Annotated in this window: 51 protein-coding genes and 1 pseudogene (1 of these 52 running past the window's edge); 20 read left to right on the plus strand and 32 right to left on the minus strand. The window is 65.1% G+C overall.

Going from position 1 to position 57,671, the window contains the following annotated elements; all coding sequences use genetic code 11:
* A pseudogene (locus G8O24_RS44515) lies at positions 1-120 on the plus strand (GntR family transcriptional regulator); the annotation flags it as partial.
* Here the strand turns inward: G8O24_RS44515 and G8O24_RS30535 are convergent.
* Positions 90-242: a GntR family transcriptional regulator gene (locus G8O24_RS30535; RefSeq protein ID WP_244646077.1), complete on the minus strand. Its 153-nt coding sequence runs from the start codon at positions 240-242 to the stop codon at positions 90-92. The pseudogene G8O24_RS44515 and the gene G8O24_RS30535 sit on opposite strands and share 31 nt — an antisense overlap.
* A 77-nt stretch (positions 243-319) precedes the next feature.
* Between G8O24_RS30535 and G8O24_RS30540 the strand changes: the two genes are divergently transcribed.
* From G8O24_RS30540 to G8O24_RS30565, 6 genes are read left to right on the plus strand one after another with little or no spacing between them, the layout of a single operon-like run.
* A complete protein-coding gene (locus G8O24_RS30540) occupies positions 320-1,636 on the plus strand; it encodes a M20 family metallopeptidase (RefSeq protein ID WP_188105874.1) in 1,317 nt (438 codons plus the stop codon).
* A 19-nt stretch (positions 1,637-1,655) separates the two neighbouring features.
* Positions 1,656-3,203: an ABC transporter substrate-binding protein gene (locus tag G8O24_RS30545; RefSeq protein WP_188105876.1), complete on the plus strand. Its 1,548-nt coding sequence runs from the start codon at positions 1,656-1,658 to the stop codon at positions 3,201-3,203.
* 14 nt (positions 3,204-3,217) lie between these two features.
* Positions 3,218-4,165 (plus strand): ABC transporter permease, encoded by a 948-nt coding sequence (locus G8O24_RS30550; protein ID WP_188105878.1) that lies wholly within the window; start codon positions 3,218-3,220, stop codon positions 4,163-4,165.
* Positions 4,158-4,988, plus strand: coding sequence for an ABC transporter permease (locus G8O24_RS30555; RefSeq protein ID WP_188105880.1), 831 nt, complete (start codon positions 4,158-4,160; stop codon positions 4,986-4,988). Before G8O24_RS30550 ends, G8O24_RS30555 begins: the two co-directional genes overlap by 8 nt.
* Positions 4,985-6,559: a nickel ABC transporter ATP-binding protein NikE gene (gene nikE / locus G8O24_RS30560; protein WP_188105882.1), complete on the plus strand. Its 1,575-nt coding sequence runs from the start codon at positions 4,985-4,987 to the stop codon at positions 6,557-6,559. The genes G8O24_RS30555 and nikE (G8O24_RS30560) overlap by 4 nt, the downstream gene beginning before the upstream one ends.
* 15 nt (positions 6,560-6,574) lie before the next feature.
* Complete coding sequence (locus G8O24_RS30565) at positions 6,575-7,789, plus strand: M20 family metallopeptidase (protein ID WP_188105884.1); 1,215 nt, start codon at positions 6,575-6,577, stop codon at positions 7,787-7,789.
* A gap of 88 nt (positions 7,790-7,877) precedes the next feature.
* Here the strand turns inward: G8O24_RS30565 and G8O24_RS30570 are convergent, their stop codons facing one another.
* The 6 genes from G8O24_RS30570 to G8O24_RS30595 form a co-directional block, all read right to left on the minus strand.
* Positions 7,878-8,408: a flavin reductase gene (locus tag G8O24_RS30570; protein ID WP_188105886.1), complete on the minus strand. Its 531-nt coding sequence runs from the start codon at positions 8,406-8,408 to the stop codon at positions 7,878-7,880.
* 2 nt (positions 8,409-8,410) lie between these two features.
* The gene (locus G8O24_RS30575) at positions 8,411-9,664 is read right to left on the minus strand and encodes a Zn-dependent hydrolase (RefSeq protein WP_188105888.1); all 1,254 of its coding nucleotides are present in this window, start codon (positions 9,662-9,664) and stop codon (positions 8,411-8,413) included.
* Positions 9,665-9,667: 3 nt separating this feature from the next.
* Positions 9,668-10,549: an alpha/beta fold hydrolase gene (locus G8O24_RS30580; RefSeq protein WP_202988785.1), complete on the minus strand. Its 882-nt coding sequence runs from the start codon at positions 10,547-10,549 to the stop codon at positions 9,668-9,670.
* 12 nt (positions 10,550-10,561) lie between these two features.
* Positions 10,562-11,707 carry a pyridoxal phosphate-dependent aminotransferase gene (locus G8O24_RS30585; protein WP_188105892.1) on the minus strand — a complete coding sequence of 382 codons (1,146 nt, stop codon included), beginning with the start codon at positions 11,705-11,707 and terminating at the stop codon, positions 10,562-10,564.
* A gap of 7 nt (positions 11,708-11,714) precedes the next feature.
* Positions 11,715-12,494, minus strand: coding sequence for an SDR family oxidoreductase (locus G8O24_RS30590; protein ID WP_188105894.1), 780 nt, complete (start codon positions 12,492-12,494; stop codon positions 11,715-11,717).
* A gap of 68 nt (positions 12,495-12,562) precedes the next feature.
* The gene (locus tag G8O24_RS30595; RefSeq protein WP_244646067.1) at positions 12,563-13,276 is read right to left on the minus strand and encodes a GntR family transcriptional regulator; all 714 of its coding nucleotides are present in this window, start codon (positions 13,274-13,276) and stop codon (positions 12,563-12,565) included.
* A 227-nt stretch (positions 13,277-13,503) separates the two neighbouring features.
* Between G8O24_RS30595 and G8O24_RS30600 the strand changes: the two genes are divergently transcribed.
* From G8O24_RS30600 to G8O24_RS30630, 7 genes are read left to right on the plus strand one after another with little or no spacing between them, the layout of a single operon-like run.
* Complete coding sequence (locus G8O24_RS30600; RefSeq protein ID WP_188105898.1) at positions 13,504-14,367, plus strand: ABC transporter ATP-binding protein; 864 nt, start codon at positions 13,504-13,506, stop codon at positions 14,365-14,367.
* Positions 14,364-15,119, plus strand: coding sequence for a class II aldolase/adducin family protein (locus tag G8O24_RS30605; RefSeq protein WP_188105900.1), 756 nt, complete (start codon positions 14,364-14,366; stop codon positions 15,117-15,119). The genes G8O24_RS30600 and G8O24_RS30605 overlap by 4 nt, the downstream gene beginning before the upstream one ends.
* A 23-nt stretch (positions 15,120-15,142) precedes the next feature.
* Positions 15,143-16,159, plus strand: a complete 1,017-nt coding sequence (locus G8O24_RS30610; RefSeq protein WP_188105901.1) for an ABC transporter substrate-binding protein — start codon at positions 15,143-15,145, stop codon at positions 16,157-16,159.
* Positions 16,156-16,971, plus strand: a complete 816-nt coding sequence (locus G8O24_RS30615) for an ABC transporter permease (RefSeq protein WP_188105902.1) — start codon at positions 16,156-16,158, stop codon at positions 16,969-16,971. The genes G8O24_RS30610 and G8O24_RS30615 overlap by 4 nt, the downstream gene beginning before the upstream one ends.
* A complete protein-coding gene (locus tag G8O24_RS30620; RefSeq protein WP_188105904.1) occupies positions 16,968-17,726 on the plus strand; it encodes an ABC transporter permease in 759 nt (252 codons plus the stop codon). Before G8O24_RS30615 ends, G8O24_RS30620 begins: the two co-directional genes overlap by 4 nt.
* Positions 17,727-17,742: 16 nt before the next feature.
* Positions 17,743-19,047: an LLM class flavin-dependent oxidoreductase gene (locus G8O24_RS30625; RefSeq protein WP_188105906.1), complete on the plus strand. Its 1,305-nt coding sequence runs from the start codon at positions 17,743-17,745 to the stop codon at positions 19,045-19,047.
* 47 nt (positions 19,048-19,094) lie between these two features.
* Entirely contained in the window at positions 19,095-19,955 is an 861-nt protein-coding gene (locus G8O24_RS30630; protein WP_188105908.1) for an alpha/beta hydrolase, read from the plus strand.
* 101 nt (positions 19,956-20,056) lie between these two features.
* Here G8O24_RS30630 and G8O24_RS30635 read toward each other — a convergent pair whose 3' ends face one another.
* The 10 genes from G8O24_RS30635 to G8O24_RS30680 form a co-directional block, all read right to left on the minus strand.
* The gene (locus G8O24_RS30635; protein WP_311972284.1) at positions 20,057-20,395 is read right to left on the minus strand and encodes a Rieske (2Fe-2S) protein; all 339 of its coding nucleotides are present in this window, start codon (positions 20,393-20,395) and stop codon (positions 20,057-20,059) included.
* Complete coding sequence (locus G8O24_RS30640) at positions 20,388-21,092, minus strand: ABC transporter ATP-binding protein (RefSeq protein WP_188105911.1); 705 nt, start codon at positions 21,090-21,092, stop codon at positions 20,388-20,390. Before G8O24_RS30640 ends, G8O24_RS30635 begins: the two co-directional genes overlap by 8 nt.
* Positions 21,085-21,867, minus strand: coding sequence for an ABC transporter ATP-binding protein (locus G8O24_RS30645; protein ID WP_188105913.1), 783 nt, complete (start codon positions 21,865-21,867; stop codon positions 21,085-21,087). The genes G8O24_RS30640 and G8O24_RS30645 overlap by 8 nt, the downstream gene beginning before the upstream one ends.
* Entirely contained in the window at positions 21,867-22,913 is a 1,047-nt protein-coding gene (locus tag G8O24_RS30650) for a branched-chain amino acid ABC transporter permease (protein WP_188105915.1), read from the minus strand. The genes G8O24_RS30645 and G8O24_RS30650 overlap by 1 nt, the downstream gene beginning before the upstream one ends.
* Complete coding sequence (locus tag G8O24_RS30655) at positions 22,910-23,782, minus strand: branched-chain amino acid ABC transporter permease (RefSeq protein WP_188105917.1); 873 nt, start codon at positions 23,780-23,782, stop codon at positions 22,910-22,912. The genes G8O24_RS30650 and G8O24_RS30655 overlap by 4 nt, the downstream gene beginning before the upstream one ends.
* A gap of 212 nt (positions 23,783-23,994) precedes the next feature.
* Positions 23,995-25,149, minus strand: a complete 1,155-nt coding sequence (locus G8O24_RS30660; RefSeq protein ID WP_188105919.1) for an ABC transporter substrate-binding protein — start codon at positions 25,147-25,149, stop codon at positions 23,995-23,997.
* A gap of 74 nt (positions 25,150-25,223) precedes the next feature.
* Positions 25,224-26,423 (minus strand): xanthine dehydrogenase family Fe-S subunit, encoded by a 1,200-nt coding sequence (locus G8O24_RS30665; protein ID WP_188105922.1) that lies wholly within the window; start codon positions 26,421-26,423, stop codon positions 25,224-25,226.
* Positions 26,420-27,256 (minus strand): FAD binding domain-containing protein, encoded by an 837-nt coding sequence (locus G8O24_RS30670; RefSeq protein ID WP_188105924.1) that lies wholly within the window; start codon positions 27,254-27,256, stop codon positions 26,420-26,422. Before G8O24_RS30670 ends, G8O24_RS30665 begins: the two co-directional genes overlap by 4 nt.
* Complete coding sequence (locus G8O24_RS30675) at positions 27,253-29,646, minus strand: xanthine dehydrogenase family protein molybdopterin-binding subunit (protein ID WP_188105925.1); 2,394 nt, start codon at positions 29,644-29,646, stop codon at positions 27,253-27,255. The genes G8O24_RS30670 and G8O24_RS30675 overlap by 4 nt, the downstream gene beginning before the upstream one ends.
* Before the next feature lie 9 nt (positions 29,647-29,655).
* Positions 29,656-30,933, minus strand: coding sequence for an amidohydrolase/deacetylase family metallohydrolase (locus tag G8O24_RS30680; RefSeq protein WP_188105927.1), 1,278 nt, complete (start codon positions 30,931-30,933; stop codon positions 29,656-29,658).
* A gap of 158 nt (positions 30,934-31,091) precedes the next feature.
* Here G8O24_RS30680 and G8O24_RS30685 point away from each other — a divergent pair, with 158 nt between their 5' ends.
* From G8O24_RS30685 to G8O24_RS30695, 3 genes are all read left to right on the plus strand, one after another.
* Positions 31,092-31,586, plus strand: a complete 495-nt coding sequence (locus tag G8O24_RS30685; protein WP_244646069.1) for a MarR family winged helix-turn-helix transcriptional regulator — start codon at positions 31,092-31,094, stop codon at positions 31,584-31,586.
* Positions 31,587-31,852: 266 nt separating this feature from the next.
* Positions 31,853-33,271: a cytosine permease gene (locus G8O24_RS30690; protein ID WP_188105930.1), complete on the plus strand. Its 1,419-nt coding sequence runs from the start codon at positions 31,853-31,855 to the stop codon at positions 33,269-33,271.
* Between the two features lie 22 nt (positions 33,272-33,293).
* A complete protein-coding gene (locus G8O24_RS30695; protein WP_188105932.1) occupies positions 33,294-34,241 on the plus strand; it encodes an acetamidase/formamidase family protein in 948 nt (315 codons plus the stop codon).
* A 32-nt stretch (positions 34,242-34,273) separates the two neighbouring features.
* Here G8O24_RS30695 and nikE (G8O24_RS30700) read toward each other — a convergent pair whose 3' ends face one another.
* The 7 genes from nikE (G8O24_RS30700) to G8O24_RS30730 all read right to left on the minus strand — a co-directional run bounded on the left by nikE (G8O24_RS30700) (position 34,274) and on the right by G8O24_RS30730 (position 42,746).
* Positions 34,274-35,944, minus strand: coding sequence for a nickel ABC transporter ATP-binding protein NikE (nikE, locus tag G8O24_RS30700; RefSeq protein ID WP_188105934.1), 1,671 nt, complete (start codon positions 35,942-35,944; stop codon positions 34,274-34,276).
* Positions 35,941-36,789, minus strand: coding sequence for an ABC transporter permease (locus tag G8O24_RS30705; protein ID WP_188105936.1), 849 nt, complete (start codon positions 36,787-36,789; stop codon positions 35,941-35,943). Before G8O24_RS30705 ends, nikE (G8O24_RS30700) begins: the two co-directional genes overlap by 4 nt.
* Positions 36,786-37,820 carry an ABC transporter permease gene (locus G8O24_RS30710; RefSeq protein WP_188105938.1) on the minus strand — a complete coding sequence of 345 codons (1,035 nt, stop codon included), beginning with the start codon at positions 37,818-37,820 and terminating at the stop codon, positions 36,786-36,788. Before G8O24_RS30710 ends, G8O24_RS30705 begins: the two co-directional genes overlap by 4 nt.
* A gap of 28 nt (positions 37,821-37,848) precedes the next feature.
* Positions 37,849-39,468 carry an ABC transporter substrate-binding protein gene (locus tag G8O24_RS30715; RefSeq protein ID WP_188105940.1) on the minus strand — a complete coding sequence of 540 codons (1,620 nt, stop codon included), beginning with the start codon at positions 39,466-39,468 and terminating at the stop codon, positions 37,849-37,851.
* 119 nt (positions 39,469-39,587) lie between these two features.
* A complete protein-coding gene (locus tag G8O24_RS30720; protein WP_188105942.1) occupies positions 39,588-41,024 on the minus strand; it encodes an NAD(P)-binding domain-containing protein in 1,437 nt (478 codons plus the stop codon).
* The gene (locus G8O24_RS30725; RefSeq protein ID WP_188105944.1) at positions 41,021-41,770 is read right to left on the minus strand and encodes an SDR family oxidoreductase; all 750 of its coding nucleotides are present in this window, start codon (positions 41,768-41,770) and stop codon (positions 41,021-41,023) included. The genes G8O24_RS30720 and G8O24_RS30725 overlap by 4 nt, the downstream gene beginning before the upstream one ends.
* A gap of 1 nt (position 41,771) precedes the next feature.
* Positions 41,772-42,746 carry an NAD-dependent epimerase/dehydratase family protein gene (locus G8O24_RS30730; RefSeq protein WP_188105946.1) on the minus strand — a complete coding sequence of 325 codons (975 nt, stop codon included), beginning with the start codon at positions 42,744-42,746 and terminating at the stop codon, positions 41,772-41,774.
* Positions 42,747-42,834: 88 nt separating this feature from the next.
* Here G8O24_RS30730 and G8O24_RS30735 point away from each other — a divergent pair, with 88 nt between their 5' ends.
* Entirely contained in the window at positions 42,835-43,497 is a 663-nt protein-coding gene (locus G8O24_RS30735) for an aspartate/glutamate racemase family protein (RefSeq protein ID WP_188105947.1), read from the plus strand.
* A gap of 7 nt (positions 43,498-43,504) precedes the next feature.
* On the opposite strand, the gene G8O24_RS30740 is transcribed toward G8O24_RS30735, so the two are convergent.
* From G8O24_RS30740 to G8O24_RS30775, 8 genes are all read right to left on the minus strand, one after another.
* Positions 43,505-44,164 carry a flavin reductase family protein gene (locus tag G8O24_RS30740; RefSeq protein ID WP_188105949.1) on the minus strand — a complete coding sequence of 220 codons (660 nt, stop codon included), beginning with the start codon at positions 44,162-44,164 and terminating at the stop codon, positions 43,505-43,507.
* Between the two features lie 5 nt (positions 44,165-44,169).
* Positions 44,170-45,102, minus strand: a complete 933-nt coding sequence (locus G8O24_RS30745) for an N-carbamoyl-D-amino-acid hydrolase (protein WP_188105951.1) — start codon at positions 45,100-45,102, stop codon at positions 44,170-44,172.
* Between the two features lie 116 nt (positions 45,103-45,218).
* Entirely contained in the window at positions 45,219-46,901 is a 1,683-nt protein-coding gene (locus tag G8O24_RS30750; RefSeq protein WP_188105954.1) for a long-chain-fatty-acid--CoA ligase, read from the minus strand.
* Complete coding sequence (locus tag G8O24_RS30755; RefSeq protein ID WP_188105956.1) at positions 46,898-48,193, minus strand: aminotransferase class III-fold pyridoxal phosphate-dependent enzyme; 1,296 nt, start codon at positions 48,191-48,193, stop codon at positions 46,898-46,900. The genes G8O24_RS30750 and G8O24_RS30755 overlap by 4 nt, the downstream gene beginning before the upstream one ends.
* A 9-nt stretch (positions 48,194-48,202) precedes the next feature.
* Complete coding sequence (locus tag G8O24_RS30760; RefSeq protein WP_188105958.1) at positions 48,203-49,783, minus strand: hydantoinase B/oxoprolinase family protein; 1,581 nt, start codon at positions 49,781-49,783, stop codon at positions 48,203-48,205.
* Positions 49,780-51,789, minus strand: a complete 2,010-nt coding sequence (locus G8O24_RS30765; protein WP_188105960.1) for a hydantoinase/oxoprolinase family protein — start codon at positions 51,787-51,789, stop codon at positions 49,780-49,782. The genes G8O24_RS30760 and G8O24_RS30765 overlap by 4 nt, the downstream gene beginning before the upstream one ends.
* A 426-nt stretch (positions 51,790-52,215) precedes the next feature.
* Complete coding sequence (gene pdxR / locus G8O24_RS30770) at positions 52,216-53,820, minus strand: MocR-like pyridoxine biosynthesis transcription factor PdxR (RefSeq protein ID WP_244646072.1); 1,605 nt, start codon at positions 53,818-53,820, stop codon at positions 52,216-52,218.
* A gap of 983 nt (positions 53,821-54,803) precedes the next feature.
* A complete protein-coding gene (locus G8O24_RS30775; RefSeq protein WP_188105962.1) occupies positions 54,804-55,736 on the minus strand; it encodes a LysR family transcriptional regulator in 933 nt (310 codons plus the stop codon).
* A 90-nt stretch (positions 55,737-55,826) separates the two neighbouring features.
* Here G8O24_RS30775 and G8O24_RS30780 point away from each other — a divergent pair, with 90 nt between their 5' ends.
* Positions 55,827-57,224, plus strand: coding sequence for an MFS transporter (locus tag G8O24_RS30780; RefSeq protein ID WP_188105964.1), 1,398 nt, complete (start codon positions 55,827-55,829; stop codon positions 57,222-57,224).
* A 30-nt stretch (positions 57,225-57,254) separates the two neighbouring features.
* Positions 57,255-57,671, plus strand: the 5' portion of a protein-coding gene (locus G8O24_RS30785) for an amidohydrolase family protein (protein ID WP_188105965.1). Its footprint extends 717 nt past the window's final position; only the first 417 of its 1,134 coding nucleotides appear in the window; the start codon lies at positions 57,255-57,257; the stop codon falls past the right edge of the window.

Raw genomic sequence — 57,671 nt, forward strand, 5'->3', positions numbered from 1 at the left:
ATGCTGGTGCGCCGGCGCAAGACCGGGACGGTCGTGACCGGCCGCACACCGCAACACGGTCTGCGCTTTTTCTTCCAGTATTTCCGACTTCATGGCGAAGACGGCAGCCTCCAACGCTCCGTGCCCGGAGCCAGTTCGCCCACCAGGATCGCCTCGGCGATCTGCCGCTTGACGTGCTCGTACAGCGGGACCGGCAGGCTCGATAGGCCGCTCGCCGCTGCTCTTGCCTGTTTACCGGTCACGCCTGCCTCATTCTTTGGAATTGACAGCAATCGTCTTCGTCTATTTCTTTATAGAATATAGAAATGAGCCGCCGCAAATGATTTCTCCATCGCCAAGCCCCGGACGGGCCGGCCCGACGCTGGCCGACGGTTTCGCCGAGATCGAGCGCACGGCCGACCGTGCGATCGACGATCTTGTGCGGATGGTAGCGATCGACACGGCCTTCCCGCCCGGCGCGGGATACGAAGCGTTTGCCGGATTGATGGAGAGCGTCGTTGCACCGCTCAGCCTGGACTGCCAGCGCGTCGATGTCCCCGAACATTTGTGGCGCGTGGCTGGCGGCCCGGCGCAGGGGCGCAGAACCAATCTCATCGCGCGCCGCCGCTCGGACAAGCCGGTGCTCGGGCTATATTTTCATGTCGACACCGTTCCGGCTGCGCCCGGCTGGGCCTCCAATCCGTGGCAATTGACCCGCGATGGCGATCGCCTGATCGGCCTCGGTGCCGCCGACATGAAGGGCACCATCGCGGCCGTGCTGCTCGCGCTGCGCGCCGCCGACACGATCGGCCTTCCACTCGGCTACGACCCGATGCTGCTGCTTTGCACTGACGAAGAAGGCGGGCTCTATCCCGGCGTGCGTTATCTGGCGGAGCAAGGTTTGCTTGAAGGTCACATTCTCAACTTCAACGGCGCCGCGGCGCCGCGCATCTGGGCCGGCTGCTTTGGCCTCTTCACGCTTCTGGTGCGCGTCCGCGGCAGGACACATCATGCGAGCGAGGCCGCGAGCGCAGGAGCCGACGCCAACGCCATCGAGGCCGCACTGCCGATCCTCAATGCGCTCGCAGCATTGAAACCGACGATCGCCACGCGGACGTCAACCCTGCCTGCGCCGCCGCATGCGGCGCATCCGCTCGCCGGCCAGCTTGATATTTCCGCAGCCCATGGTGGCCAATGCGGCGGCCAGATTCCATCGCTCTTTGAAATTCTCGTCTGTCGACGCTATGCGCCGGAGGAGGACTTTCAGGCCGCGCGTGCCGAAATCGAGAACGCCGTCTTTGCCGCCGCCCCCAGAGCCGCGGTCGACGTGGTGCTCACAGGCCACCTCATGCCGACATCCGATCCGACAGGCCCGCACTGGCCGCGCTGGCAAGAGGCGCTGTCGGCCGGGTTTGGATACGCATCGGACGATTTCGCCAAATGGGGTGCGACGAGCTGTTCTGATTTTGGCTGGGTGCAACAGACCGGGATGCAGGAGATCCTGCTGAGCGGCCTCGGCCGGCCGGAAAGCCGCATCCACGCGCCCGGCGAATTCACGACCGTCACCGACATCGTCACGCTGGCGAAGTCAGTCCTCGCTTACCTTTCCGCCGAATTCCATCCCGATCTTTCGCCCGAAGCAATCGCCATTCGCTAAACTCCTGGAGCGTATTCCCATGTTGTCCATCACCCGCCGCGCGTTTCTCGCCGGGACTGCCATCGGTCTCGTCACCTTGCCCAAGATCGCCGTCGCCGATGCTCCCAGGCGCGGCGGCGTGCTGCGGATGTCGCTGGACCAAGCTGCGTCGGTGATCCATCCGATGCTGGCGCGGGTCAATCCGGAATATCTCGTCACCGAGTTGCTTTACTCCAACCTGACCCGGCTGAAGCCGGACATGACCGTCGAGCCGGACCTCGCGCTCTCCTGGGAGCCGAACGAGACACGCACGGAGTGGACCTTCAAACTGCGCCCTGGCGTGACGTTCCATGACGGCTCGCCGCTGACGTCGGAAGATGTCGTCGCCAGCATCAATGCCATCCTCGATCCGAAGACCGCATCCCCTGGTCGGACCAATGTCGGTCCGATCAAGGAGGTCGCAGCGATTGATCCCCTGACTGTCAAATTCACGCTATCAGGCGCCTACGCCGACCTGCCGGTGGCCCTGACCTATCTCAACGCGCGGATCGTTCCGGCCAAGGTGATCGCCTCCGATCTCGCCAGCCTTTCGACCACCGCAAACGGCACCGGCCCGTTCAAGCTCGTCTCGTATGAGCCCGACCGGAAGATCGTGGTCGAACGCAACGCCGCCTATTACGACCCGACCCGGCCTTACCTCGACCGCGTGGAATTGCTGGTCTACCCCGATCGCACCGCGGAAGCGTCGGCGATGATATCCGGCGAGATCGACCTGCTGCTGACGACGACGCCCGGCGAATACGAGCGGCTCGTGAAGGCGAGCGGCGTCAAGGCGCTGCGCACGGCCTCCGGCCAATTCCTCAACATCAACCTCGGATGCGACCAGAAGCCGTTCAACGACGTCAGGGTCCGCCAGGCGCTGGCGCTGGCGGTCGATCGCGAGGCCACCGTCGGATTTGTCGCCGGCGGCTACGGCACCCCGGGCAACGACACGCCGCTCAATTCCGCCTATCACTTCTACAAGAATATCCCGATGAAGAAGCCCGATATCGCCAAGGCCAAGCAGCTTCTGGCCGAGGCCGGCTATCCCAACGGCATCGACCTGACGCTAATCGCATCCGACCGCCCCGCGACCCGCACCCAGCTCGGCGTCGCGGTTCGCGAGATGGCCGCGGCGGCCGGCTTCCGCATCAACGTGCAGACGATGCCGCACGCGACCTATCTCGACCAGGTCTGGAAGAAGGGCAATTTCTACGTCGGCTTCTACAACATGCAGCCGACGGCCGACGGAATCTTCAACCTGCTCTACACGTCCAATGCGGCCTGGAACGAGACGCACTGGAACAACAGCGCATTCGATGCCGTCATCAATGCAGCCCGCGTCGAGACCGACGAGACCAAGCGCGCCGCGCTCTATGCCCAGGCGCAGGAGATGATGAACGCGGAGGTCCCCAGCGTGATCTCGGCGTTCTTCGACCTTCTTGCCGCACAGCGCTCCTATGTCGAGGGCTACACGCTGCATCCTCGCGGTTCGGTGTTCCGCCTCGATCTGGTTTCGCTCGGCGCCGGCGCGCCGAAGCGCGGCTGACACGGAGACTTCGGGTGTCGCTTGCCTGGTTCGCGCGCCGTCTGCTGTTGATGATCTACACCGTCGTCGTGGTCTCGATGCTGGTGTTCGCCATCACACAGATCCTGCCGGCCGACGCGGCCCAGTCGCTGCTGGGCGAGAATGCGACGCCGGAAATGCTGGCTGCGCTCAGGGCAAAGCTCGGGCTGGGCGATCCTGCCTGGCAGCAATATCTGCACTGGGCCGGCCGCATCTTCAGCGGCGATTTCGGCATCTCGATGCGGACGAGCCGGCCGGTCGGCCCCGACATGCTGACGGCGCTGTCGCGTTCGCTGCTGCTCGCGGTCGCGTCCATCGTCGTGACGCTGATCGTGGCCGTGCCGCTCGGTGTGATCGCGGCGCTCCGCCAAGGAAGGCTCGCCGACACAGGTGTCAGCCTGATCGCCTATCTCGGGGTCTCGCTGCCCGAGTTCGTCACCGCCACGCTGCTCGCGCTGCTGCTGGCCGACACGCTGCATTGGCTGCCGGCCACCGGCTACGTCTCGCCGCTGGAAAATTTTGGCGATGGCATCTCTCATCTGGCGCTGCCGGTGCTGACGATCTCGGTGATCCTGATCGCGCACGTCATGCGCATGATGCGCTCCGAGACGCTGGACGTGCTGAGATCGGACTATATCCGCGCAGCGCGCCTGAAGGGCTTGCCGGAACGTAGCGTGCTGTTCCGTCACGCGCTGCGCAACGCGCTGTTGCCTGTCGTGACGATCATCGCGCTCGATGTCGGCTACCTGCTCGGCGGCATCATCGTGATCGAGGAGATATTCGCCATTCCCGGCATCGGACGGGCCTTGATGGTGGCCATCACCGCGCGCGATCTGCCGTCGATCCAGGCAGGCGCGTTGATCATGGCGGCAACCTACGCCGTCACCAACACGCTTGCCGACCTGGCCTATGCCGTTCTCGACCCGCGGATCCGCTATGACTGAGCTTTTCATCCGCCTGATCCGCAGACCGCAGGGGCTCGTCGGCGTCGCGCTGCTGGCGCTCATTGCCGTTACATGCCTGTTCGGGCCGGCGCTCGCTCCATACGCGCCGGAGAAGATCGATTTTCTCGGCCGCTTTCGCTCGCCCGGCTGGCACAACTGGCTTGGCGCGGATGAATTCGGCCGCGACATCCTCAGCCGCCTGATGGTCGGCGCGCGTTCGACCGTGCCGATGGCGCTCATCGCGACCCTTGCCGGCAGCGCGGTCGGCGCCATTGTCGGTGTCGGTTCGGCCTATCTTGGCGGCCGGATCGACGAGGCCATCATGCGCACCAACGATGCCGTGATGGCGATCCCCGGCCTTCTGATGGCTCTGTTGTTGGTCTCGACGCTCGGCAATGGCGCCGGCAACGCGGTCATCGCCATCGCGATTGCCTTTGCGCCGGGCATGGCGCGCGTCACCCGCTCGGTCGCCCTCAACATACGCAATCAGGATTACGTCAAGGCGGCCATCGCGCGTGGCGAGGGCGCAACTTGGATCATCTTCCGCGAGATGCTGCCCAATGTGATGGCGCCGATCGTGATCGAATCCACCATCCGCGTGTCCTTTGCCGTGATGCTGTTCGCAACGCTCAGCTTCCTCGGGGTCGGCGCACAGCCGCCCGCATCCGAATGGGGACTCATGGTCGCCGATGCCCGGCAATACATGTACCAGGCGCCATGGGGGCTGATCGCACCGTCGGCTGCGATCGCACTCACCGCCATTGCCTTCAACCTCCTGGGCGACGGCCTTCGCGACGCTCTCAATCCGAGGGATGAACGGTGACCCCGGCGCTTGCCATCAAGAATTATACGCTCGATTACGCGACCGCCGCGGGACCGGTGCACGTTCTGCACGACATCTCGCTTCAGATCGAGCCGGGCGAGGTTCTGGGCCTCGTCGGGGAATCCGGCTCCGGCAAGAGCTCGCTCGCCTGGGCGCTGATGCGCCATTTGCCCGACAATGCCCGCGAGATCGCAGGCTCCCTACATCTCGGCGACACCGACCTTCAGCGCCTCAGTCCACGCGAGCTAACGAAAGTCCGGGGGCGCCGGCTCGGCATGGTGTTCCAGGATCCGTCGACCGCGCTCAACCCGACGCTCACCGTCGGCCGGCAGGTGACGGAGACGCTGGTCCAGCATCGCGGCCTCGGCCAGCGCGAGGCGAATGCGCTGGCGATCGACCTGCTCGGTCATGTCGAACTGCGCGATCCCGCCGCGATCATGCTCCGTTATCCGCACGAGATCTCCGGCGGCGAGAAGCAGCGTGTCATCATTGCCGCGGCTTTCGGGTGCCGGCCCGATGTCATCCTGTTCGACGAACCGACCACGGCGCTCGACGTCATCACCGGCGCGCGTATCCTCGAACTGTTTGCGCGGTTGCGCGAAGAAACCGGCGTTGCCGCGCTCTATATCTCCCACGACCTTGCGCTGGTGACGCGTGTTGCCGACCGGGTCGCCGTCCTGAAGCACGGCCGTCTCGTCGAGCAGGCGCCGGCCGCCGATATTTTTCGCGCGCCGCGTCATGCCGATACGCAGGCCCTCGTGCAGGCCGTGCCGCGGCCGGAACGGCGTCTCATTCACGACAGGCCCAGCGACGAGGTTCTTCTCGCGGCCTCCGACATCGAAGTTCACTACGGCCGCGCCAGCCTCTTCGGCCATGCGGCGCCGCCTGCGACCAGGCGCATCGGCCTCGACGTGCGGGTCGGCGAGATCCTCGGCCTTGTCGGCGAATCCGGGTCGGGCAAATCCTCGGTCGCACGCGCGCTCACTGGTCTTGCCCGGTTCTCGGGAAAGGTCCGCTTCGACAATCGCGAGATCACAGGGGCGCGTGACATGAACGCGGCCTATCGCCGCGACGTCCAGATCATCTTTCAGCATCCGGATTCCTCGCTCAATCCGCGGCAGAGGATCAGCGAAATCCTGTCGCGTCCCCTGAAGCTGTATGGCGGCAACACCGCCGAGATTCCCCGCCTTCTCGAACAGGTCCGCCTCCCGGCGTCCTTTGCCGGTCGCTGGCCGCACCAGCTTTCCGGCGGCCAGAAGCAGCGTGTCGCCATCGCACGGGCCTTTGCCGCACGGCCAAAGCTCGTGATCTGCGACGAGATCACCGCGCCGCTGGACGTTTCCGTGCAGGCTCAGATCATCGAATTGCTGCTGGCGCTGCGCGCCGCGACGAGCACCGCCTTTCTCTTCATCACCCACGATCTCAACCTCATCCGTCAAATCGCCCACCGCATCGCGGTGATGCGCGGGGGCGAGATGGTCGACCTGTTGCCGATCGAGGATTTCGACGCAGATCACGTTCATCCCTATACCCGCGAACTGATGGCCGCCTCCCCCGTACCGGTCGGCTGACAAGGATTTTCTCCCATGGATCACAACGCACTTCTCGCCCGGATCGATGTGCCCGCGGCCCTCGACCTGCTGTCGTGCATGGTGCAGCACAAGAGCTACTCCAAGTCGGATGGCGAGAAGCAGCTCGCCTCCTACATGGCAGGCCGCATGCGCGAGATCGGCCTCGACACCGAGCTCTCGCCGTTTGGCAGTGAGGGCCGCGTCAACGCCGTCGGCCGCTGGAAGGGCACGGGCGGCGGCAACAGCCTGATGTTCAACGGCCATCTCGACACCAACCCGGTGACCGAGGGCTGGACCGTCGATCCGTGGGCCGGCAAGGTCGACGACGCCTTCATTTACGGCATCGGCGTCTCCAACATGAAGGCCGGCGACGCCGCCTATTTCTGCGCGGTGAAGACGCTGATCGATGCCGGCGTCAAGCTCCGGGGCGATGTCATTCTCACCTACGTCGTCGGCGAGCTGCAAGGCGGCGTCGGCACCTACTCGCTGATCGAGCAGGGACTCCGCGCCGACTATTTCATCAATTCCGAGCCGACCGATCTGAAGGCGATGACCATGCATGCCGCGGCGTTCATGTTCATCATCGAGTTGACTGGTGATACCCGCCATCTGTCCAAGCGCGAAGAGGCGGTCGACGCGATCACCGCAGCGTGCGACCTCATTCCGCGCCTCAACGCAATGAAGTTCTCCGGCGCGCTCTCCCCGGAGCATGAACGGATCAATCGGGTCCATGTTGGCGTCGTCCACGGCGCGCTCGGGCGCGAGCTGCACGAATGGCGTACGCCCCAGGTTGCGGACTTCGTGCGGATCAAAGGCTCGGGCCGCTATGCGCCGGGGCAGACCGAAGCCGGCGCGATGGCTGACATGCGCCGCGAGCTCGAAGCGCTGAAGGCCCGCTTTCCCGGCCTCAAGGCCGAAATCATGTCGGAGGACCGCTCCGGCGTTCCGACGATGCCGCCGTTCGAGGTGGCGCGCACGAGCCCAATCGTCGCAGCGGTCAATCGGGCCTATCGCGCGGTGCGCGGCGAGGACCAGCCGACGGGGCCCGTTGCGCCGAGCTGCTTCTACGGCACCGATGCCGGTCATCTGCACTATTACGGCAAGATGGAGGGCATCGTCTGCGGCCCCGGCGGCCGCTACAACACCATGCCCGACGAGCGGGTCGATATCGTCGACTTCACCGACATGATCCGGATCTACGTGCTCGCCATCCTCGAGATCTGCGGCTGACGGGCACTCGAAAGCGCGCATCTGTCCCCGACGACGGCGAATGACGATGTTGTTTCCGATCGACGAATTGACGCACGCGTCAGCACGATCAGGATCGGCCATGAGCGAGGTCGGATCCAGCCTCGGCTCGAGTGGTCACTCCGACCGTATGGTAGGCACGGCCGAAATAGATCAGATTGTCCAGGCAGCCGGATCTCTGCAGCGCCACGACCCGGCAGAACAGCACATCGTGCGTGCCGACATTGACGACGCTCGCAATCCGGCAGTCGAACGCGGCGGCGCCGTCGGCCAGCACCGGCGCACCGGTTTCAAGCGTCGACCACGCCGCGGCGGCAAAGCGTTCGTCGGCCGGCACCTTGCCGCCGAACAGGCGGGACAGCGGCTCGTGCCGGGCGGAGAGCACGTTGACGCACACCACCTTGTTGCCGGTGACGCCGGCATAGGCGGAGGATGCGCGGTTGATGCAGACGAGCAGCGTCGGCGGATCGTCGGTGACGCTGCAAATCGCCGAGGCGCTAAATCCGGCACGGCCCGCGCCGCCGTCGGTCGTGACGATGCTGACGGCGGCGCCGAGACAGGCCATCGCGTCCCGGTAGTCCTGAGGGGCGATGTCCTGCATGCTCACGCCTCGACGGCAGGCGCACGGGCGAGTCCGCGCAGCACCTGCGCCAGCACGGACGCGCCGGCGGCGACATGATCGGGCTCGGCCCATTCGTGCTCGACATGGCTCACGCCGTCGCGACATGGGATGAAGATCATCGCGGCTGGGCAGATTTTTGCGAGATGACGGGCATCGTGTCCGGCCGCGGAGAGGATATCCATCGCGGAATGCCCCTGCTCTCGCGCAGCCTCGGCGATGCTTGCCCGCAGGCGCGTATCGAAAGCGTTCGACGGCGCATCCACGAGCGGCGTCACCGTCGCCGTGCACGGCGGAGCATTCTCCTGGCACAGAGCCGTGATGCGCGTGCCAGCGCTATCGAGCACCGCATTATCGGGATGACGCAGATCGATGCTGAAGGTGACGCGCAACGGCACCACGGATGGCGCATTCGGCACGACCGTGACCCGGCCAATGGTGAACTTGATGTCGGCATCGATGGTGCCAATCTCGGCATGGAGCGCCGCCGCTACTTTCGCAAAGGCGGCGAGCGCATCACGCCGCTCCGACTGCGCCAGCGTACCGGCATGACCCTCGGCACCCTCGACCACGACTTGAAAGGTCTTCTTGCCCTGGATGCCGGTGACGACCCCGATGGTACGGCCCGCCGCTTCCAGCACCGGTCCCTGCTCGATATGCAGTTCGAGATAGGCTCCGACCGCAAAGCCGAGCGGACGATGCGGCACATCAGGAAAAGCCTGGTGGAACCGATCAAGCGCCTCGCCGACGCTGATACCGTCGGCATCGCGCGCGGCGCGGATCGCGTCCACGGGGCGTTCGCCGGTAAAGGCTTCCGAGCCCATCATGCCCGGGGCGAAACGCGAGCCTTCCTCGTTCATCCAGGCAACGACGATGATATCGCGCGCGGGCTTCTCGCCTTGCTCGGCGAGAGAGACGACCGTCTCCAACGCCGCCATGACGCCGGCGGCGCCGTCGAACTTGCCGCCGGTTGGCTGGCTGTCGATATGACTGCCAACCAGGAGCGGCGGCGCGGCGCGATCGCGGCCGGACAGCGTCAGAAACAGATTTCCCGCAGCATCCGTCGACGGTGTCAAACCCGCCTCGCGGCCCCATCCGATGACACAGCGCCAGGCCGCAATCTCTCCGTCGCTCAATGCCTGGCGATTGACCCCGCCGGCCGGGGTCGCGCCGATCTCGGCGAGCGACATCAGCCGCGTCCAGAGCCGGTTGGCGTTGATCAGAGTGGCGGATCCCATCGACTATTTCGTGCGCATGATCTGGCCCGGCAAGGCGCGCGGATCGCGCGGCAGCCAGTGTCCGGCCTCGACCTGGGCGATGAACTCGGCGAGCAGCGCGTTGAACGCCGCAGGCTCTTCCAGATTAAGCGTGTGGCCGGTCTTGGGGAAGACCGAGAGGCCACAGGCCGGAATGGTCTTCTTCAGGAAGATGCCGGGCTGGAGACAGTGATCGTCCTCGTCGCCGACGACGACCAGCGTCGGCACCATCATCTTCTTCAGACCATCTTCGAGGTCATAGAAGGACGGCCGCCGCGCCTGGACGCCGCGCATCGTGTTGGCGGCGCCGCGATCGGAATGGGTGGCGAGACGATCTGCGAATTCCTGCCAGCCGCGCGGATCCTTGTTCTGGAATTGCACCCGGCTCGCACCGAGCGCGTAGATCTTGGAAAATTCCTTGGCACCCTGCTTCTCGAAATTGTCGGCGACTTCGAGCGAGACGCCGCGGAAATATTCCTCGAACTCTTTCTCGCAACCATAACCGGCACCGGCCACCGTCAACGACAAGGCACGCTCCGGCGTGCGCAGGCCGAAATGCACCGTGCAGAAGCCGCCCATCGACAGGCCGACGATGTGCGCTTTCTCAATTTTGAGCGCGTCGAGCACGGCGACCGCGTCGTCCGCGGCGATCGCCTGCGAATAGACCTCCACGCCGTCGGGCACGTCCGACGGCGGATAGCCGCGCGCGGCGTAAGTGATGCAGCGGTGGCGCCGGCTGAAATAGCGCAGCTGCGGCTCCCAGCTGGCGTGATTGCCGCCAAACTCGTGGATGAAGAGGATCGACGTGCCCTCGCCCGCTTCCTCCACGTGCAGCTTCACGCCATCCTTCGCAGAGATCATCGTCAACGGCATCGTCCCCTAGAATTGCGGCGGCAGGTCGTTGAGCGTGCGCGCCTCGGCGACCATTTCCGGCAATAGCGTGCAGAGCTTTTCGACCCAGGCCTGCGGCACCGAGGTGCTGATCTTCACGAAACGGTCGCCGAAGCGCTGGGTGTGGTAGGTGCCCTGGCGGATCATGATGCCCTGACGGCGATAGCATTCGACCAGCGCTTCCGGGCGGATGCCGGCCGCGATGGTCTCCAGCACCAGGAAATTGCCGTGGGAGGGCATGATCGGCAGCGCCAATCCGTCGATAGCGGCAGCCGCTTCCTGGATCATCGCCTTGTTGGCCCGGTCGGTGCTGCGGACCGTCTTCATCCATTCGGCCTTGACCGACATGCCCGCCTGCGCCGCGCGCTGGGCGATGACGCTGGCGCCGAGCACGCTGGTGGAGGTCTGTGCCAGTTCCTCGAACAGATCCGGCGCTGCGACGAGCGCGCCGATCCGCAAGCCCGCGAGCCCGAGCCATTTCGAGAAGCTGGTCGAGACCACCGAGCCTTGCGGCGCCGCGTGAAGCGCCGGCGTGTGCCCATCGGCGAAATCGCGATAGGTGCAGTCGTGCACCAGCAGCGCGCCGCAATCACGCGCGATCGCGGCAAAGCTCTCAATCTCTTCCCGAGTGTAGCGAATGCCGAGCGGATTGTTGGGATCGACGAGATAGATGATCGCAGTGCGCTCATCGACATTTGCCTTCAACGCCTCAGGCGTCAGGCGGTAGTTGCAGGCGGGATCGTAGATCGGAATCTCGATCACCTCGGCCCCCTGCTGGCGCGCGAACAGGCACGGCCACTTCCAGGTCGGATCGGTGGTCACTAGCGTCGTGCCCGGCTTGCAGCGTGCACGGCAGATCATGGCGAGCGCGTTGACACCGCCCTCGGTCACCAGCGCTTCTGCGCCGGGTATGCCGAGATCGGCCACGATCGCAGCGCGCAGCGCCTCAAAGCCGAGCGGCGGCGCATAGGCGTTGAACTCGCCCGCCTCGATCGAGCGCAGCATCGCCTCGCGCACGGCAGGATGGCTCTCGATATGATTGGTGTTCTGGCCGAGCCAGTAGAGTCCCGGCGTGGCCGACAGCTCGTCGAAATAGCGGTTGCGGACCAGCGCCGCGGATTGCGCTCCGGACATCGACGCCTCAGATCACCGAGCCGCGCGCGGCGATGCCGCCGTCGATCGTCACCACCGTCCCGGTGATGTAGCCGGAGCGCGGCGAGGACAGGAAGGCGACGAGATCGGCGACCTCCTCCGACGTCGCCGGGCGCTTGCCCGGATATTTATCGAACAGCTCCTCCCAGCGGCTTTCGTCGCCGAGCATGTCGATCGCCTTGCGCTTCATGATCTTGAGCATGCGATCGGTGGCCACCGGTCCCGGATTGACCGCGACGACGCGCACGCCGTGATCGAGGCTACGGCCGCCGAGCGCCTTGGTGAAGGACATCAGCGCCGCATTGCCGGTCGAGCCGGCGATGTAGCTCGCATCCCAGTTCTCGCCGGAATTGCCGATGATGTTGAGGATGACGCCGTCCTTGCCCTTCATCCGCGGATAATAGAGGCGCGACAGCGTGATGTAGCCGAACACCTTGAGGTCGAAGCCGCGGCGCCAGGCGGCATCGTCGAGGATCTCCAGCGAGCCCGCGGGGATGTCGCCGGCATTGTTGATGAGGATGTCGATGTCGCCGACTTCGGCGGCGAGCTTCTCCATCGCTGACGTGCTCGACAGGTCGAGCGCGTGGATGGTGATCGTCACGTCATGGCGGGCTTCGAGCTGCTTCTTGGTCTCGAGCATGGCTTCGCCATTGCGGGCGGCAAGATGCAAATGGCACCCCTCCGCCGCAAAGAGCTCGGCCACCGCAAGTCCAATTCCTTTCGACGCGCCGGTGATCAGGGCGGTCTTGTTCGTCAGCTTCAGGTCCACTCCGAGTCTCCAGGATGCAAGCTAGATATACAATGTCTAGCAATTTGCATACCAAGCCACCGGACTGGTCATTCGAAGGCAGCGAGGAAGTCCAGCAGATTGTCGCCGAGCAAGTTGACATGGTCCCGCATGGCGCTGTGGGCCCGCTCCGGGTCGTGCGCCAGGATCGCATGCATGATCGCCTCATGCTCGCGGATCGTGTCCGCGATCCGGTTCGGCATTTTCGTCACCCGTCGGCGATAAGCAGCGACCTGGTTGCGCAGCCTGCGGGTCTGATCGGCCAGGAAAACGTTGCGCGAGGCCTCGTAGATCGCCTCGTGGAATTCCTGATTGATGTCATAAAACACGTCGACGTCGCCGGTTTCGCCCGCCGTGACAAGCCGTTGGTGAATCTCGCCAATTTGAGCTCCCCAGGCCTGCGATACGCGCCTTGCGGCAAGCCTGGCGCAGAGCCCCTCCAACTCGGCCATGACCTGGAACATCTCGACCAAGGCCTGAGCCTTGATGCTGCGGACCGTCGCGCCTTGCCGGCCGCGCAGCTCGACCAGATTGTTGGCCGCCATCAAGCGGAATGCCTCCCGCACCGGCGTCCGCGAGACGCCAAAGCGCTGGGCGATCTCCTGCTCGTCGAGCCGGCTGCCCGGTTCGAGATGGCCGGCCGCGATCGCCGCTTCGAGCTTCTGACGCAGGCTCTCGGCCAGGGTCGCGCCGGGGCTCGCGGTGAGAGACTCGTGCCCATTTTTCACGCGCTTGCCACCGCTATGTGCACCAATATCAGCCATTATGTTTCTCAGGTGCCAGTATAAGTATACATAAAGCCTCTCATATCTCGACGAAATGTCCTGTTCTCTCCCGGAGATCACGCCCCTCCGACGCTTTCGGCCGTCGACCTCGCAAGTCTTATGCCTGATTTGCCGGGCAATGGCACTGGCACACGAGTTGCTAAGAGATTCTGACGCGGCCCGCTTTCGTATGCGAACGGCCGCCGCCATTATACAAGGACATGCTGGTGCAGGCCGTTCGCCTCCCCGACCCCGGACCGATCATCGAGGCCCCACAGGCCCACCCGAGGCCTGAGCCGCTGCTCGAGCTGCGCGCGATCAACAAGACCTTTGGCTCCGTCGTCGCACTCTCGGGACTGCAGGCAAGTGTCGCGCCCGGCGAGTTCGTTACCGTCGTCGGCCCCAGCGGCTGCGGCAAGAGCACCCTCTTCAATATCGTTGCGGGCCTCGAAGAGCCCGACACCGGCGGCATCCTGCGCTTCGAGGGCAAGAGCTGCCATGCCGCCGACCTGCTCGGCCGCGTCTCCTTCATGCCGCAGCGCGATTTGCTGTTTCCCTGGCGGAACGTGGTCGACAACGCCATCCTCGCGCTCGAGGTCGAGGGCATGAAGCGCGATCAGGCCCGCGCCAAAGCGCTGAAGATGCTGCCCGAGTTCGGCCTCGCCGGCTTCGAGAAGCAGTATCCAAATCAATTGTCGGGCGGCATGCGCCAGCGCGTCGCGCTGATGCGGACCTTCCTGTTCGAGCGCGGCCTGATGCTGCTCGACGAGCCGTTCGGCGCGCTCGATGCGCTGACGCGGACAATGATGCAGCGCTGGCTGCTCGACGTCTGGCAGAAATACCGCCGCACCATTCTCTTCATCACCCATGATGTCGACGAAGCGATCTTCCTCGGCGACCGCGTGCTGGTGATGACCGCGCGGCCCGGCTCGGTGAAGCTCGAGCAGGTCGTCGACCTGCCGCGACCGCGCCAGCCCGAGATCGTCACCTCCCCCGAATTCGTCCGTCTCAAGCGCACGCTGCTCGATGCGATCGAGGAGGAAAGCATGAAATCGTTCCAGTCCTCCATCGCGCAGGAGAAGTCGCAATGAGCGGGATCAATCCGGCCGAGTGGGATGCCCGCATCAAGCTCGCAGCCTGCTATCGCATGGTCGCAAAACTCGGCATGGACGATCTGATCTACAACCACATCTCGCTGCGCGTGCCCGGCCACGACGATCAGTTCCTGATCAATCCCTATGGCCTGCTGTTCGACGAGATCACGGCCTCGAGCCTCGTCAAGATCGACACCCGGGGCAACAAGCTCGACGACACACCTCATGCGGTCAACGTCGCCGCCTTCGTCATCCATGCTGCGATCCACGCTTCGAACCACGATGCGGCCTGCGTGCTGCATACCCATTCAGACGCGAGCGTTGCGGTATCAGGACAAGAGAAGGGCCTGCTGCCGCTCAGCCAATTCGCGATGCGCTTCTACGATCGCCAGGCCTTCCACGACTACGAAGGCGTCGCCATCGACCTCGACGAGCAGACGCGTCTGGTGCGCGATCTCGGCGCGCACAAGGTGATGCTGATGCGCAATCACGGCATCCTGACCGTCGGCCGTACGCCGGGCGAAGCTTTCATGCTGCTCTACTATTTCGAGCGCGCCGCGCGGATCCAGCTCCAGATGCAGGCTGCGGCAGCAGCCGGCGCGGAGCTGGTGATGCCGCCGCACGAGGTTTGCGAGAGGGCCGCTCGCCAGTTCTGGGAATTGCAGGGCGACATCCTCGTGCCGGGCGAGCGCGAATGGCCGGCCTTGATGCGCCAGCTCGACCGCACCGATCCATCCTATCGCAATTGATTTCCACTGTTTGGAGTATGACCATGTTGAGCCGTCGCCATGCCTTCTCCGTCCTCTCCGCCATCGCATTGGCGACCGGCTCGCTCGCCACGGCCGCGCCTGCCGCCGAGCTGCAGAAGGCAAGTCTGCGCCTGAAATGGCTGCCGCAGGCGCAGTTCGCCGGCTTCTACGTCGCGGCCGCCAAGGGCTACTACAAGGCCGAGGGCATCGACCTCACCATCAATCCGGGCGGGCCCAACCTGCTGACCGAAAACCTGGTCGCGACCGGCGCCGATACGTTCGGCCTCTCCGGCGGCACCGACAGCGTGTTCGCCGCCCGCGACAAGGGCCTGCCGATCGTCTGCATCGGCGTCTCGCACCAGATCACGCCCTTCATCTTCGTCACCCGCAAGGACGGTCCGGTGAAGACGATCCAGGATTTCAAGGGCAAGACCGTCACCACCTGGTTTACCGGCGCCAATCACGTGCTGACGGGCATGCTGGCCAAGGAAGGCATCAAGCCGGATGAATTGAAGATCCAGCCGCAGCAGGTGTCGGTGACACCTTTCGTCGACGGCAACGTCGACGTCGTCACGGCGACGTATTACAACGAGTTCTACACCATCCAGTCGCGGATGCCGAAAGACAGCCTGAAGACCTTCGTTGCCGAGGATTACGGCATCACCTTCCCACGCGACACGCTGATCGTGGCGGAGGCGACCGCCAAGGAGAAGCCGGAACTGGTCAAGGCATTCCTGCGCGCCTCGCTCAAGGGCTGGAAGGACGCATTCTCCGATCCGAAGGGCGCGGTCGATACCGTGATGGCCACGGCCCCGACGCTCGACCGTGCGCAGCAGGAGTTCATGCTGACCGAGGTGAAGCGGCTGATGACGGCGGGCGCGGCGGCAAAGAACGGCATGTTCTGGATCGATGCCGACGCAGTGAAGACCGCTCACGACTTCTTCCTGAAGTATGGCGTCATCTCCAAGCCGGTCGATCTCGCCGCCGCCTATGACGCCAGCTTTATCCAGAGCATCCCCGCGGCGGACAGGCTGCCGTGAGCAGCCCTGCCGCGACATCGATTGGCGGTGGCCGTGCGGCCGCGCGGTCGATCACGATGCCGGATCCGCTGCGCAAGCTGATCCGGCTGTTGCTCGGCCTTGTCCTTGCGGCAGTGATATGGGAAGGCGCGGTGCTGCTGTTCGGCATCCGGCCCTATTACCTGCCGCGCCTCAGCACGATCCTGATGGCCATGGCGGCGACGCCGCGCGCCTATGTTGACGGCTTCCTGCGGACGCTTGCCGAGACGCTGATCGGCTTCGCCTCCGGCGGCGCGTTCGGCGTGCTGACGGGAGTCGTGTTCTTCCGCGTCCGCGCACTGCGCGAGATGATCTTTCCGATCTTCGTGGTATCGCAGACCATTCCGGTGATCGCCTTCGGCGCGCTGGTGGTGCTGTGGTTCGGTAACACGCTGCTCGCCAAGGCGATCATCGCGTTTTACCTGACCTTCTTTCCGGTGACCGTGAACACGCTGCTCGGCCTCGAGACCGTCGATCCCAAACAGGTCGCGCTGATGCGCAGTTTTGGCGCTTCCAACCGCCAGCTCCTGCTGTGCCTGCAGTTGCCGACCGCGCTGCCGCAGATCTTCGTGGCGTTGCGTCTCGCAGCGTCGTTGAGCCTCGTCGGTGCAATCGTCGGCGAATGGTTCGGCGACACCACCGGCCTCGGCGTGCTCTTGCTCCAGGCGATGTTCACCGAGAACGTCGTCGCGATCTGGGGCGCCCTGCTCGCCGCGGCCCTGCTCGGCACCGGCTTCTATGCGGTGATCGCCGCGCTCGAGCGGCGACTCGTATTCTGGAGCGCCGAGCAATGAGCCGCGCCCTGGCCGCTCCCTCGCTTGCCTTCCAGCGCGGCATTCTCGGCGCCGTCCTGCTTGCCGCGTGCTGGGAAGGTGCGGCACGCGGGTTGCACCTGCCGGCCTATGTCCTGCCCGCCGTCAGCGACATCCTCGTCGGCCTCTGGTCCAAGCGCACAATTCTCTTCGACGCCGCCGGCTATACCCTGCTCGAAGCACTCACGGGCTACGGGCTCGGATGCCTGATCGGCATTGGCCTTGCCGTCGCCATCGCCCTCGCGCCGGCGCTACGCACTGCGATCCTACCGCTTGCGACCGCGATCAACTCGGTGCCCGTGGTCGGCTATTCGCCGCTGATCCTGCTCTGGTTCGGCATCGGCGTCAGCTCCAAGATCGTGATGGTGGCGATGGCGGTGAGCTTCACCATCCTGTTGTCGATGCTGGCCGGGCTCGACCGGGTCGATCGGCGCGCCGTCGACCTGATGAAGAGTTTTGGTGCCAGCCGCCTCGGCGTGCTGTGGCGCCTGCGCCTGCCGACCGCGCTGCCGCTGCTGCTTGCGGGCATGCGTGTCTCCACCGTACGCAGCGTCATCGTGGCGATCGTCACCGAGATGCTCGGTGCCCATGGCGGGCTCGGCTGGGTGATCTACCAGGCCGTGCTCCAGATCGACTTCGTCCAGGTCTGGTCGGCGATCTTCGTGGCCTCCGCCGCGAGCCTCGCCTTCTTCGGCCTGGTCGGCTTGCTCGAACGAAAAATCCTGTTCTGGACGTGATGCCAGGAAACAAACCATGAAACGACAGATGCATCTCGGCCTGTTCATCCTCGGCACCGGCAGCCATGTCGCAGGCTGGCGTTATCCCGGCGCGGTCGACAGCTTTCAGGATTTTGCGGCGATCCAGGAGATCGGCCGCACTGCCGAGCGCGGCAAGTTCGACCTGATCTTCATGGGCGACAATCTCTACGCCGATGCGGCGGCCCACCCCTCCTACACGCTGCGGCTCGAGCCGCTGACAATGCTGGCGGCGCTTTCGACCTCGACCAGCCATATCGGCCTAGGTGCCACCGTCTCCACCACCTACAGCGATCCGTTTTCGGTCGCGCGCGTGTTCGCCTCACTCGACCACATCTCGAAGGGCCGTGCGGCATGGAACGCCGTCACCACGGCCAATCCGGCAACCGCCGCCAATTTCGGCACCACCCATCCCGATCACGCCCGCCGCTATGAGATGGCCGGCGAGTTCCTCGACGTCGTCAAGGGACTGTGGGACGGCTGGGCCGATGATGCCATCGTCGCCGACCGCGCCAGCGGCCTGTATATCGATCCGGCAAAACTCCGCGCGATCAATCATGACGGCGCGTTCTTCAAGGTGAAGGGCCCGCTCAACATCGGCCGCAGCCCGCAGGGCCGCCCCGTCGTGCTCCAGGCCGGCGGCTCAGAGGCCGGACAGGCGCTTGCCGCGCGCACCGCCGATATCGTGTTCTCGGTGGTGCAGGATATCGAGGAAGCCAAGGCCGGCTACGCCTCCCTGAAGACACGCCTGCCGACGTTCGGCCGCAAGGCGGAGGACGTCACGGTGCTGCCGGGTGTGATGCCCGTCGTCGGCCGCACCGACAAGGAGGCGTTCGAGAAGCTCAACGTGCTCCAGAGCTTCGTCAGCGGCAGCAACGCGCTCGCGATCCTGTCGGATCGCTTCGGCCGCGACATGTCGGCCTACGATCTCGACGGGCCGATCCCCGACATCGCGCCATCGGACAGCTATCACAGCTTTGCCAGCGTCATGCTCGCCAAGGGCCGTCGCGAGAACATGACGCTGCGCGACCTCTACAATCTCACCGCCGCGGCCCGCGGCCATTGGGTGCTGTGCGGCTCGGCCGAGCGCATCGCCGACACGCTTCAGCAATGGTTCGAGCAGCACGCCGCCGACGGCTTCAACGTCATGCCGCCTTACTTCCACGAGGGCTTCGAAGACTTCGTTGATCTCGTCGTGCCTATCCTGCAGGAACGCGGGTTGTTCCGCAGCGATTATGAGGGCACGACGCTGCGCGATCATCTCGGCCTCGCACGGCCCGCAAATCCGTTCTTCGCAGCTTAGAGCAGACGCCGCGCCGCGAAAGGCCGAGCGGCCGCATTGGAGTGATGATGATTGAGAATGCTCATTCGACAGGTCGGCCGCTCGATCCCCGGTCCACCTGGTCCGGGCTGTCCCAGGCGGAACGTGACGCCGCCTATGACAACAACGCGGCCGTCAAGAACAGCGCGGCCCTGATTGCCGAGAGGAACGAGGCCTCCGGCCGGCTGCGGGGCACGCTGAAATCCCATCTCGATCTGGCTTACGGTCAGCGGGCCAACAACAAGGTCGATCTCTACCCGGCCGCCAGGCCCGAGGCGCCCTGCCTGGTGTTCCTGCATGGCGGCTATTGGCAGCGCAATTCGCGCGACTTGTTCGCCATGCTGGTCGAAGGCGTCGCGGCTCATGGCTGGTCGGTTGCCATTCCCGGCTATTCGCTGGCGCCGGATGTGTCCGTCACCGACATCGTCGCCGAAATCCCGCGCGCGCTGGATTGGCTCGCTGCGAACGGCGCGTCCTATGGCGTTGCCGGACCGGTCGTCTTGTCGGGGTGGTCCGCCGGCGCCCATCTCGTCGCGATGGCGCTGGACCATCCGAGCGTCCATGCCGGGCTCGCGCTCTCGGGCGTCTACGATCTCGCGCCGATCCGCGATACCGGGCTCAACAATGCGCTGAAGCTGACCGACGACGAGATCGCAACGCTGTCGCCGCTTCGCCTGCCGGTGACGCAGAAGCGCCTCGACATTGCCTATGGCAGCAGCGAGCTGCCGGCGCTGGTGTGCGATTCAATCGATCTCCACGACAAGCGCCTGGCGGCCGGCGCACCCGGCAAGCTCATACCGATCGAAGGCGCCGATCATTTCACCATTCTCGAGGCGCTGCGGCGGCCGGACGGCATCCTGGTGGAGGCCGCGCGCCGGCTGCTGGACTAAAGTTCGAAAACAACCCCATGCACAGTAGAACGCCCTTTGTTTCAAAAGGCGAATTTCGCGCGGCCACGCTTTGGCGCGTCGGACCAAGCAGGAGCATGGCATCATCGGCCAGGCCGCCGTTCCCCCGCTTCGATCCAGATCTGCCCGCCCTCGACCTTGGCCGGATAGAGCCGCAGGGGCGGGCTCGGCCATCCCGCAGCAATGGCTCCGTCGCGCAGATCGAATGACGCCGCATGGCGCGGGCAGAGCAGCCGCCCCGCCGTCACTTGCCCAAGACCGAGATCGGCCTGCTCGTGCGGACAGGCGCGGTCGCAGGCGACGACGTAGCCGTCGTTCCAGATCACGAGCAGGTCGCGCCCGGCGATGCGGACGATCGTCTCGGCCTGCAGCCGGTCGAGATCGCAGACCGCAATCCATCCGGACTCGGCCGCTTCATCCACCGAGATAAGCCTTGCGCACATGCTCGTTGGCGATCAGTTCGGAGCCGGCGCCTGACAGCACGATGCGGCCATTCTCGAGCAGATAGGCGTGGTCGCACATCTCGAGCGCCGCGAACGCGTTCTGCTCGACCAGCAGCACCGTGGTGCCGGCATCGCGGATGCCGCGGATGATGGCAAAGGTGCGCTCGACGATGTTGGGCGCCAGTCCGAGCGACGGCTCGTCGAACATGACCAGCCGCGGCCGCGACATCAGGGCCCGCCCGATCGCCAGCATCTGCTGCTCGCCGCCGGACAGCGTGCCCGCCGCCTGCCGGCGCCGCTCGGCGAGCCGCGGAAATTCGGCATAGATGCGGTCGCGGTCGGCGGCGATCTCGCCCGACCCGCGACGGAGATAAGCCCCCATGTCGAGATTTTCCTCGACGCTCATATGCGGAAACACGCGCCGTCCTTCCGGACAATGCGCGATCCCGCTGGCGAGCACGCGCGGGGGCCTCGCCCCGGTGATGTCGATGCCCTCGAACCGCATCTGGCCCGAGCGCGGCGGTACCAGGCCGGAAATCGCGCGCAGCGTCGTGCTCTTGCCGGCGCCGTTGGCACCGATCAGCGCGACCAGCTGGCCCGCCTTGACGTCGAGCGAGACGCCGCGCAGCGCGGTGACGCCGCCATAGCCGCAGACCATGTCGCGGATCTCAAGCACGCGCGGCTCCATGTCCGAGATAGGCTTCGATGACGGCCGGGTCGTTACGGATCACATCGGGTATTCCTTCCGCGATGATGCGACCGTAGTTGAGCACCACGATGCGGTCTGAGACGGCCATCACCATCGGCATGTCGTGCTCGACCAGCAAGATCGTGATGCCGCGGTCGCGGATGCTACGGATCAGTTCGACGAAGCGGTGCGTCTCCGAGGCGTTCATGCCGGAGACCGGTTCATCGAGCAGCAGCATCGACGGCTCCGCGGCAAGCGCCAGCGCGACGCCGACCAGGCGCTGCTCGCCATAAGAGAGCGAGCCGGCCGCATCGTGGGCGCGGCGTTCGAGGCCAACCCATTCGAGTAGTTCGCTCGCCTTCTGCCGCAGCCTGCGCTCCGAGGCACGCGCGCCCGGCAACCCAAGGATGGAGTCGAGCAGCCGGACGCGGCCCCGACGATGCAGGCCGATCAGGAGGTTGTCGTACACCGTGTCGTTGGGAAACACGGAGGTGCGCTGGAAGGTGCGGATCAGGCCGAGATCGGCGATCTCATGCGGCTTCAATCCCGCAAGCGTCGTGCCCTGGTAGGTGACGTGGCCCGCGCTCGGCGTCAGGAAGCCGGTCATGACGTTGAAAGCGGTGGTCTTGCCGGCGCCGTTCGGCCCGATCAGGCTGACGATCTCGCTCTCCCCGACCGTAAAGCTCATGTCGGAGATCGCGACCAGTCCGCCGAAGCGGACCGCGACCCGATCGATCGTCATGGCAATGCTGCGCGCAGCCATCACGCCGGCTCCTTGGCGCCGGTTTCAGTGAGTGCGACCGGCGCCAGCGCCGGCGCGCCGCTGCGCCGTCGGATGATGCGCTGTGCAAGCGAGGGCACGATCCCGCGCGGCAGCACGAACAGGATCGCAATCAGAACGCCGCCATAGGCGATCCACTGCGCTTCCGGCGCCATCACCGGACGCAACGCAACCGGCAGCAGCCCGAAGATCAGGCCGCCGACGACGGGGCCCGCGAGCGAGCCCTTGCCGCCGCTGATGACCATGATCACCATGGTGACGGTGTTGATGAAGGCGAACACCTCGGGGTCGATGATCCGGATATAGTGCGCATACAGACTGCCGGCGGCCCCTGCGATCGCGGCCGAGATCACCGCCGCGATCGTCAGCGTCCTGGTCACATCGATGCCGACAGAGACGGCAAGCGTCTCGTTCTCCATCAATCCGCGCATGGCGCGACCAAAATGGGAACGAACGAGACGCGCGATCAAGAGATAAGCGACCAGCGCCACGACCAGCACGAGATAATAGTTCTGCATCTTGGTGCGCAGCGTCAGCTCACCGAAGCCGGGCAATGGCAGCGCGATGGAGGGAATGTTGGTCAGCGCCAGCGGGCCCTGCGTCAGCTCGACCCAGTTCAGGGCGACCAGCCGCACCACCTCGGCAAAGGAGATTGTCACGATGACGAAATAGGCGCCGCGAACGCGGAAGGAGAGCAATCCGACGAAATAGCCGCACAATCCGGCAACCAGGATCGCGAGCACGAAGCCGATCATCGGCGGCCAAGGCGTGTGAACCAGCCGCAAGCCGCCGGGCAGACCGATGTCGAAGCCGAGCGATGTCAGCGCGCTGACATAGGCCCCGATGCCGAAGAAGGCGATGTGGCCAAGGCTGAGCTGGCCGGTGAAGCCGAGCAGCAAATTGAGGCTCATCGCACCGATGACGAAGATGCCCGTCGTGATCAGCGCGTTCAGGAGATAGGGATCGCGCAGCCAAAGCGGCACCGAGGCAAGCGCTGCGACCGCGAGGATGGTGATGATCGCCCTCATCCAACTCGCTCCGCTCGCGCGAACAGGCCGGTCGGACGGAAGATCAGGACCGCGATGATGATCAGAAATCCCATGGCGTCGCGGTAGCCCGACGAGACGTAGCCGGCGCCGAGCTCCTCGGCAAGCGCCAGGATGAAGCCGCCGGCGACCGCGCCGGTGATGTTGCCGAGACCACCGAGGATGACGATGGCGAAGGCCTTCACGGCGGCGAGATCGCCCATCTGCGGGAAGATCACATAGACCGGCCCGAGCAACGCCCCCGCGGCAGCGGCGAGGCTGGAGCCGATCGCAAAGGTCGAGGTGTAGATCATATCGACATTGACGCCCATCAACGAGGCCGTGTCGTGGTCCTGGAAGGTCGCCCGCATCGCGCGTCCCAGGCTGGTATTGTTGATCAGCAGATACGTCACCAGGATCAACATGGCCGCCGCAGCGAGGACGAAGAGGCGCAGCCATGACACGGACACCGGCCCGAGCACCAGCGGCGCTTCGGGAAACGGCGTCGTCACCGATTTGGCGACGCCGCCCCAGATCCACAGCGTGCCGGACTGCATTGCGATCCAGGCGCCGATCATGACCAGCATGGTGGTGTCGATGTCGGAGCCGCGCAGCGGACGCAGCAGTGTCAGCTCGATGGCAGCCCCGAGCAGCCATCCGGCCAGCACGGCCACGGGTAGGGCGATAAAGAAGTTGAGACCTAGCTGCTGCACCACGATGAACATGATGTAGGCGCCGAACGTGTAGAGCACGCCGTGGGTGAAGTTCACGACGTTCATGATGCCGAAGATCAAGGTCAGCCCGATGCCCAGCAGCGCGTAGGTGCCGCCGAGCACGAGCATGTTCACCAGATGCTGAAGGAATTCGCTCAAGGCTGTTCCCGGATGTTCTGGATGTCGGGGAGAGCCGCGCGCTCGTTCACCTCTCCCGCTTGCGGGAGAGGTCGGCGCGAAGCGCCGGGTGAGGGCTTTCTCCTCTTGGGGATTGTCCCATTGCGGAGACACCCTCTCCCCAACCCTCTCCCGCAAGCGGGCGAGGGAGCGCACCTCCTTCGTTGCTGCATCAAACCTGATCTCATCGCGCGTTAGAGCGTCTTCATCCCGACCTTGCCGTCGTTGATCTCGATGAGATAGACGTTCGGCTGGCTCTGACCGCTCTCCTTGCCCTCGGGGCCGGACTTGCGAAACACGATGTCGCCGTTCAGGCCCTTGATGTTGATGTCCCAAAGCGCCGCCTTGATCGCGGCCGGCTCGGCCTTGCCGGCCTTCTCGATCGCGGCCGCCGCCGTGCGGATGCCGTCATAGCCGCGGAAGCTCTCGGTGCAGCCGGCGAACTCGAAGCCGCGCTTCTTCCACTCCGTGATGAAATAGTCGGTGGCTTCCGGGTTCGGCGTCTTGTCCGGGAACCAGGGCAGGAACGTCGTCAGATGCATGGTGCCGTTGGCGGCAGCACCCGCCTGCGCGATGATCTGGTCCGGGTTCTGCGAGCCGCCGGTGGTGATGATGCGCTTCTTCAGGCCGAGCGCCGCGGCCTGCTTGAAGATCAGGGTCAGTTGATCGACTGCGGTCGTCACGATGACCGTCTCGGAATCCGAGCTCTTGATCTTGGAGAGCTGCGCGCTCATGTCCTGCGCGCCCTGGTCCATGGTCTCGACGAGACCGATCGTGATGCCCTTGTCCTTCATCATCTTGCTGAAGTCCTCGGCGGTACCGCGGCCCCAGTCGTTGTTGATGACCAGGAAGTCCACCTTCTTCAGCGCGAGCTTGTCGACGATGCCCTTGAACGCGGCGGCCTCGACCGCCGAGGGCGGCGAGATCCGGAAGATGAAGGGATTGCCCGTGGTGGTGATCTTGCCCGAGGACGAGGTTTCCACCACCATCGGCGTTTCGTATTCCATCAGCTTCGGCATCACCGCGAGCGTCAGGCTCGAGCCCCAGGCGCCCATCAGCACCGGCACCTTGTCGCTGGTGATGAGCTTTTCGGCGACCGCGGCCGCCTCCGTCGGGTTGCTCTTGTTGTCCTCGATGACGAGCTCGATCTTCTTGCCGAGGATACCGCCCTTGGCATTGATCTCGTCGGCGGCGATCTTGGCTCCGTTGACGACATAGGTGCCGGAGGCCGCGAACGCGCCGGTGAGCGGCTCATTGACGCCGATCTTGATGGTCTGCGCGCCTGCCGTAGCGCCGAACAAGGCCGTTGCCAGCGCGATCGTCCCAACCAGTCCGAGTGCTCGTGTCATGCTGTCTCTCCAAATCCCACGCTGTTGATGTCTTGCAGTCCAGGCTTCGTCACACCGCGGCGCCGGCACGCCGATCATTCCGCGTCCCGCTTTCCGGTGAAGACGCGGCCAAACATGCGCGCCAGCCGGGCGCGCACAATTTCAGAGACGATCGACCAGCCACCGAGCTCTGCCGCGGCCACCTGATCCACCGGCCCGCCGGCCATGTGGCGGTCGAGGTTTTTCGCAAACTCCGCAACCAGGCGCTTGGCGAGATCGCGCACCAGGCCGGGCCGGCCGACCTGGGCCAGCATTCCCGTGAGCGTGTAGCCGATCGACAGTTCAACGGCGGTATTCGCACCGTCGTCGAGCGGCAGCAGGTGGTAGCGGATTTCGCCTTGCGTCGCCGAATGACTGCGCTGGTCGGTGCCGATGCCGACGATGCGGCCGGAGAGCGTGGCGGGATCGCGTTCGACACGTGCGGCGCCCTCGAAGGAGGTCGCGATCGGTCCCAGCCTGACGCTGATCTGGCCTTCGACGCGCTCGGGCTTCGGTGGCGCCGTCAGCGACACGCCGGGCAGGCAGGACGCGATGCCGGCGATGTCGCCGAACATCGCGAACACTTTTGCCGGTGCGTGCGGCAGTGCGAAGCGCTGGTTGAGGATGGTCGCCGGGGTGAAGTCTGGGATACCGACCGGTGCGGCACTCCCTGATGCCGGTGCCTTCGCCAGCAGCACTTGCCTCGGCTCGTCGCCGTTGAAGGCGGCACGCCCCGATCCGGCGGGGCCGAGAACGGTCCGGCCGCCGTCGCCAAGCGGCGCGATATTGCGCGCACGCCTCGCCTCGATCACGGACTGCACGGCCCTGACAATGCCGACATAGCCGGTGCAGCGGCAGAGATTGCCGCTGAGGCCGACGCGAATGCGACGCTCGTCGGCATCAGGCAGACGCAGCACCAGGTCGCGTGCCGAAACCAGCATGCCCGGGGTACAATAACCGCATTGCAGCGCGTGCTCGCGGGTGAAGGCGGCGCGCAACTCGGTCGTAACCTCGTCCTCATCGAGCCCTTCGATGGTGGTGACGTCGGCGCCGGCGCAGGCCGCGGCATAAGTGATGCAGGAGCGCGCCGGCACGCCGTCGAGCAGCACTGTGCAGGCGCCGCAGACGCCGTGCTCGCAGCCGAGATGGGTGCCGGTCAAGTCGAGATGGTCGCGGACGAAATCGGCCAGGCTGGTCCGCGGCTCGGCCGAGATTTCGACCGCACGGCGATTGACCTGAAGTGCGATCGTGGTCATGCTGCAGCCTCCAGCACGGCGCGCTTCAACACGCTGACATGGATGTGACGCTGCGCGGCGTCGTCGATGCCGGCTTTGGCCAGAAGGCCGTTCGCGACGCCGATGTCGAAGCGCTGCTTGTAGTCGGCCGCGATCCGTCCGCCGAACAGCTCGGCGGCATCGGTGACGACGATCGGCGTCGTGTCGATGGCGCCGATCACGACACGCGCCGAGGCCGCAACGGGATCGATCAGCACGGCGCCGATGGCGTGGGCGAACTCACCGGTCTTGCGGCAACTCTTGGCGTAGCCCCAATGGGCCGAGGCCGCGCGTGGCGGGACGTGAATCGCCTCGACGATTTCGCCGGTTTGCAGCGCCGATTCCAGGGCGCCGAGGACGAAGGCCTCGATCGCCATCATGCGAGCGCCGGCAAGGCTGCGCAGCGCCACGCGCGCACCGAGGGCCGCGAGCGCGGAAATCCAGTCGGCGGCGGGATCGGCGTGGCTGAGCGAGCCGCCGATGGTGCCGCGGTTGCGCACCGCGCGATAGGCGATGTTGGCGGCGACGGCGCGCATGGCGCCGCGGGTGACGTCGGTAGTGCGGCCGTCCTCGATATCGGCATGGGTGACGAGGGCGCCGATCACCAGCTCGCCATCGGAAACTTCGGCCCGCTTCAGCTCGGCAAGGCCGGAGATGTCCACGATCAGCTCCGGCTGCACCAGCCGCAGATTGAGCATCGGACCGAGCGACTGGCCGCCCGCGATGATCTTTGCCGAACTGCCGCTCGCGGCCAGCATCGACAGCGCCGCGTCGAGATCGCGCGGGCGTTCGTAGCTGAAGGGCGCCGGCTTCATGCCGCGCTCCTTTCGGCTGCGCGCGCAGCCAGAACGGCCTCGACGACACGATGCGGCGTGATCGGCGACTGCGTCAGCTCGGCGCCGAGCGGGCGCAGCGCGTCGTTGACGGCGTTGGCAATCGCAGCCGGCGGCGCGATCGCACCGCCCTCGCCGATGCCCTTCACGCCGAACTGCGTATAGGGCGACGGCGTCTCCATGTGATCGAGCCGCGCGGCCGGCACTTCGGTCGGGCCCGGCAGCAAATAGTCGGCAAGCGTCGTCGCCAGCGGCTGGCCGGAGGCATCGAACGGCATTTCCTCGTAGAGCGCGGTGCCGATCCCCTGCGCGAGGCCGCCATAGATCTGGCCGTCGACGACGAGCGGATTGACCAGCACGCCGCCGTCCTCGACGATCACGTAGTCGAGGATTTCCACCTCGCCGAGATCAGGGTCGACCGCGACCAATGCGGCATGGGCGGCATAGCTGAACGTGCCGCTGTCGCGCACCGGCTTGTAGCCCTGCGTCACCTCGAGCCCGCCGGGATCGACATCGGCCGGCAGGTCCTGGGGGCGGCGATACCAGGTGTGGGCGATGGTCTGGATGCTGACGCTGCCATTGACACCGCGCACCTCGCCATTCTGCAGCACCACGGACGCGGAATCATGCTGCAGCAGCTTGGCGCCGATGCGCCTTGCGCGTTCGCCGAGCTCGCGGCAGGCGGTCGCCACCGCGCCGCCCGCCATCACCATCGAGCGCGAGCCCCAGGTTCCCGTCGAGTAAGGCGTCATCGCGGTGTCGCCGAGGATGATGCGGATCCTTGCGACGTCGATGCCGAGGATCTCGTGCGCGACCTGAGCCAGCGTCGTCTCCATGCCCTGCCCATGCGAATGCACGCCGACGCGCAGTTCGAGCCCGCCATCCGGTGTCAGGCGCGCCGAGGCCTGCTCGTGGCCCGGCACCATCGGAATGCCCCAGCCGGAATAGACGGAGGTGCCGTGCGCGGCCTGCTCGCAATAGATGGAAACGCCGACGCCGATGCGGCGGCCATCGGCCTCGCCCTTGCTTTGCCTTGCACGAATGGCCTCGATATCAACAGCGGCCAGCGCGCGGCGCATCGCTTCGGGATAATCGCCGCTGTCGAAGTGCTTTTTGGTGATGTTGTCGAACGGCATCTGCTCGGGGCGCACCAGATTGCGCAGCCGCACCTCGCCGGGCTCGAGCCCGGCCTCGGCCGCCACGAGATCGAGCATCAGCTCCAGCGCAAAGCAGACGCCGGTGCGCGCGACGCCGCGATAGGGCAGGATCGGGCATTTGTTGGTGGCGACCGAGAAGGTGCGGCAGCGATAGGCCGGCATCTTGTAGGGCCCGGGCAAAATGCTCGCGACTTGCGCGGCCTCGAGGCAGGCCGAGAACGGATAAGACGAGTAGGCGCCGGAATCCACGGTTGCTTCGCAGTCGATGCCGCGCAGCGTGCCGTCACCGTCAGCATAGACCGTGATCTTGTAATGATGCTCGCGGCAATTGGAGCTGGCGATGAGATGCTCGCGGCGATCTTCAAGCCAGCGCACCGGATGGCCGTTCCGCATGGTCAGCCAGGACAGGCAGACCTCTTCGGGCAGCAAAATGCCCTTGTGGCCGAAGCCGCCGCCGACGTCAGGCGAGATGACGCGGATCTGGCCCTCCTCCATGCCGAGGCACTCGGCAAGGCCGCTGCGGGTGATGTGCGGCATCTGCGCCGCCGAATGCAGCGTGAGCTGATCGAGCCGGCGGTCGAAGGTCGCGACCACGCCGCGCCCTTCCAGCGGTGACATGCATTGCCGCGCGGTCGAGATCTCGCGCGTCACCTTGATCGGCGCATCGAGCGCGGCGGAGATGTCGACCTCGTAGACGGTTTCGAGGAAGACGTTGTCGCCCCAATGCTCATGCACGAGCGCCGTATCAGCCTCGCGCGCCTTCAGCATGTCGGTGACTGCGGGCAGCTCCTCCAGGTCGAGCGTGACTGATGCCGCGATGTCCTCGGCCTCGGCCCGCGTCGGCGCGAGGCACATCGCGACGAGCTCGCCGACCTGACGCACCTTGCCGGTGGCGAGCACCGGCTGCTCTGAAATCTTGAAGCCCGGAAGGCCCGACACCGCGCGGATCGGCTTGATGCCGACGAGATCGGCGGCCGTGAACACGCTGCCGCGATAGCGTTCGGGCACATGGATGCCGCGAATGCGCGCATGCGCCACCGGACTGCGCACGAAAGCGACGTCCTGGAGACCGGCGAGCCTGATGTCGGCGACATATTGGCCGCGGCCGCGCATCAGGCGGTCATCCTCCTTCCGCGGCAGCCGTGCGCCGACGCCCTGCCCGGACTTACCGTGAGGAAACTCCCGTTCGCTGCGCAACTCGGCGCCCTCCTTCACCGCCTGGCCTTACGCCGCCACGGCCTGCGGCAGGATCGGTGCGACCGCATCGAAGCGCGTGCCGGCGCGCAGGCAGAAGGCCGGCTGCAGCAGGCGCTCGGCGATGACCTCGTTCTTCTCGTTGTCCTTCAGGACGAACCGGCCGTTCTGCTCGTTAAGCACGGAGACGTCGGCGTCCATGCCGACCTTGAGCGCACCGATCTCCCCGCTGCGGCCGAGCATTTTTGCAGGGTTCGACGTGACCATCGGCACCACCTGCTCCAGCGACAGGCCGAGCGCCATCATCGAGCTCATCGCCTGAACCAGGCTGAACTTGGCCTGGCCAGCGAACGGATGGTTCTCCTCGTCCTCATGCTGGTCTGGCGTTCCAGCCGGCGCGGGCACGTGGGTGTTGTAGCCGTGAATGTCGGCGCCGAGCGTGGTCGGAATGATGCCCGCGGCGATCGCCTTCTTGGCGAGGCGGTAGGAGAAGTGGCTGCCGTGACCGACATCGACCTTGAGGCCGCGATCGAGCGCGGCCTGGATCACCGGATGCACCTCGCCCTCGCGGTTGACGAAACCGCCGGGATGGCGCGTGAAGGGATGCGCGAGCACGTCGCCTTCGCGCAGCAGCGGGATCACGCGGGTGAGGATGGTGTCCGCATCCTCGCCATTGGCGCCGCTCTCGGGCAAGCCCCAGAGCTGGCCGAAATGCACATAGACCGGAAGATCGGCGCGCTTGCCGATCTCCGCCGCCATCTCGATGACGCGGATGCCCCAGCGCGCGAAGCCGCCGATCTCGGCGTGGGCCTTGATGCCGCGGACGATGTCGAGATTGGCCGTCGCCGCCTTGACCGTCGCATCGATATCGACGCCCTCGGGGCTGTAGAGCTGCGGATAGTAATGCCCCTCCAGTCCGCCGACGAGATAGGCCGACAGGAACGCATAGACGCGCGAGGCCGACCGCTCCGCGATGAAGTGACGAAAGCCGGGCAGCGTCATGCAGGAGGGGCCGCCCTGGTCGACCAGCGTCGTCACGCCCGACTGCACGCCGACCATGTCGGGGTTCATGCCGAAGCGGCCGGAGACATATTGATAGACGTGGGCGTGGGTGTCGATCAATCCTGGGAGCACGAGCTTGCCGCCGACGTCGACGACCTCCTTCGCGCTGGTCGGCAGGATGTCCGCCGCCACCGCCGCGATCTTGCCGCCGCGAATGGCGACGTCCTTGATGCCGTCGACGCCGGAGGCCGGGCAGATCACGCGGCCGCCTCGCAGCAGAAGGTCGAAGCTGGCAGTGACGGACATGTGCGCTCTCCTCTCCTTGACACGAGCGACGGCATCGCCCGAATTACGAAGCATGCTTCGCATTTTGATCGAAGCAAGCTCCGTGCCATGATCCAGAAGTGGCGAGCGGGTTCGAATCGAGCTAAGCGCGGCAGGGGATTGAAGTGGGAGAGTGTGCATTGCGGCAGGCGAAGACACGTCGTGGCGGGAGCAGGCATCGCCCCTGGCCCTTGTCGCAACGACCCGGCTATCTGATCCGCCGGCTGCACCAGATTCACGTCGCACTGTTTCAGGAAGCCTGCGGCGCGTTCGAGGTCACGCCGCTGCAATACAGCCTTCTCACGGCGCTGGCGGCGCGTGAAACCGCCGATCAGACCACTTTGGCGGCCGATATAGCCCTGGATCGGACCACGACGACAGGCGCATTGAAGCGGCTCGCCGCGCGGAACCTGGTCGAGCGCGCCGTCAACAAGGACGATCGCCGCGCGCGCCTGTGCCGATTGACGCCTGCTGGCGCCGCCCTGCTGGTCAAGATCGAGAGCGCGGCACGCCGGGCACATCGTGCGACGCTCGGCGATTTGAGCGAGCGGGAACAAGCGCTCTTCATCGAGATGATGCAACGCATCGTGGCCGGCAACCCAAGTCGCGACAGTTCCGCTGCCCTATTCGATTAGGCGCAGTTGCTGCGCTTTTGAGTTGGGCTGCTCAATTTATCATCGTACCTTTGCTTGGCCGTGCAACATCCACGGCCTCCCGCCGGCGCTTCGAAGGCGCCACGGCGAGCCCGCGTGTGCGCATCGGCCGCGCTTGAAAACGCAGTCACAATCCGGCGTGGGCCAGGCTGCATCCCCCATCGGCGCACGCCGTGATCGTTCGCTCGCAATCTATGGCACGATTTATGCTGCGATGATGCGAAGCGTGCTTCGTATTGGGGGATGTCATGACGGATTCCGAACTTCGCGCTGATCTTCACAGCATCGAGCCAATTCCCGATGCGGACCGGGACTCGACCGGACCGCAGCAGATGTGGATCTGGGCCGGCGCCAACATCGCGCCGGTGAACTGGGCGCTCGGCGCGCTCGGCATCATTCTCAAGCTCGGCCTGATGGAGACGATCGCGGTCATCGTGCTCGGCAATATCGTCGGCTGCGCCATCTTCGCGACCTTCACGGTGATGGGCCACAAGACCGGCGTCAACCAGATGGTGCTGAGCCGGTCCGCCTTCGGCGTCCGCGGCGCTTATTTGCCCAGCATCCTGATGTTCCTGATGACGCTGGGCTGGATCGGCGTGAACACCTATTTCCCGGTGAAGGTCTCGATGGGCATCCTCGGCCAGTTCGGCGTGCCCGACACTTGGGCGATCGAGATCATCGTCATCACCCTGGTCATGGCGGCGCAGGTGCTGATCGGCATCTACGGGTTCTACGCGATCCGGACCTTCGAGAAATACACCGTGCCGCCGACCATCGCGATCATGGTACTGATGAGCATCCTGGCGTGGACGCGCCCCGGCGTCGTCAACTGGAGCCTTGCCACCTCGCTGCCGCCAGGCGCGCATCTGGCGATGCTGACGCTGCTGATGACGGCGATCGGCGTCGGCTGGGGCATTTCCTGGGTGACCTGGGCCTCCGACTATTCGCGCTTCGTGCCGCGTAGCACGTCGTCGAAATCCGTGTTCTGGTACAGCTATATCGGCATGTTCGTGCCGACGGTGTGGCTCGGCATCTTAGGCGCGACGATCGCCTCGACGACGCTGGACACCGATCCCGCCAAGATGGTGAGCGCGGTCTTCGGCGGGCCCGTCAGCATCCTGGTCCTGCTGATGGTGCTGCACGGCCCGATCGCCACCAACATCCTCAACGTCTATTCGGCGACCTTGGCGGCGCTCAGTGCAGGGCTGAAATTCTCGCGCTTCTGGCTCACCGTCATCGTCGGCATCGCGGGCTATCTGGTGACGCTGTATTTCATCTTCGCGCCGTCTTTCGCGAAAGCGTTCGACAACTGGATGATCAGCCTGCTGTTGTGGATGAGCCCGTGGGCCGGCGTGGTGCTGGCCGACTTCTTCATCAAGCGGAAGGGCAGGATCGACGTCGCCGAGCTCTATCGCTCGCCGGAGACGAGCGCCTATGGCGACATCAATTGGGCCGGCATGACCGCGTTCTTGGCGGGCCTCGTCGCCGGATGGCTGGTGGAGGACGGCCTGGTCGGCGCGCTGCAGGGGCCGATCTCCACCAATCTGCTCGGCGGCGCCGACCTGAGCTGGCTGTTCGGCATCGGCGTCTCGGGTCTGCTCTATCTCGCACTCGGCAAGCTCTCGACCTCACCCGCCTCCATCGTTGCGAGCAGCGCAGGCCGATAGCGGCGGCCGTGACGGTGGATTTATGGACCACGTTCTGCGATCCCTTCCCGGAAACGTCCAGTGGGGACTCTGGGACGGTCGACTGAAGCCGGTGCTCCGGATCGCGTCCGGAGACCGGGTGACCATCGAGACCCTTTCGGGCGAGCCGGACGATCTGCCTGATCCCTCGCTCGGCTTTGACATCGTTCCCGGACATCGCGAGGTGCTGGCCAGCAGCCTTCGCGGTCCGGGGCCGCACCTTCTCACCGGGCCGATCCACGTCGAGGGCGCCGAGCCCGGCGACGTGCTGGAAGTGCGGGTGCTGAGCATCGAACTGCGCTGCAATTGGGGCTGGAATCTTCAGGTGCCGATGCTCGGCACGCTGCCCGAGGATTTTCCCGAATTCCGTCGCATCCACATTCCGCTCGACCGCGCGCGCAACGTGGCGCGCCTGCCATGGGGACAGGAGCTGCCGCTCGCCCCCTTCTTCGGCAATTTCGGCGTCGCGCCGCCGCTCGCCTGGGGCCGTCTGTCCTCGAAGGAGCCGCGGGCGTTCGGCGGCAATATGGACAACAAGGAGCTCGGCGCCGGCAGCACGCTCTATTTTCCCGTCTTTGTGGCCGGCGCGCTGTTCTCCGCCGGCGACGGCCATGCCCTCCAGGGCGATGGCGAGGTCTGCCTGACGGCGATCGAGGCTGCGCTCACCGGCACCTTCGAATTCCACCTCCGGCGCGATCTTCGCCTCGCCTCCCCGCGCGCGGAAACGACCGCCGACTGGATCACGATGGGATTCGATGAAGACCTCGACGATGCGGCCAAGGCGGCGCTGCGCGACATGATCGTGCTGATTCGCGAGAGCAGCGGCCTTGGCGCACAGGATGCTTATACGCTTTGCTCGATTGCCGCCGACCTCAGGGTTACGCAGATGGTCGACGGCAACAAGGGCGTCCACTGCGTCCTGGCCAAATCCCGCATGCCGCAGCGAAGGTAAGGCTCCAGCCCCAAGCGTTGACTTGCGCGGCCTCAGAGGGCCGCAGCGAGGGCCTTGCCGGTGTCGATATGGGGAATGGCCTCGACCAGCCTGCGGGTGTAGTCGGTCTTCGGATTGTCGAACAGCGCCCGGCTTTCCCCCTGCTCCACGATGCCGCCGTTGCGCAGCACGATGGTGCGGTCGCACAGCATGCGCACCACGTTGAGATCGTGGCTGACGAACAGCAGGGCGATGTCGTTTTGGCGCCTGAGGCGATCGAGCAGCTGCAGCACAACCGCCTGCACCGAGACGTCGAGCGCGGCGGTCGGCTCGTCGAGCACGAGCAGGCGCGGCCGGCAGGCGATGGCGCGGGCAATGCCGACGCGGGCCTTCTGGCCGCCGGAGAGCTGGTGCGGGAAGCGCGGCAAGAGATCCAGCGGCAGCCCGACCCGCTCGGCGCATTCCTCGACCCGTTGCCGCAGCGCATCGCCTGCGCGCATGCCCTCGAGCCGCATCAGGGGATGGGCGATGCAGTCGAAGGCGGTGAAGCGCGGATTGAGGCTTTCGTTGGGGTCCTGGAACACCATCTGGATGTCTTTGCGCAGCGGCGAGCGATGGAAATCGCGCGAGGCGATGTGCCCGATCGACTGTCCGTCGAACACGATGTCGCCGTCGCTCGGATCGATCAGGCGGCAGATCATGCGCGAGGTCGTGCTCTTGCCGGAGCCGGATTCGCCGACGAGACCGACACTCTCCCCGCCGGCCATCGTCATCGAGAAGTCGGCGACCGCTGCGGCGCCCTGGTCGAAACGTTTTGCCAGCTTGCGCACTTCCAGCAGCGGCGGCGTCCCGTGTGCGGGCGCCGGCCTGGGCTTGCTGACGACGGCCGCGTAACGCTCCCGCTCCTCCTCGGTCACGAGATCCTCGATCCGGGACGTCGCGGTCGGCGACGCCGCGACGAGGCGCCGGGTATAGGCGTGCTGCGGCGTGCTGAACAGCGTTCCGGGGCTCGCTTCCTCGACGATGCGGCCGCGCTCCATCACCGCGATGCGGCGGCAATAGCGCGCCGCGAGCCCGAGATCATGCGTGATCAGGATCGCCGCCATGCCGCGCGCGGCGGCGATGTCCGCGAGCAGATCCATCACCACCTTCTGGGTGGTGACGTCGAGGCCGGTGGTCGGCTCGTCCGCGATCAGGAGCGCCGGATTGCAGGAGATCGCGATCGCGATCATGACGCGCTGGCACATGCCGCCGGAGAGCTCGTGCGGATAGGCGCTCATCCGCGCCTCTGGATCGCGGATCTGGACCGCGCGCAACAATTCCAGCGCCTCGGCACGCGCGGCGTCCTTCGAGATGCGCTTGTGTGTGAGGATCGCGTCCGCGATCTGCAAACCGATCGCCCGGATCGGATTGAGCGCCGCCCGCGGGTTCTGGAAGATCATGGACATGGCGGCGCCCTGGAGATGACGAAGGTCGTCCCCCCGGAGCTTCGTCACGTCCTGGCCGCGAAACAGGATCTTGCCACCGGTGACGCGCCCGGCCGCATCGAGCAGCCGCGTCGTGGCAAAGCCCGTCACCGACTTGCCGGAGCCGCTCTCGCCGACGAGGCCGAGCATCTCGCCAGCGCCGACGTTGAGCGAAACGCCGCGCACAGCCTCGACCATGCCACGCCGCGTCGAGAACGCGACGTGGAGGTCCTCGATCCTGAGCAGATCCTCGCTCATGTGCGCATGCGGGGATCGAGAATGTCCCGCATCCCGTCCCCGAGAAGGTTGAAGCACAGCACGGCCATCATCAGCGCAAGGCCCGGAAAGGCCACCAGCCACCAGCGTCCGGTCGAGATGAAGCGCGCGCCCTCCGCAACCATGATGCCCCATTCCGGCGTCGGCGGCTTGACGCCGAGGCCGATGAACGACAGGCCCGCGGCATTGAGAATGGCCCAGCCGAGATTGAGCGAGATCTGCACCGCCATCGCCGGCAGGATGTTCGGCAGCAGGAAGCGCAGCACCACCGAGAAATGACTCTCGCCGCAGGCGCGCGCAGCTTCGACCCAGCCGACATTGCGGCGGACATTCACCTCGGCCCGGGCGAAGCGGATGTAGAAGGGAAGATTGATGATCGCGGTCGCAATCACGATGTTCTCGATCCGGTTGCCGAGAGCCGCGACCATGGCCATCGCCAGCACGAACAGCGGAAAGGCCATCATCACGTCGACGAAGCGGCCGACGGCGCGATCGAGCCGGCCGCCGGCATAGCCGCAGAACGCGCCGACGACGGCGCCGATCGCGAAGGAGATGCCGACCGCAGACACCGCAATCGCGAGATCGAGGCGCGCCGCAATGACGAGACGGCTGAACACGTCGCGCCCGAGCTGATCGGTGCCGGCGAGATGTGCCGCGCTCGGCGGCAAAAGCGCCTCCGAGACGTTGGAGACCACGGGATCATAGGGCACGATCCAGGGCCCGAAGATCGCGATCAGGACGAACAGCGTCACCCCGGCTGCGGCCACCGCGGTGAGTGGATTGCCGCGCAGGATCCAGACCGAATGGCGGAGGGTTGCGCTGGTCATTCGATCGACACCCTGGGATCGGCGATGCCGTAGCAGATATCGACCACGAGATTGACCAGCACGAACAGGCTCGCCATCAGCAGCACGAAACCCTGCACCGGCGCATAGTCGGACGAGAGCAGCGCATCGAGCGCATAGGACGCGACGCCCGGCCAGGAGAATACCTTCTCCACCAGCACGTTGGCGCCCAGCATGGTCGAGAACACGATGCCGGCGATGGTGATGACCGGCAGGATCGCATTTCGCAGCGCATAGGTGACGACCACCTTGCGCCAGGACAATCCGACCGAGCGCGCGGTGCGCACGAAATCGCTGCCGAGCGAGACCAGCATCGAGGCGCGCGTGATCCGCGCCAGCGGCGCGATCACGAACAGCGCCATGCTCACCGCCGGCAGGATCAGCTGCTTGCAGGCCGCCCACCAGCCCTCGACATCGCCGGCAAGCAGGAAGTCGATCGAGAGGAAGCCGGTGCGCTGCGGCGGCAGCGAGGTAAACACGTCAATTCGCCCGGTTGGATCAGGCGCGAGCCCGAGCAGATAGTAAAAAACGTAGATCAAGAGCAGGCCCGAGACGAAGGTCGGCACGCAGACGCCGAGCGCGCAGAACAGCCGCACGCCGTGGTCGACGGCCGAGCCCGGCCGCAAGGCCGCGATGACGCCGAGCGGCACCGCCGCAATCAGCGCGATCAGCAGCGCGGTGAAGGTGAGTTCGAGCGAGGCTGGCAGCCGCTCGCGCAGATCCTTCAGCACCGGCTGGCCGGTCATCATGGAGCGGCCAAGATTGCCGTGGCCGATGTCGGAGAGGTAGAACACCAGCTGCTCCGGCACCGATTTGTCGAGCCCCATCTGCTTGCGGATCAGCTCGATCTCCTCCTTGCCCGCATTGGGCCCCGAGGCGAAGAACACCGCAGGGTCCCCCGGCAGGACCCGCATCAAGAGAAAGGTGAAGACCAGCACACCGAACAGCGCCGGCAGCGACGACAAAAGTCGCCTGCCCGCCCGCACCATCGTTGCGCCAAGACCGGTCGTCACCTTTGAGAGCCTCCCTCGTTTCCAACTATCACTTGCGGCTGACGTCGCGATAGTCGACTTGGCGATGGAACTCGTAGGTATAGCCTTCGATCGACGGCGCCATGACGGCATCCTGGTTCGGCTGCCACAACATGATCTGCGGCATCAGGTCAAAGTGCATCGCGTTGAGCTTCCGGCCGGCTTCCTCGTACTTGGCCTTGTCGGGCTCGAAGCGGGCTTCCTGCGCGATCGCGGCAAGGTCCGGGTTGTTGATCGAAGAGTAATTCCAGCGCTGATTGCCGGTGTAGAAGTTGCGGTAGAAGTAATCGGTCGACGGCAGCCAGGCGACGATGCCTTCGGTGTAGAAAGGAAGCTTCTTCTCGTTGATCTGCGTCGACATCTGCGCGTCCGGCAGCTTCTGGATGTCGACCTTGATGCCGATCTTGCCGAGCGATTCCTTCACGAGCGCTGCCATCGGCTCCGCCGTCGAGGCCTGGCCGACGTTGAAGCTGAAGGTGGTGGAAAAACCCTCCGGAAGACCGGCGGCCTTCAGATATTCCCTCGCCTTGTCGAGATCGAGCTTCACCGGCTGCTGGAACGGGTAGATGCCGTTCGCCGGCTTGCCATCGGCCCAGGTCGCGCCGAACAGCGGCGAACCGCGGCCGAACAGAGCAGCCTTGAACATGTCGTCGTAAGGCAGTGCGTAAGCGATGGCGCGGCGGACATTGACGTTGTCGAAGGGCGGGATCTGGTTGTTCATGGAGACGAAGGTGATCGCATTGTATTGCGGCGTCGAGATCACCTTGAGCTTGCCCTTCGCCTCCAGCGATTGCACGTCGCTGGCCTGCAGATCGAGCACCAGATCGGCATCGCCGCGCTCGACCAGGTTGGCGCGGGTCGCAGGCTCCGGCACCGATTGCACGATGACGCGCTTGAAGAACGCCGGTTTGTTGGGCGAGCCGCGGTTCCAGTCCTCGTTCCGCTTGATGATGACCTGCTCGCCCGGCTTGAAGCTCTCGACCACATAGGCGCCGCTGCCGGCGGTGTGCTCCTTCAGCCACGCGGTCGCCCAGGGATCGTCCGCGGTCGCGTGCTCTTTTGCGACCTTGGAGTTGATGATCATCGGATAGACGGTGGCAAGATTGGGCAGCGCGAGCTTGTCGGGCTTCGGCAGCGTCACTTCGATGGTGAGAGGATCGACCACCTTGAACTGGTCGGCAGATGTCAGCGAGCCCGTCAGCAGCTGCGCCTTGCCGAGTATCGGCGCGGTGACGCAGCGATCGAGCGACCATTTCACATCCTCGGCGGTGACGGGCGATCCGTCCTGGAACTTGGCGTCCTTGCGCAGATGGAAGGTGAGCTTCAGACCGTCGGAGCTGACCTCGTAGGACTCCGCGAGCTCGCCCGTGATCGTGTCGAGATCGAACACCCATTTGCCGTTGAGCTGCTTGCGGCCGAACGAGACCAGCCGGTCATAGGTGCTCATGCTCAGCGCAAAGGACTCGCGGGTCGAGCCGGGGATGTTGGGATCGAGCGTGTTCACGGATGCGCCCGTCACATAGCGCAATGTCTCCGCCCTGGTTTGCGCCTGCGACGGCGCGGTGGCGATGAGCAACATCGCACTGGTGGCGAGCACGCAGGTCGCCAGCCTCAAAGACACAAAACGCATTGGTTTTTCCCTGAATTTCGAACGAGAACGCCAGCAAGGCAGGTTAAGAAAGAAGCAAGTTGCGCGCCAGTCCCATGGGGTATTTTTGAGGACGCATCGTCACGGCGGCGCATGGATCATCACGGTATTTCCCCCATTTTTCGCGCCGGCCGCGTGACCACGGCCTGCGGCACGTCGTAGGCGTTGAGCGAAGCCCAATGGCGCGCGATATCGGCACGGAACAGGCCGCGCGTCAGGCCATTGACCAGCTTTGGAACGGCCGTCGTCATCGCATTGATCGATGATCCCGATGGACCAAAGCTCATGGTGGAGGCGATGGCGAAGAGATGGATGTCGCAGATCCAGGGCGTCTTTCCCGGCACACGTTCGGTGAAGGCATAGTCGTCGGCAAGGTAGGGAAAGCGGCCGAGCCGTTCGTTGCGCTCATCCTCGGGCGGCTGATAGCGGTCGGCCCAGGTAGCGATGTTCCCGGCGAATCCGGAGAGCTCGCCGCGCCCGGCAAAGTTCATGTCGATGCCGGTGCCGCAGATGACGAAATCCGCCGTGACGCTGCCGCGCGGCGTTTGCAGTTCGATGCCCTCGCCGGTCTCGCGCGCGGCCTCGACCGGCGCGCCCTCGTGCAGCGTGAAGGCGGCGTGACGCGCGCAGCGGTCGTAGGTCGGTTGCGGAAATCCTTCCCGCATCTCGAGGATCTTGCGCATGAAGCGCCAGCGCCAGGCATCGTCGAGATCGCTGAGATGGCGCAGGAAACCGCGGAAGGTCAGCCAGCGATAGGGTTGGATCAGCTGGATCTGCGCGCGGCGGCACAGCAGGTGCACCTCGGCGGCACCGGCTTCGAGGGCAGCCGCCGCATTGTCGAAAGCGGATGCACCGGCGCCGATCAAAGCGACGCGCTTGCCGCGCAGGCCTTCGAAATCGATGTCGTCGGCGACGGTCGCGACCGAACGCGCCGGCAGAGCGCGCAACTGTTCCGGGATCACCCAATCGCCCATGCCCTCCTGCCCCGTCGCCAGCACGATCTTGCGGGCGTAGAGCGTCTCGACACCAGCCGCATGCTTTACGCGCGCAGCGAGCAGGCCGCCGGACGCAGGCGCGATCTCCAGCAGCTCGCGACCATTGCTCACCGGCAAGCCGATTGTCCGTCGCAGCCAGAGCAGATATTCCGCCCAATGCTCCCTCAGGATCAGGCTCAACGACTGCCAGCTCTCCTTGCCGAAGCGGGCCTCGTGCCAGGACTGATAGGTCAGGCTCGGGATGTCAAGATCCGGCCCCGTATAGTCCTTCGGGCTGCGCAGCGTCGGCATACGGGCATAGGTGAGCCACGGGCCCTCCTTCCCCTCCTCGGCCTTGTCGATCAGCAGGATGTTGCTGACGCGCGAGCGCATCAGACCAAAGCCGATGGCAATGCCCGACTGGCCGCCACCGACGATGAGCACATCCAGCGCAGCGTTGCCATCCGGCCCGGTCTTCGGCTCCAGCCATGCGGCGTGGGGATGCGCGATCATGGCGAGATCGGCGCGAACGGTTGCTTCAAGCTCTGTCAGCGCGTCGCTCATGCCGCGAGCCAGCCTCCGTCGACCACCATCACTGTGCCGGTCGTGAAGGACGATGCATCGCTGGCGAGATGCAGCGCGGTCTGCGCGATCTCCTCCGCCCGGCCGAACCGCTTCATGGCGTGGCGGTTGCGGGAGGCCTCGCGTACCTCGTCCGGATTGGCGTGACGGGCGAAGCTGCGGCGCAGCATCGGCGTATCGATCGCCCCTGGCGCAATCGCGTTGACGCGAATGCCGTCGGGGGCGAAATCGACCGCCATCGTCCGCGTCAGGCTGATGATCGCGCCCTTGGCGGCGATATAGGCGCTGTTGCCCTTGCCGCCGGCCATCGCGAGCTGCGATGCCAGCGTGATGATCGAGCCGCCGCTCTGCCGCTGCATCTGCGGCACGGCCGCCCGGGCCCACAGCCAGGTGCCGCCGACATTGGTGCGAAACACTGCGTCCCAGTCTTCCGGGCTCGTGGTCAGCACCGTCCCCCCGCAGGAAAAGCCTGCCGCCGTCATCAGGATGTCGAGCCGGCCGTAGCGTGGCACGACGTCGCCGACAACGGTCTCTGCGAAAGCGGGATCGCCGACGTCGCCGATATGCGTCGTTGCGTCGCCGACCAGGCTCAGCGTTTCCTGAAGGCCCACGGCGTCGCGATCGACCAGGGCCAGACGCGCGCCCTCCTCCGCGAACAGCTTTGCGCTGGCCCGGCCGATGCCCGAGCCCGCGCCGGTGATGATGGCCGTGCGCCCTTGCAGCCGCATGTCAGATTCCCTCCTTGTGCTGCATCCACCAGGCGCTCATCGCAGCAGCCGACTCCACGCAGCCGAAGCGGGCGCGCCAGCCGAATTCGTCGGTCATCCGCTTGACCGACATCGGCGCCCGATCTCCGCCGTGGAGCTTGATGATGGTCTTCTCACCGGGAGATGCGAGCCGGCACTCCAGCCCCGGATGCAGGGCCGCAAACGCCGTGCCCCATTGCAGCGCCGACCAGGCCATGCCGCTGGAGATGTTGTAGAGCCTGTGGCGCGGCCGCTCGGCCTCGATCAGCAGCGCCACCGCTTCGGCGGCGTCCGGCGCGTAGGTCCAATCCTTGATGCCCGGCGCAGGGAGAAGGGCCGGCTCGCCGCGCGCGAACGCGGCGAGGATCTGGAACTGGAGGCTGGGCGTATCGCGCACCGAACCGGGCCGCTCCCAGGGACCGAACAAGGCACTCAAGCGCACGCTCAGGAAATCACCGCCAAAAAGTTCGGCGTACCGTGCCACCGATCGTTCCGAGGTGAACTTGCTGATGGCGTAGAACGAGACGGGATCGCAGGGCGTGTCCTCGTCCAACACCGGGACCCTCTGGCCCGCAGCGCCGTAGGCCGATCCCGACGACAGATTGACGACCCGGCGAACCCCATGGCGGATCGCCGCTTGCAGGATCGGGATCTGGGCCATGACGTTGATCTCGAGGACGCGCGCGGGCGATGCCCGTTCGAGGTCAGCGCCGGCGGTGACCGCGGCGCCTAGCACGATCGCATCGCAGCCTTTTGCGATGAGGGCGTCGATGGCTTCGACGTCAGTGATATCGCCCTGCACTGGTTTAAGCCGTGCATCGTAGTCGGCGAGAGATCGCAGCGCAGCCGGCGGCAGCGGCGCACGATCATACAGCGTCACCTCATGGCCGCGGGCGAGCAGCACCTCGGCGAGATTGAGGCCGACAAAACCGGTACCGCCGAAGATGATGGTCCTCATCGCGCCAGATCCACGATCGCAGGTTCAGTCATGCGGCACTCCGTGATAGGCTCAAGGCACGTCCTCGTAAATTCGCAGGAAGACCACCATGTCCCGGCCGCGCATTCTCGTCATCAACCCGAACTCCAACAGCAAGGTCACGCAGGGGCTGGAGGATGCGCTGAAGCCGCTCGGTTTCGAGGGTGGGCCGGAGGTCGTCTGCCGGACGCTGGCCGAAGGTCCTTTCGGCATCGAAAGCCAGGCGGACGTCGACAGCGTTGCGATGCCACTGCGAAAGCTCGTCGAAAGCGACAACAGCTCGGCCGCCTTCGTGATCGCCTGCTACAGCGATCCAGGGCTGCAGGTCTGCCGCGAAGGCACCGACCGGCCGGTGTTCGGCATCGCCGAATGCGGCGTGCTGACGGCGCTGTCCCGCGCCGAGACCTTCGGCGTCATCGCGATTGCCCAGCGCTCGATCCCGCGGCACATGCGCTATCTCAGGCAGATGGGATTGACTGACCGCCTCGCCGGCGAGCGGCCGCTGAACATGAGCGTTGCGGAAACCGCCTCGGGCGAAGGCACGCTCGGAAGGATGATCGAGGTCGGCCGCGCCTTGCGCGACGAGGACGGTGCCCGCGCCATCGTGATGGGCTGCGCCGGCATGGCGCGCCACCGCCGTCCGCTCGAAGACGCGCTGGCCATTCCCGTGATCGACCCGACACAGGCGGCCGTCACCATGGCGCTGGGTACGGTGCAGTTTTCGGCTCACTAGGCGTCCTTCATCCCTTAGGTGCCTCTTTGGCGTCCTGGCGCGCGAGCCATTGCGCATGGCTCTCGCGAACGAGCGTAAACGTATCCCGCTGCGTGGTGTAGAGATTGCCGAACATGCGGCCGATCGGCCGGTAGGCTTCGAGATCGACATACATGGTGGCCTCATCGACGAGGCCCGCGCGGGCGTGCACCCTGAGCACCTCGCCGACCAGGAGCTCGCGATCCGGAGAGAAGTTGAGCGTGACCTGGCGCCGGCATTCCAGCGCAAAGGGTGCCGCGGCGAGGCGCGGCACTTTCACGTCGATGGAGGGAAGCGTCGCAAGCCCGGTCGCCGCAACCTCACTGTCGCCGGACGGAAAATCCACTGCGCAGTCGTTCATCGCGACCGACAGCGCCTCGTCCACCATATGCACGACGAATTCGCCGTCGCGATGGATGTTGCGGGTCGTGTCCTTCGGCGCGTGATCCGGCTTGTGCTGGAGACCGAGCACGATCAGCGCGGGATTTTCGGAGAAGACGTTGAAAAAGCTGAAGGGCGCGGCATTCACCGCGCCGTTCTCATCCAGCGTCGTCACCAGCGCGATCGGCCGCGGCACGACCACGCCGCAGAGCAGCTTGTAGCGATCACGAGGATCGAGCTCGTGCAGTGATATGCCCCTGTCGGCCATCGGCGTCACTTCTCCGGCGGCGGCACCGCGCCAGTCTGGCTGGTGATCAGGCCGTAATGTTCGATGCGGCGGTGCCGGGCGAAATCGAAGATGGTGGTCTTGCCGAAGGTGGTGGCATCGAGGTCGCAGGCATGAACCAGAACCTCGTCATCGTCCGTCGTGGCTTCGGCGACGATCTCACCGTTGGGGTCGACGATCAGGCTGCCGCCGAACAGCGGATGGCCGTCCTCCACGCCGGCCTTGGCGACCGCGACCACCCAGGTCGCGTTCTGGTACGCACCGGCCTGCACCGAGAGGCGGTTGTGAAACAGGCGCTTCTCGACACCCTCCTCGCTCTTCTCGGCATTCACCGACGGCGTGTTGTAGCCGATCAGCACCATCTCGACGCCCTGCAGGCCCATGACGCGATAGGTCTCGGGCCAGCGGCGGTCGTTGCAGATCGCCATGCCGATGATGCCGCCGAGTTCACGCCAGACCTTGAAGCCGAGATCGCCCGGCTCGAAATAGCGTTTCTCCAGATGCTGGTGCGAGCGCTTGGTGTCGTAGTCGACATGGCCCGGCAGGTGGACCTTGCGATATTTGCCGACGATCTTGCCGGACTTGTCGGTGAGGATCGCAGTGTTGAAGTGGTGGCCGTCGGGCGTCAGCTCGGCATAGCCGAAATTCATCGCCATCCGGTGCTGCGCCGCGCGCTCGAACAGCGGCCTGGTCGCGGCGTTCGGCATTTCGCGCTCGAACCAGATGTCGAACTCGGCGCGATCCTCCACGTACCAGCGCGGAAAGAACGTCGTCAGCGCCAGCTCCGGATAGACGATCAGGTCGGCGCCTTTTGCCTTCGCCTCGTCCATCAGCGCGATCATGCGCTTGACCACGGCCTCGCGGCTGTCGGCCCTCTGGATCGGGCCCATCTGGGCGGCGGCTACTGTGACGATGCGCATCAGCGGTGTCCTGATTTCCTGAATTTCCTGGCGAGGCTGGGGATCGCAGCTTCAAGGGGCGTGTCGGAGCTTACCGCATAACGCAGCCTCGCACCGCTGTTCCAGCCAAGCAGTTTTCATGCCGTCCGCCCCCATTCGGCGTCCTGCAAAAGCCGCCAGTTGATCTTGTTGCTGGCGGTGCGCGGCAGGGAGTCGACGAAGACGACGGCGCGGGGCGCCTTGTAGCTCGCCATCGCGCCGCGCGCCCAGCTGACGATGTCGGCGGCGGAGGTCGTCGCGCGGGCGGCGTCATCGAGCACGACCAGCGCCTTGACGGTCTCGCCGCGATAGTCGTCCGGCGCAGAGACGATGCAGCATTCGCGGATCGCGCGGTTCTTGTACATCGCCGCCTCGACCTCGGCGGGCCACACCTTGAAGCCACTGACATTGATCATCCGCTTCAGGCGGTCGACAGCGAAAAAATAGCCTTCGGCATCGCGATAGCCGAGATCGCCCGTGCGCAGAAACCGCTTGCCGTCGAGCGCGATGAAGGCCTCGGCATCCGCCTGCGGCCTGTTCCAGTAACCTTGCAGCAGCTGCGGCCCGTGCACCACGATCTCGCCGACGACGTTGTCATCGAGTTCGACCAGGCGTTCGGGATCGATGACCCTTGCATCCGTTTCCTGCACGGCTATGCCGAGGCACTGCCGCTTCGGCGCCGCCATCGGGTTGAGATGGGTCGGCGACATCGTCTCGGTCATGCCGTAGCCCTCGACAAAGTCGAGGCCGAACCGCTGCTTCAGCCGTTCGGCGACCGCCGTCGGCATCGCCGCGCCGCCGCCGGTCAGCACTTTCAGTCTGGCGAAGCATTTTTCGCGGAACCGGGCGCTGGCGAGCACATCCACGATCATGGTCGGCGCCGCATTCCAGAACGTGACGCCATACGTCTCGAACAGATCCGGCAGCAGATCCTTGTCCCAGCGCGCCATCAGCAGCAGCGTCGCGCCGGAGACGATGGCAGCGTTCATCGAGCCCTGCATGCCCGCAACATGAAACAGCGGCATGAAGCCGGTCATCACGTCGCTGCCGTCGAGCCCATACCAGCGCGCCTGCAGCACGGCAGTGAACAGCGCGCCGCAATGGCTATGCATGCAGGCCTTCGGCTTGCCGGTCGTACCCGACGTATAGGGCAGGATCATGAGATCGCCGGGCCCAGCCTGCATCGCACCCGGCCGCAAGCCTTGCGCGATCGCGGCGGACCAGGCATGCCAGCCCGGCGATGACGGCAACTCCGACGGCGCGTCGGTCACGCATGACGGCAGCGTGTACGGCGTCGCGGCCGGAACCTCATCGCGATACTGCGCGACGATGACGTTCGCGATGGCATCCCCGACCAGCGGCGCCAACACGTCGCCGAGTTCGCTGCCGATGATCGCGACCCTCGCACCGCTGTCCGCGGCGAGATACGCGATCTCCGCAGTCTTGTTCATGGGATTGACCGGCACGATCACGGCATCCGCGCGCATCACCGCATAATAGGCAATGACATATTGCGGCGAGTTCTGCAGCGCGATCATGACGCGGTCTCCGCGTTTGACGCCGCAAGTGCCTTGCAGAAAGCCGGCCATGGCATCGACGCGAGCCCGCAGCTCGGCATAACTCAGGCTTGCACCATAGAACAAAGTCGCCGGATGCGACGGCCGATCATCCGCCGCGCGCGCCAGTGCGTCGTACAAGGTTCCCTCCGGCATCGGAAGATGCCAGGGCTCATCGGCCGGCCAGGCCGGCGAGCGGGGGAATGCTGCAGGGCCCGCGGTCACCCGTGCTCCTTGTCGGCGATGTCGAGACCGTGGTCGAGCGCATCGAGCAGCAGCACAGCTTCGCGCTCGGAGATCACCAGCGGCGGCGCCAGGAACAGCGAGGTCTGTTCGCCGCTGGTTCCGATCACCGCACCGGCCTCCAACGCCCGTTCCGCGACGCGCGAGGCGATCGGCACTTCGGTGGTGTCCGCGTGCCAGCTGCGCCAGTCCGGGCCATGGAGCTCGACCGTCCAGTGCAGACCATGCCCGGCCACGCGCTGCACGCTCGGGTGTTTTTGCGCGATCGCCAGCAGGCGGCGGGCGAACAGCTTCTCCAGGTTTTGGACGTGTTCGAGAATCTTGTCGTCGCTGACGACCTTGAGGTAGGCGCTGACGGCGGCCATGCTGATCGGATGACCGCGCAGCGTGCCGTAATTCTGCCAGCTCGAGCCCTTGAGCCGCTCGACGATATCTTTCGACACCACGACGGCAGCGACCGCCGCCGCGCCGCCGCCAAGCGACTTTCCGAGCGTCACGATGTCGGGACGGCTTTGCGCGCCCTGAAACGCAAACCAGCGTCCCGCGCGGCCTGCGCCGGTGACGACCTCGTCGGCGATCCAGTACGACCCCGCCTGCCGCGCGCAGCGCGCGACCTCGTCCTGATAGGCGCCGTCGTAATAGATGCCGCCTTGCGTGTAGTCGATGATGGTCGCGGCGGTGTCCGAGAGCAGGTCGGTGGCATCGGCCAGATATTCGCCGGGCGAGGTGTTGTTGACAGGCGCCCCATAGATCGCGCCATCAGGCGCCGGAAGAATCCGGACCGGTGCCATCGGCGCCGGCAATTTTGAGCCGCCTGAATGCACCGCCAGGCCGCCGTGCCATTGCGGCTGCACGGTCATGCTGCGGGACAGGCCGGTGATGCCGTGATAGGCCCGTTCGCGCGTCGCCAGCGCCGCGCGCTGCGTCAGCGCCTGGCAGAGCGACAACGCCATGTCGTTGGCCTCGCTGCCGCTGATGCAGAAGCGCACCGCGCCGACCCAATCCTCTTCGCCCTTGAAGGCGGTGGCCATCAGATCGTCCGCGGCCTGCTCGCGGCCGACCCAGGTCCAGCCTTCGTTGACGACGGGCGTGTCGGCCGCGCGGCGGATCGCTTCGACCATCGCAGGATGGCGGTGGCCTAGGCCGCCGCCGGTGTTGCTGCCATCAATGAGCTTGCGGCCGTCGGACAGGTGGAAGTAGACGCCCTCGCCGCCGACCACGGCCATCGGCGCGGCTTCGCCCGCATTCAAACCGGTTCGCAACAATCTGCTCATCGCGGGTCCTCACTTCGCCGGCGCGGCGCCATAGCCGCCGCCGCCGCACATCTCGATCGTGACGAGATCGTCTTGCTGCAACACCAGGTTCGACTTGCCGTCGATGGCGAGGTTTGTACCGTGCCTGACCAGCGAGATGCGGCAGGCCTTGCCGGGGGAGCCGCCCTGCATGCCCCAGGGCGCAATCACCATGCGCTCGATGCAGGTGGTCAGGTGCATCGACGGCGCGAGAATGCGATAGGTGCGGACCGAGCCGTCACCGCCGCGATGCGCACCCGCTCCGCCCGATTGCCGGCGAATGGCCTGCTGCTGGAGCCGGATCGCGTAGTTGGCCTCGATCACCTCGACCGGCGTGTTCGAGGTGTTGGACAGATGCACGCGCGTCGCCGAGGTGCCGGCCCGATCATGACGCGCGCCTTCGCCGCCGCCATGGACCTCGTAGAGCATCTTCCATGCCCCGTTCGGCCGCGGCTCGGCGAAGAACAGCACCCCCGCGGTGGTCGCCCCGCCCGCCGACAGCCGCTCGGGGATCGTGTCCTGCATCGCACGAAAAATCGCATCGACGATGCGCATCGACGTCTCGTGGTTGCCGGCGGCAACGGAAGCGGTCCAGCCCGGCTCCAGGATCGAGCCCGGGCGCGTGATGATGGTCAATGGCCGCAGTGCGCCGGCGTTCTGGTTCATGTCGCGCCCGCTCATGATGCGCGCGGCGTAGGCGACCGCTGAGCGCGCCATGAACGGTGTCGTGTTGCAGAAGTTCGAGACGCGGTCGCAGCTTCCGGAGAGGTCGAAGGTCGCTTCATCCCCGCGAATGGTGATCTTGACGTGAATGCGGGCCGGCGCGTCGTTGGCGCTGCCGTCGTCGAGATGGTCCTCGCCCTCATAGACGCCGTCGGGCAGCGCGCGCAGCGCCTCCCGCATCTCGATCTCCGAAAGGTCGTGCAGGCGCGACTGCGCCGCCATGAAGACGGCCTTGCCGTGCTCGCAGCACAGCTCGACGATGCGCTTCTCGCCGGCCTTGGTCGCCGCGATCTGCGCCAGAAGGTCGCCCTCGCAGGATTCGGGGTCGCGAACGTTGGCCTTGAGCAGCTGCACGATCGGCATGTTGACGCCGGCCGCCGTTGCAATCAGCACCGGCGGAATCCGCATCGCCTCCTGGAAGGTGTCGATGGCTTTTGCAAAATAGCTGCCCGGCCAGGTGCCGCCGATGTCGGGCCAGTGGGCGAGGCTGACCGCGAAAGCGACGATCTCGCCCTCGACGAAGACAGGACGCACGACCTTGACATCGTTGAGATGGTTGCCGCCGAGCGCGCCCACATTGTAGATCACCACGTCGCCGTCGTTCAGGCTGTCGCGCGGCATCACCTTCAGCAATTCGGGAATCGTATAGGCCATCGCGCCGAGATGAATCGGAATGTCGCGGCCCTGCCCGACCAGGCCGCCGTGACCGTCGGTGATGGCGGACGAGAGGTCGCCGGCCTCGCGCAGCAGCGGCGAGCGCGCCGAGCGCGTCATGACGAGGCTCATCTCCTCGGCGGCGGCAGAGAGACCGTGCCTGATGACCTCGACGACGAACGGATCGAGCTTCATGCCGCCCTCCGCGTCAGGAACAGATTGCCCGATAAGTCCGGCTTCGCCTGCCAGCCTGGCGGCACCACCACGGTCGACCACGCGTCTTCGACGATGGCAGGGCCAGCGACGGTCTCCGTGAGCGAGGCGCGGTCGATGATTGCTGTCGCGATCTCGTGGAAGCCCTCGAACGAGCAAATCCGCTTGCCCGACGACACCGCCCTCACCGCCGTTGCGGGCCGGCCGACGACGGTCGTCGAGGGACGGCGCGCCTGCACCCGAACGGATTCGATGACGCAGGGCTCCCCGGTCGCATAGCCGAACAGCTCATGGTGACGCGCCAGAAAGTCCTGCTTCAGCCTGGCGACGTCGAGCGGCAGCGCGAAGGATACCGGGACGGCGTCGTTCTGCGCGGCGTAGCGCATCAAGGCCACCAGCTCGACCTGGATCTCGGCCCCTGTGACGCCATTGGCGATCAACGGCGCCGAGGCATCGTCGATCAGCGTGCCGATCCGCTCCGACACGCGCGCAAGGTCTATGCCGTCGAGGGCGGCGCGCAGCGTCTGCTGCTGAAGGAAGCTGAAATCGGCCGTAAGGCAGCCCAGCGCCGAGAACGCACTCGATGCGCTCGGGACGACCACCTGCGCGAGCCCATAGAGATCGGCGAGACCCGCAGCATGCATGGGGCCGCCGCCGCCGAAGGCGAGCAGCGTGCAGTCGCGCCCATCGATGCCGCGCTCGACTGTGACGCGACGGAGCGCACGGGCCATGGTCGCGTTGGCGACCTTGATGATGCCGAGCGCCGTTTCGGTCAAGCTGAGGCCCAGCGCCTGCGCGATGGGCTGGATGACGCGCCTGGCGGAATCGAGGTCGATGCCGATGCGCTCGCCGAGCTTGGTCTCGGGATTGAGATAGCCGAGAACGGCGTTGGCATCGGTAATCGTCGGCTCATGGCCGCCGCGGGCGTAGCAGGCCGGGCCCGGTTCGGAGCCGGCGCTCTCGGGCCCGACCGTGAGACCGCCGGGACCGTTGCGCACGATCGATCCGCCGCCCGCGCCGATCGAATGCACCGCGAGCATCGGCTGGCGCAGCGGCTTGTCGCCGAGCATGCGACCGTCGGTCATTTCGGCCTGGCCGTCCACGATCAGGCACACATCGGTCGTGGTGCCGCCCATGTCGAAGGTCAGCATCCGCGGGGTGCCGAGCTGGCGCGCGATGCTCACCGACGCCGAGACTCCGGCCGCCGGCCCCGACATCGCCATCACCAGCGGTCGTCGTTTCACCGCCGAGATCGGGATCATGGCGCCGGCCGAATGAAACACCTGCAGGCCGGGGCCGATCGGCAGCCGCTGCTCCAGCTCGCTCAGATATTCCACCGCGATCGGCATTGCCGCCGCGTTGAACACGGTGGCCGAGGTCCGCTCGTATTCACGCGCCTCGGGATTGACCTCGTGCGAGAGCGAAACGTGGGCAATCACATCCTTGAGCCGCTTGCTCAGCATCTTTTCATGCGCCGGATTGGCATAGGCGTGAAGCAGGGCCACCGCGACACTCTGCACCCCGGTCTCTTTCAACCAAGCGACCAGACGCTCGATCTCCGCTTCATCCAGCGCTTTCAGCACCCGCCCCTCGTGATCGAGGCGTTCGGCAAGACCAAAGCATCGTTCGGGCGGCACCAAGGGCGGCGATTTCGGGGCAATGTCGAGACGGTAGAGATCGCGACGGCGATAGCGCGCGATCTCCAGCACATCGGCAAAGCCCTCGGTGGCCACCAGTGCCACCTTCGGCAGCCTGTTCTCGACGATGGCGTTGGTGACGCGCGTGGTGCCATGGACGAAGCGCCTGACCTCGCTCTTGCGCAAGCCCACCGCCTCGATTGCCTCCAGCATCGCCTGGACGGGCGCGCCGGGGCGCGACGGCACCTTCGCGATCCGCACTTCGGCGGAATCGCGCCGGATCGCGATGATGTCGGTGAAGGTGCCACCGATATCGGTGCCGACCTCCCAGTGATCGTCAGAATAGCCCATCTGCATAATCAGCTACGGATGACGCCCGAACCGGACGCCAGGCCTGCCCTGTCTATCGCTGCGTTCAATGCCAAACCGAGACCGCTCATCATGCATCCCCTGTCATGCCACCATGAGCGAGCGTGGGACAGAGCTGTGGGCGAGGGCGAGGGCCAGAGTTGTCGCAAACCGCTAGGCCAGCGCACGGCCCCGGCGGCGCGCCGCGGACCTGCTGCATGTTTTGGTGCAGCACTGCCCGTGCTGACGGCACTCGAGAACAGAGCTTTGCATGCGAGAAAAGTGCGGCGCACCACGGATTTCTCCGATGTTAATCGCGACCTCCGCTGCACCGCAATCCAAACATTTCAGATCGCCTGTCTAATTTGAAGGCGATCGATCGGCCCTGCGGGGTATTGAACTGCCTATGAGCTATGCTTGCCGATCAGCTCAGCCTCTCCTTATCGTACGAGCAGTCGGAGAGGATATCGCCGCCTCGGATGGTGCGTTGCGGGAGCCGCTGCCGATGCAAGCCGCGATTCTCGCGAGCAGTGGCGCGGCATCCTCGATGCGCAGCCGCCCATAGCCGAACACCAGGCCCTGTCGCGTCGGTTGCTCGAGAAAATTCTGAGACAGGGGCTGAACGTGGATGCCGGCCTGTTTCAGGCTTGCGGCCGCCTCGCGGTCGCTCATCCGCACCCGCATTGCGTCGGTGAACTCCGCCACCAGATGCAATCCCGTCACCGCCGCGGAGACGACCAGGTCATCCGGCATCCGCGCTGCGATCGCATCGATCAGCGCCTTTCGCCTGCTCGCATAGACCCGGCGCATCCCGCGCAGGTGCCGCAGCAAATGCCCTTCCCGCATGAACTCGGCCAGCGCGAGCTGGCCGATGCCGGAGGTGTGCACGTCGATCCGCGCGCGGCCCTTCGAAAACCCTTCGATGAAATGCCTGTTGGCGACGATGTAGCCGAGCCGCAGGTTCGGCATCATGATCTTGGAGAAGGTGCCGAAATAGATCACCCGCCCCTCGCGATCGAGCGAGCGCAAGGAGGCGATCATGCTGTCCTGATGCCTGAATTCCGAATTGTAGTCGTCCTCGATCACCCAGACGTCGTTCCTGTTGGCCCAGTCGAGCAGCTCGAGGCGCCGCTCCAGGCCCATGCTGACGCCGAGCGGATATTGGTGCGACGGCGTGACCACGATCAGCCGGGCGCCCGGCGCGCGCCGGATTCCTTCCGAGACGACCAGCCCCTTGTCGTCCACGGGAACAGGAACGAGCTTCGCGCCGGCGGCCGTCAGCGCCCAGCGGGCCTCGACGAAGCCCGGCTCCTCGACCCAGACCTCATCGCCGGGATCGAGGATCATCCGGCTGCAGAAATCCAGCGCGGCCGATGTGCCGGAGGTGACCACGACCTCTTCTGGTGAGCAGACGAGCCCGCGCACCGAGCCGAGGAAGTTCGCGATCTCGCTGCGCAGTCGCGGATGACCTTCGGCTGGAAGATCGAGGCACTCCTGCTCCCTCGGATTCTGCCAGGTCAGGCGCAGCAGGCGCGACCATTCCTTGAAGGGGAACGTCGAGATGTCGGGCGCGCCGGGTGCAAACACGGACGACCAATTGGTCTCGTAGTCCCGACCGAGCAGCGATTGCCAGCGCTTCGACGCGTGGTAGGGCGCTCCCCCGGCCGACTCAACCGACGGCTCCGCATGCGATGTGGCGACGGCCGCCACCATGACGCTGCCGCGTGGCGTCGATTCCAGATAGCCCTCGGCGTAGAGCAGATCCCACGCGGTCAGCACCACCGTGCGCGAGCAGCCCAATTCCCGCGCGATCTCGCGCGAGCCCAGGAATTGCGTTCCTGCCGGGAAGGTTCCGCACAGAATGCACCGGCGGATGTGAGCCGCGATCTGCAAATGCAGCGGCACGGCCGACGTCCGGTCGATATGCATTCCCGCAAGGGATAGGCGCTTGCCCGGGTGACGGCTCTTGTCCATCGCGCAGTGGTGATTGTTGGAACGGCCGACGAGCGTCAGCCTCACCTCAGGATGGGCCAAGAGCGGGTAGAGGTCCAGCCTTGATGGGGCCCGGCCGCCCATCCTACTCGCGCAAGATTGGCGGGTACCGCCAATTCCTGCCCCGAACAAGCCGCGACCGATGGGGGTGCTGTAGGGGCCGCTACCCTGGAGCAAGCTTGGCAACGCTACCTCGAAGCCCATTTGATCCGAAAGGGCCGTAGCGAGAAAACGATCAGCGGGTATCGCGATCACGTCGAGCGACTCTTTTCGGAATGGCTGAAGACCCTTTGCTTGACCTCGCGAATGATCCTGCTCGCGTCGCCAAAAAAGCATGATCAACTTTCTAAGGAGAACGGTCCTTACATCGCGAATGGCAGCATGCGGACGCTGCGGAGGCAGTAAGCGGGCGTTCGACATCCCGCTATCTCGGCAAATGATCCTGTGTCTCATTCGGGTGCTTCGTTTCGGAAGGCAAATGCAGCCGTCTCAGTCGCAAAAGTGGTTGTTCCCCGCTGAGAGCGCCTCAGGACACTTAGCGGAGACAAAGGAGGATCGAGAAGTTTTGTCAAAATGGGGCAATGACAAGCTGGTTGAAGACCACCTGCGCAGCCAACAGCAAGCTATCAGTACCGTCATGTTTTCTGCACTTGGTGATTCGCTAAAGGAAGATAAAGCTCTGATCAATTGGCTCGGTCCCGGGACTAGCCGAAGAGCCGTTACCCAAGTCCGATTGGAGCCAAACACTCTGGACGAGAAGCAAGAACGAATTCGGCAGGCAGCATGACTTCGAGCCGGCCGCCTGAGGAGTGTATCGCGGTCCCGAATATTGTCCCCCGACCGGCTTCCAACATTGGGCCCTGGCTCACCGCTCCAATTCGAAATGGATCCAGGCGCTTGCTGCATTTCAGGCGGGGTCAATGTTGGAAGCCGGTCGGGAGGTCAAAAGCCGCACTGATCCACAGGCCAGGTGTTCGTACCTGAATGAAAAACGGGCTAACTCTTACGCTGTAAAAGGCGGAATGTTAGTCCGAAGCTCTGTGCTTGCGCCCTATCTTCGAATACGACGGAGCGACTTCACGAAGCGTTTTGCAGAACATCCGCGCAGCATTGGGAAGCTCTCTTCCCTGTACTCTGACAATCCCGACCGATCGTTCGATCTTGCAGTCCGTAAGTGTGAGCGGCGTAACTCCGGTCGTGACAATCCGCGCAGAGACAAGACGCGTTACGAAGCCAACTCCGAGCCCCGCCCGAACCATCGCAACGACACTGAGTGCACTCTGCGTCTGAATGCTTGGATGGAACTCGAGCCCGGCTGCGGCAAATACTCTTTTGAGGGTTCCCCATGCGGCGGACTCGGGTGGCATCGTCACCAGGGGCTCTCGGACGATGTCGGCCAAGCTAACCCCTTTCCGCAAGGCAAGTTTATGTCCGTTCGGTACGATCGGTATAAACGAGTCCTTCAGAAGCATTTCAAAGTGAAACTGCTCGGTCGTCCGATCAAACGGGATGACTGCAAAATCGACAGCACCTTGCGAAAGCCGTTCGAGATCCCGTCCATAAAAATCATCCAGCAGAGCGATTTCGATCGCCGGCCAGCGCTTCTTGAACTTCGCGACGGCGTTAGGAAGGAAGCTTGCAGCGATCGATGGTGATGCCCCGATTCTCACGCGCCCTTTGCGCAAGCCTGCCTCATCATCGAACTCCTTCAGCAGTCCGCGTAGCTCTCCCATGGTTCGTTCCAGGCGGACGCGCAGGCGTTCACCGGAGTCAGAGATTGCGACGCGCCGGCTGGTGCGATGAAATAGCGTGACGCCAAGAACCTCTTCGAGATGTCTAATGCGAGCCGATACCGCGGGTTGAGAAAGCCCCAGCGCTGCAGCGCCTCGGCTGAAACTCCCGGACTCAGCAACAGCAAAGAACGCTTCCAGATCGCCAGGCGAGATATTGATCAGCATGATCTATAGATCGATACAATAATACGATTTCCAGTTCAATGTGCGACATGCGACTAAAACGCAACTTCAATAATAGTTGGCGAGGAAACCATGAGCGGATCGATATCGATCGCTGGCGTCAATGCAGGCGCGAGGCTTGATCGGCTGCCGTTCTCTACCTTTCACTGTCGCATCATCCTGCTGATCGGCACGGGAATGTTCCTGGACGCCTGCGACATCTACATGGCGCCGGGCATCCTTGGCGCACTGGTCAAGGCCGGGTGGTCCGACATGCAGACCAACGCCACATTCCTGTCGGCGACTTTTCTTGGGATGTTGCTTGGCACCTTCACCAGCGGAATTATTGGAGACCGCTACGGCCGTCGGTTCTCGTATCAGTTCAATCTTTTGCTCTTTGGTGGGGCGTCTTTTGCTGCGGCATTCGCGCCAAACATGCCGATGCTGATAGCGCTTCGCTTCCTGATGGGCATCGGCATGGGTGCCGAAATTGTTATCGGCTATTCGACGTTGTCTGAGTTCATGCCCCGCGCGGTTCGCGGCCGTTCGGTCGCAGTACTTTCGGCCATTACCAACACCGCCGTCGTCGCAGCCGGCTTTGGCGGGCTCTGGATCATCCCGGCCTTCGGTTGGCGCTACATGTTCGGAATTGTCGGCGTGGCCGCGCTGATCGTCTGGGTCATGCGCAAGAACATGCCGGAATCGCCGCGCTGGCTGGAATCACAAGGGCGCGCCAAGGACGCAGACGCTCTACTTTGTTCCATCGAAGCGGAGGTCGCAAAATCACGAGGCCTTCCGCCAATCGGGCAAACCACGGCGCCTGTCATCGATGCGGGTCGGTTCACCGAGCTGTTCGGCCCGTCACTGATACGCTCGACGATTCTCGGAGCGATCATCGCCTTGGTTGGCAGCGTGTCCCTCTATGGCTTCCTGTCATGGGTGCCGACCTTTCTGGTCAAGCAGGGGCTATCGCTTAACTCATCGCTCTTAGTCACGGCCATTATGGGCCTCGGCGCTCCCCTGGGCGGAGTAGTCGCATCGCTCCTTGCCGATCGTGCTGGTCGTGCCCGGACGCTGATCGCCCTAACGCTGCTGGAAGCCGTGTTGGGAGTTGCCTATGTCTATACGCAAAGCCAGTTCGAACTCGTGGCCGTCGGCTTCGGGGTGACCCTGTGCGCCTACGCGCTTGTCGCGTTGGGCTTTGGACTTTACATCCCGGAACTGTTTCCGACCCGCCTGCGCATACGCGGCGTATCCGTTGCCGCTGGAACAGGACGGCTTGCCGGCGCCGGAATTCAATTCGTCATCGTCGGCTTGTTCTCGCATTTTGGTATCGCCGCTGTTGCCGCCTTCCTCGTCACCGCTCTGCTCGTTCAGGTCGTCGCTATCATCGTTCTCGGGCGGGAAACCCAGAACCGGTCACTCGAAGACATCGAGCGTACCGCGCCGGAAGTGCAGGGCGCAGAACTGAGGCAACAGCTACCGGCGTAAGCAAAACAAATTCCCACAAGAGAGACCATCATGAGCATTTCTTCGGAACTCGATCGCGGTGAGGCCAACACGATCGATGCTAAAAGGCCCGACACGGGCATCATCGATTGCGATGTCCACCCCCTGCTGAAAAACGGCTTCCCGAGTCTCTATCCCTATATGCCGATGCCCTGGCGAGAGCGGTTCAAGCGCAAGCGTGCGGGACAGGCGGCAGCGGGATTGACGATGCGGTTCGCCCATCCCAATGGCTTCATTATACGCGAAGACGCACGGCCGCATGACGACGAACTCGCGGGAAGCGACCCAGCCTTCATGGTGACGGATCTGCTTGACGCCAACGACATGACCGCTTGTGCGCTCAATAGCCTGCAGACGGGTGCAATGTGCGCCATACTTGCGAGCGCCGACGAAAGCATCATCATCGCGAGTGCGGCGAACGACTACTTT

This window comes from Bradyrhizobium campsiandrae (assembly GCF_014529705.1).
In the GTDB taxonomy this organism is placed as follows: domain Bacteria; phylum Pseudomonadota; class Alphaproteobacteria; order Rhizobiales; family Xanthobacteraceae; genus Bradyrhizobium; species Bradyrhizobium campsiandrae.

Bases quoted from the DNA above. Each gene is read 5' to 3' on its own strand.
- G8O24_RS30540 (WP_188105874.1), top strand. From the start codon at position 320: ATGATTTCTCCATCGCCAAGCCCCGGACGGGCCGGCCCGACGCTGGCC.
- G8O24_RS30545 (WP_188105876.1), top strand. From the start codon at position 1,656: ATGTTGTCCATCACCCGCCGCGCGTTTCTCGCCGGGACTGCCATCGGT.
- G8O24_RS30555 (WP_188105880.1), top strand. From the start codon at position 4,158: ATGACTGAGCTTTTCATCCGCCTGATCCGCAGACCGCAGGGGCTCGTC.
- G8O24_RS30565 (WP_188105884.1), top strand. From the start codon at position 6,575: ATGGATCACAACGCACTTCTCGCCCGGATCGATGTGCCCGCGGCCCTC.
- G8O24_RS30570 (WP_188105886.1), bottom strand. From the start codon at position 8,408: ATGCAGGACATCGCCCCTCAGGACTACCGGGACGCGATGGCCTGTCTC.
- G8O24_RS30575 (WP_188105888.1), bottom strand. From the start codon at position 9,664: ATGGGATCCGCCACTCTGATCAACGCCAACCGGCTCTGGACGCGGCTG.
- G8O24_RS30585 (WP_188105892.1), bottom strand. From the start codon at position 11,707: ATGTCCGGAGCGCAATCCGCGGCGCTGGTCCGCAACCGCTATTTCGAC.
- G8O24_RS30595 (WP_244646067.1), bottom strand. From the start codon at position 13,276: ATGGCTGATATTGGTGCACATAGCGGTGGCAAGCGCGTGAAAAATGGG.
- G8O24_RS30605 (WP_188105900.1), top strand. From the start codon at position 14,364: ATGAGCGGGATCAATCCGGCCGAGTGGGATGCCCGCATCAAGCTCGCA.
- G8O24_RS30610 (WP_188105901.1), top strand. From the start codon at position 15,143: ATGTTGAGCCGTCGCCATGCCTTCTCCGTCCTCTCCGCCATCGCATTG.
- G8O24_RS30620 (WP_188105904.1), top strand. From the start codon at position 16,968: ATGAGCCGCGCCCTGGCCGCTCCCTCGCTTGCCTTCCAGCGCGGCATT.
- G8O24_RS30625 (WP_188105906.1), top strand. From the start codon at position 17,743: ATGAAACGACAGATGCATCTCGGCCTGTTCATCCTCGGCACCGGCAGC.
- G8O24_RS30630 (WP_188105908.1), top strand. From the start codon at position 19,095: ATGATTGAGAATGCTCATTCGACAGGTCGGCCGCTCGATCCCCGGTCC.
- G8O24_RS30645 (WP_188105913.1), bottom strand. From the start codon at position 21,867: ATGGCTGCGCGCAGCATTGCCATGACGATCGATCGGGTCGCGGTCCGC.
- G8O24_RS30650 (WP_188105915.1), bottom strand. From the start codon at position 22,913: ATGAGGGCGATCATCACCATCCTCGCGGTCGCAGCGCTTGCCTCGGTG.
- G8O24_RS30660 (WP_188105919.1), bottom strand. From the start codon at position 25,149: ATGACACGAGCACTCGGACTGGTTGGGACGATCGCGCTGGCAACGGCC.
- G8O24_RS30665 (WP_188105922.1), bottom strand. From the start codon at position 26,423: ATGACCACGATCGCACTTCAGGTCAATCGCCGTGCGGTCGAAATCTCG.
- G8O24_RS30670 (WP_188105924.1), bottom strand. From the start codon at position 27,256: ATGAAGCCGGCGCCCTTCAGCTACGAACGCCCGCGCGATCTCGACGCG.
- G8O24_RS30680 (WP_188105927.1), bottom strand. From the start codon at position 30,933: ATGTCCGTCACTGCCAGCTTCGACCTTCTGCTGCGAGGCGGCCGCGTG.
- G8O24_RS30690 (WP_188105930.1), top strand. From the start codon at position 31,853: ATGACGGATTCCGAACTTCGCGCTGATCTTCACAGCATCGAGCCAATT.
- G8O24_RS30695 (WP_188105932.1), top strand. From the start codon at position 33,294: ATGGACCACGTTCTGCGATCCCTTCCCGGAAACGTCCAGTGGGGACTC.
- nikE (WP_188105934.1), bottom strand. From the start codon at position 35,944: ATGAGCGAGGATCTGCTCAGGATCGAGGACCTCCACGTCGCGTTCTCG.
- G8O24_RS30705 (WP_188105936.1), bottom strand. From the start codon at position 36,789: ATGACCAGCGCAACCCTCCGCCATTCGGTCTGGATCCTGCGCGGCAAT.
- G8O24_RS30715 (WP_188105940.1), bottom strand. From the start codon at position 39,468: ATGCGTTTTGTGTCTTTGAGGCTGGCGACCTGCGTGCTCGCCACCAGT.
- G8O24_RS30720 (WP_188105942.1), bottom strand. From the start codon at position 41,024: ATGAGCGACGCGCTGACAGAGCTTGAAGCAACCGTTCGCGCCGATCTC.
- G8O24_RS30725 (WP_188105944.1), bottom strand. From the start codon at position 41,770: ATGCGGCTGCAAGGGCGCACGGCCATCATCACCGGCGCGGGCTCGGGC.
- G8O24_RS30730 (WP_188105946.1), bottom strand. From the start codon at position 42,746: ATGAGGACCATCATCTTCGGCGGTACCGGTTTTGTCGGCCTCAATCTC.
- G8O24_RS30735 (WP_188105947.1), top strand. From the start codon at position 42,835: ATGTCCCGGCCGCGCATTCTCGTCATCAACCCGAACTCCAACAGCAAG.
- G8O24_RS30740 (WP_188105949.1), bottom strand. From the start codon at position 44,164: ATGGCCGACAGGGGCATATCACTGCACGAGCTCGATCCTCGTGATCGC.
- G8O24_RS30745 (WP_188105951.1), bottom strand. From the start codon at position 45,102: ATGCGCATCGTCACAGTAGCCGCCGCCCAGATGGGCCCGATCCAGAGG.
- G8O24_RS30755 (WP_188105956.1), bottom strand. From the start codon at position 48,193: ATGAGCAGATTGTTGCGAACCGGTTTGAATGCGGGCGAAGCCGCGCCG.
- G8O24_RS30760 (WP_188105958.1), bottom strand. From the start codon at position 49,783: ATGAAGCTCGATCCGTTCGTCGTCGAGGTCATCAGGCACGGTCTCTCT.
- G8O24_RS30765 (WP_188105960.1), bottom strand. From the start codon at position 51,789: ATGGGCTATTCTGACGATCACTGGGAGGTCGGCACCGATATCGGTGGC.
- G8O24_RS30775 (WP_188105962.1), bottom strand. From the start codon at position 55,736: ATGCTGATCAATATCTCGCCTGGCGATCTGGAAGCGTTCTTTGCTGTT.
- G8O24_RS30780 (WP_188105964.1), top strand. From the start codon at position 55,827: ATGAGCGGATCGATATCGATCGCTGGCGTCAATGCAGGCGCGAGGCTT.